Annotated in this window: 55 protein-coding genes, 1 other RNA gene and 3 pseudogenes (1 of these 59 running past the window's edge); 51 read left to right on the forward strand and 8 right to left on the reverse strand. The window is 45.4% G+C overall.

Annotated elements, in window-relative coordinates:
* Window positions 1-222: 222 nt before the first annotated feature.
* The 12 genes and pseudogenes from AALA56_RS02115 (at window position 223) to AALA56_RS02170 (ending at window position 13,619) form a co-directional block, all read left to right on the forward strand.
* A complete protein-coding gene (locus AALA56_RS02115; RefSeq protein ID WP_369908551.1) occupies window positions 223-1,140 on the forward strand; it encodes an amidohydrolase family protein in 918 nt (305 codons plus the stop codon).
* Window positions 1,134-1,808: a putative quinol monooxygenase gene (locus AALA56_RS02120; RefSeq protein ID WP_369908552.1), complete on the forward strand. Its 675-nt coding sequence runs from the start codon at window positions 1,134-1,136 to the stop codon at window positions 1,806-1,808. The genes AALA56_RS02115 and AALA56_RS02120 overlap by 7 nt, the downstream gene beginning before the upstream one ends.
* Window positions 1,805-2,917, forward strand: coding sequence for a low temperature requirement protein A (locus AALA56_RS02125; RefSeq protein WP_369908553.1), 1,113 nt, complete (start codon window positions 1,805-1,807; stop codon window positions 2,915-2,917). Before AALA56_RS02120 ends, AALA56_RS02125 begins: the two co-directional genes overlap by 4 nt.
* A 205-nt stretch (window positions 2,918-3,122) precedes the next feature.
* Window positions 3,123-4,709, forward strand: coding sequence for a YSIRK-type signal peptide-containing protein (locus tag AALA56_RS02130; RefSeq protein ID WP_369908554.1), 1,587 nt, complete (start codon window positions 3,123-3,125; stop codon window positions 4,707-4,709).
* A gap of 41 nt (window positions 4,710-4,750) precedes the next feature.
* Window positions 4,751-5,464: a hypothetical protein gene (locus tag AALA56_RS02135; protein ID WP_369908555.1), complete on the forward strand. Its 714-nt coding sequence runs from the start codon at window positions 4,751-4,753 to the stop codon at window positions 5,462-5,464.
* The gene (locus AALA56_RS02140) at window positions 5,461-6,717 is read left to right on the forward strand and encodes a GEVED domain-containing protein (RefSeq protein ID WP_369908556.1); all 1,257 of its coding nucleotides are present in this window, start codon (window positions 5,461-5,463) and stop codon (window positions 6,715-6,717) included. Before AALA56_RS02135 ends, AALA56_RS02140 begins: the two co-directional genes overlap by 4 nt.
* A gap of 1,520 nt (window positions 6,718-8,237) precedes the next feature.
* Window positions 8,238-8,408: a hypothetical protein gene (locus AALA56_RS02145; RefSeq protein ID WP_369908557.1), complete on the forward strand. Its 171-nt coding sequence runs from the start codon at window positions 8,238-8,240 to the stop codon at window positions 8,406-8,408.
* The gene (locus AALA56_RS02150) at window positions 8,408-9,856 is read left to right on the forward strand and encodes an LPXTG cell wall anchor domain-containing protein (RefSeq protein WP_369908558.1); all 1,449 of its coding nucleotides are present in this window, start codon (window positions 8,408-8,410) and stop codon (window positions 9,854-9,856) included. Before AALA56_RS02145 ends, AALA56_RS02150 begins: the two co-directional genes overlap by 1 nt.
* Window positions 9,857-10,045: 189 nt before the next feature.
* Window positions 10,046-10,882, forward strand: a pseudogene (gene licT, locus AALA56_RS02155) (BglG family transcription antiterminator LicT).
* 90 nt (window positions 10,883-10,972) lie between these two features.
* The gene (locus AALA56_RS02160) at window positions 10,973-11,575 is read left to right on the forward strand and encodes a nitroreductase family protein (protein ID WP_369908617.1); all 603 of its coding nucleotides are present in this window, start codon (window positions 10,973-10,975) and stop codon (window positions 11,573-11,575) included.
* A gap of 35 nt (window positions 11,576-11,610) precedes the next feature.
* A complete protein-coding gene (gene pepV, locus AALA56_RS02165) occupies window positions 11,611-13,017 on the forward strand; it encodes a dipeptidase PepV (protein ID WP_369908559.1) in 1,407 nt (468 codons plus the stop codon).
* 11 nt (window positions 13,018-13,028) lie between these two features.
* A complete protein-coding gene (locus AALA56_RS02170) occupies window positions 13,029-13,619 on the forward strand; it encodes a uracil-DNA glycosylase family protein (protein ID WP_369908560.1) in 591 nt (196 codons plus the stop codon).
* Between the two features lie 30 nt (window positions 13,620-13,649).
* Here the strand turns inward: AALA56_RS02170 and mnmE are convergent, their stop codons facing one another.
* Complete coding sequence (gene mnmE, locus AALA56_RS02175; protein ID WP_369908561.1) at window positions 13,650-15,026, reverse strand: tRNA uridine-5-carboxymethylaminomethyl(34) synthesis GTPase MnmE; 1,377 nt, start codon at window positions 15,024-15,026, stop codon at window positions 13,650-13,652.
* Window positions 15,027-15,281: 255 nt separating this feature from the next.
* On the opposite strand from mnmE, the gene AALA56_RS02180 reads away from it, so the two are divergent.
* The 5 genes from AALA56_RS02180 (at window position 15,282) to lpdA (ending at window position 22,749) form a co-directional block, all read left to right on the forward strand.
* Entirely contained in the window at window positions 15,282-17,198 is a 1,917-nt protein-coding gene (locus AALA56_RS02180) for an ABC-F family ATP-binding cassette domain-containing protein (protein ID WP_369908562.1), read from the forward strand.
* A 202-nt stretch (window positions 17,199-17,400) separates the two neighbouring features.
* On the forward strand, window positions 17,401-18,366 hold the full coding sequence (locus AALA56_RS02185; RefSeq protein ID WP_369908563.1) for a thiamine pyrophosphate-dependent dehydrogenase E1 component subunit alpha: 966 nt from the start codon (window positions 17,401-17,403) through the stop codon (window positions 18,364-18,366).
* A 38-nt stretch (window positions 18,367-18,404) separates the two neighbouring features.
* Window positions 18,405-19,403 carry an alpha-ketoacid dehydrogenase subunit beta gene (locus AALA56_RS02190; RefSeq protein ID WP_369908564.1) on the forward strand — a complete coding sequence of 333 codons (999 nt, stop codon included), beginning with the start codon at window positions 18,405-18,407 and terminating at the stop codon, window positions 19,401-19,403.
* A gap of 29 nt (window positions 19,404-19,432) precedes the next feature.
* The gene (locus tag AALA56_RS02195) at window positions 19,433-20,809 is read left to right on the forward strand and encodes a dihydrolipoamide acetyltransferase (RefSeq protein ID WP_369908565.1); all 1,377 of its coding nucleotides are present in this window, start codon (window positions 19,433-19,435) and stop codon (window positions 20,807-20,809) included.
* 185 nt (window positions 20,810-20,994) lie between these two features.
* Window positions 20,995-22,749 (forward strand): dihydrolipoyl dehydrogenase, encoded by a 1,755-nt coding sequence (gene lpdA, locus AALA56_RS02200; RefSeq protein WP_369908566.1) that lies wholly within the window; start codon window positions 20,995-20,997, stop codon window positions 22,747-22,749.
* 68 nt (window positions 22,750-22,817) lie between these two features.
* Here the strand turns inward: lpdA and AALA56_RS02205 are convergent, their stop codons facing one another.
* Window positions 22,818-23,429, reverse strand: coding sequence for a DUF4230 domain-containing protein (locus tag AALA56_RS02205; RefSeq protein WP_369908567.1), 612 nt, complete (start codon window positions 23,427-23,429; stop codon window positions 22,818-22,820).
* Window positions 23,430-23,641: 212 nt separating this feature from the next.
* Here AALA56_RS02205 and AALA56_RS02210 point away from each other — a divergent pair, with 212 nt between their 5' ends.
* On the forward strand, window positions 23,642-24,634 hold the full coding sequence (locus AALA56_RS02210; RefSeq protein ID WP_369908568.1) for a lipoate--protein ligase: 993 nt from the start codon (window positions 23,642-23,644) through the stop codon (window positions 24,632-24,634).
* Between the two features lie 30 nt (window positions 24,635-24,664).
* On the opposite strand, the gene AALA56_RS02215 is transcribed toward AALA56_RS02210, so the two are convergent.
* A complete protein-coding gene (locus AALA56_RS02215; protein WP_369908569.1) occupies window positions 24,665-24,886 on the reverse strand; it encodes a hypothetical protein in 222 nt (73 codons plus the stop codon).
* A complete protein-coding gene (locus AALA56_RS02220) occupies window positions 24,868-25,200 on the reverse strand; it encodes a TetR/AcrR family transcriptional regulator (protein WP_369908570.1) in 333 nt (110 codons plus the stop codon). Before AALA56_RS02220 ends, AALA56_RS02215 begins: the two co-directional genes overlap by 19 nt.
* Window positions 25,201-25,331: 131 nt before the next feature.
* Here AALA56_RS02220 and AALA56_RS02225 point away from each other — a divergent pair, with 131 nt between their 5' ends.
* Window positions 25,332-25,997: an HXXEE domain-containing protein gene (locus AALA56_RS02225; protein WP_369908571.1), complete on the forward strand. Its 666-nt coding sequence runs from the start codon at window positions 25,332-25,334 to the stop codon at window positions 25,995-25,997.
* 34 nt (window positions 25,998-26,031) lie between these two features.
* Here the strand turns inward: AALA56_RS02225 and gatD are convergent, their stop codons facing one another.
* Entirely contained in the window at window positions 26,032-26,817 is a 786-nt protein-coding gene (gene gatD, locus AALA56_RS02230; RefSeq protein ID WP_369908572.1) for a lipid II isoglutaminyl synthase subunit GatD, read from the reverse strand.
* Window positions 26,817-28,160, reverse strand: coding sequence for a lipid II isoglutaminyl synthase subunit MurT (murT, locus tag AALA56_RS02235; protein WP_369908573.1), 1,344 nt, complete (start codon window positions 28,158-28,160; stop codon window positions 26,817-26,819). The genes gatD and murT overlap by 1 nt, the downstream gene beginning before the upstream one ends.
* Before the next feature lie 159 nt (window positions 28,161-28,319).
* Here murT and cdaA point away from each other — a divergent pair, with 159 nt between their 5' ends.
* From cdaA to AALA56_RS02310, 15 genes are all read left to right on the forward strand, one after another.
* Complete coding sequence (cdaA, locus tag AALA56_RS02240) at window positions 28,320-29,168, forward strand: diadenylate cyclase CdaA (RefSeq protein ID WP_369908574.1); 849 nt, start codon at window positions 28,320-28,322, stop codon at window positions 29,166-29,168.
* Window positions 29,165-30,130, forward strand: a complete 966-nt coding sequence (locus AALA56_RS02245; RefSeq protein WP_369908575.1) for a CdaR family protein — start codon at window positions 29,165-29,167, stop codon at window positions 30,128-30,130. The genes cdaA and AALA56_RS02245 overlap by 4 nt, the downstream gene beginning before the upstream one ends.
* A 51-nt stretch (window positions 30,131-30,181) precedes the next feature.
* Window positions 30,182-31,534, forward strand: a complete 1,353-nt coding sequence (gene glmM / locus AALA56_RS02250; protein WP_369908576.1) for a phosphoglucosamine mutase — start codon at window positions 30,182-30,184, stop codon at window positions 31,532-31,534.
* Window positions 31,535-31,641: 107 nt separating this feature from the next.
* On the forward strand, window positions 31,642-32,166 hold the full coding sequence (locus AALA56_RS02255) for a GNAT family N-acetyltransferase (RefSeq protein WP_369908577.1): 525 nt from the start codon (window positions 31,642-31,644) through the stop codon (window positions 32,164-32,166).
* 41 nt (window positions 32,167-32,207) lie between these two features.
* Window positions 32,208-33,338, forward strand: coding sequence for a radical SAM family heme chaperone HemW (hemW, locus tag AALA56_RS02260; protein ID WP_369908578.1), 1,131 nt, complete (start codon window positions 32,208-32,210; stop codon window positions 33,336-33,338).
* Between the two features lie 3 nt (window positions 33,339-33,341).
* Window positions 33,342-34,073, forward strand: coding sequence for an acyl-ACP thioesterase domain-containing protein (locus tag AALA56_RS02265; RefSeq protein WP_369908579.1), 732 nt, complete (start codon window positions 33,342-33,344; stop codon window positions 34,071-34,073).
* 9 nt (window positions 34,074-34,082) lie between these two features.
* Window positions 34,083-34,856 (forward strand): TIGR01457 family HAD-type hydrolase, encoded by a 774-nt coding sequence (locus AALA56_RS02270; protein WP_369908580.1) that lies wholly within the window; start codon window positions 34,083-34,085, stop codon window positions 34,854-34,856.
* Entirely contained in the window at window positions 34,846-35,490 is a 645-nt protein-coding gene (locus tag AALA56_RS02275) for a TIGR01906 family membrane protein (RefSeq protein ID WP_369908618.1), read from the forward strand. The genes AALA56_RS02270 and AALA56_RS02275 overlap by 11 nt, the downstream gene beginning before the upstream one ends.
* 95 nt (window positions 35,491-35,585) lie before the next feature.
* Window positions 35,586-35,750 (forward strand): hypothetical protein, encoded by a 165-nt coding sequence (locus tag AALA56_RS02280; protein ID WP_164683206.1) that lies wholly within the window; start codon window positions 35,586-35,588, stop codon window positions 35,748-35,750.
* 142 nt (window positions 35,751-35,892) lie between these two features.
* Complete coding sequence (ndk, locus tag AALA56_RS02285; RefSeq protein WP_369908581.1) at window positions 35,893-36,309, forward strand: nucleoside-diphosphate kinase; 417 nt, start codon at window positions 35,893-35,895, stop codon at window positions 36,307-36,309.
* Between the two features lie 123 nt (window positions 36,310-36,432).
* Window positions 36,433-38,256: a translation elongation factor 4 gene (gene lepA / locus AALA56_RS02290; RefSeq protein ID WP_369908582.1), complete on the forward strand. Its 1,824-nt coding sequence runs from the start codon at window positions 36,433-36,435 to the stop codon at window positions 38,254-38,256.
* A 112-nt stretch (window positions 38,257-38,368) separates the two neighbouring features.
* A complete protein-coding gene (locus tag AALA56_RS02295) occupies window positions 38,369-39,067 on the forward strand; it encodes an aspartate/glutamate racemase family protein (protein ID WP_369908583.1) in 699 nt (232 codons plus the stop codon).
* A 36-nt stretch (window positions 39,068-39,103) separates the two neighbouring features.
* Window positions 39,104-39,754: an HD domain-containing protein gene (locus AALA56_RS02300; protein ID WP_369908584.1), complete on the forward strand. Its 651-nt coding sequence runs from the start codon at window positions 39,104-39,106 to the stop codon at window positions 39,752-39,754.
* A gap of 27 nt (window positions 39,755-39,781) precedes the next feature.
* Complete coding sequence (locus tag AALA56_RS02305) at window positions 39,782-40,249, forward strand: GNAT family N-acetyltransferase (RefSeq protein ID WP_369908585.1); 468 nt, start codon at window positions 39,782-39,784, stop codon at window positions 40,247-40,249.
* 128 nt (window positions 40,250-40,377) lie between these two features.
* Window positions 40,378-41,511 carry an Mbeg1-like protein gene (locus AALA56_RS02310; RefSeq protein WP_369908586.1) on the forward strand — a complete coding sequence of 378 codons (1,134 nt, stop codon included), beginning with the start codon at window positions 40,378-40,380 and terminating at the stop codon, window positions 41,509-41,511.
* A 51-nt stretch (window positions 41,512-41,562) separates the two neighbouring features.
* Here the strand turns inward: AALA56_RS02310 and AALA56_RS02315 are convergent, their stop codons facing one another.
* Window positions 41,563-42,180: a DUF3862 domain-containing protein gene (locus AALA56_RS02315; RefSeq protein WP_369908587.1), complete on the reverse strand. Its 618-nt coding sequence runs from the start codon at window positions 42,178-42,180 to the stop codon at window positions 41,563-41,565.
* 165 nt (window positions 42,181-42,345) lie between these two features.
* Window positions 42,346-42,695, reverse strand: a transfer-messenger RNA (tmRNA) gene (ssrA, locus tag AALA56_RS02320).
* A 258-nt stretch (window positions 42,696-42,953) separates the two neighbouring features.
* Between ssrA and AALA56_RS02325 the strand changes: the two genes are divergently transcribed.
* The 17 genes and pseudogenes from AALA56_RS02325 to AALA56_RS02405 all read left to right on the forward strand — a co-directional run.
* Window positions 42,954-43,820, forward strand: coding sequence for a GRP family sugar transporter (locus tag AALA56_RS02325; RefSeq protein WP_369908588.1), 867 nt, complete (start codon window positions 42,954-42,956; stop codon window positions 43,818-43,820).
* Window positions 43,821-43,908: 88 nt separating this feature from the next.
* Complete coding sequence (locus tag AALA56_RS02330; RefSeq protein WP_369908589.1) at window positions 43,909-44,325, forward strand: alpha/beta fold hydrolase; 417 nt, start codon at window positions 43,909-43,911, stop codon at window positions 44,323-44,325.
* Window positions 44,322-44,531, forward strand: coding sequence for a hypothetical protein (locus tag AALA56_RS02335; RefSeq protein WP_369908590.1), 210 nt, complete (start codon window positions 44,322-44,324; stop codon window positions 44,529-44,531). The genes AALA56_RS02330 and AALA56_RS02335 overlap by 4 nt, the downstream gene beginning before the upstream one ends.
* 446 nt (window positions 44,532-44,977) lie before the next feature.
* Window positions 44,978-45,259: a hypothetical protein gene (locus AALA56_RS02340; protein WP_369908591.1), complete on the forward strand. Its 282-nt coding sequence runs from the start codon at window positions 44,978-44,980 to the stop codon at window positions 45,257-45,259.
* A 62-nt stretch (window positions 45,260-45,321) separates the two neighbouring features.
* Window positions 45,322-46,230 (forward strand): annotated as a pseudogene (locus AALA56_RS02345) (competence protein CoiA).
* Window positions 46,231-46,248: 18 nt separating this feature from the next.
* Window positions 46,249-48,051, forward strand: a complete 1,803-nt coding sequence (pepF, locus tag AALA56_RS02350) for an oligoendopeptidase F (protein WP_369908592.1) — start codon at window positions 46,249-46,251, stop codon at window positions 48,049-48,051.
* Window positions 48,052-48,178: 127 nt separating this feature from the next.
* Window positions 48,179-48,814, forward strand: a complete 636-nt coding sequence (locus AALA56_RS02355) for an NAD(P)H-binding protein (RefSeq protein WP_369908593.1) — start codon at window positions 48,179-48,181, stop codon at window positions 48,812-48,814.
* Window positions 48,815-48,817: 3 nt separating this feature from the next.
* Complete coding sequence (locus tag AALA56_RS02360; RefSeq protein WP_369908594.1) at window positions 48,818-49,870, forward strand: LLM class flavin-dependent oxidoreductase; 1,053 nt, start codon at window positions 48,818-48,820, stop codon at window positions 49,868-49,870.
* Window positions 49,871-49,884: 14 nt separating this feature from the next.
* The gene (locus tag AALA56_RS02365) at window positions 49,885-50,505 is read left to right on the forward strand and encodes an HAD-IA family hydrolase (RefSeq protein ID WP_369908595.1); all 621 of its coding nucleotides are present in this window, start codon (window positions 49,885-49,887) and stop codon (window positions 50,503-50,505) included.
* 101 nt (window positions 50,506-50,606) lie between these two features.
* Window positions 50,607-51,191 carry an NAD-dependent epimerase/dehydratase family protein gene (locus AALA56_RS02370; protein ID WP_369908596.1) on the forward strand — a complete coding sequence of 195 codons (585 nt, stop codon included), beginning with the start codon at window positions 50,607-50,609 and terminating at the stop codon, window positions 51,189-51,191.
* Window positions 51,192-51,353: 162 nt separating this feature from the next.
* A pseudogene (locus tag AALA56_RS02375) lies at window positions 51,354-51,746 on the forward strand (RrF2 family transcriptional regulator); the annotation flags it as partial.
* A 33-nt stretch (window positions 51,747-51,779) separates the two neighbouring features.
* Window positions 51,780-52,490, forward strand: coding sequence for an O-methyltransferase (locus tag AALA56_RS02380; protein WP_369908597.1), 711 nt, complete (start codon window positions 51,780-51,782; stop codon window positions 52,488-52,490).
* Between the two features lie 96 nt (window positions 52,491-52,586).
* A complete protein-coding gene (locus AALA56_RS02385) occupies window positions 52,587-53,579 on the forward strand; it encodes a foldase PrsA (RefSeq protein ID WP_369908598.1) in 993 nt (330 codons plus the stop codon).
* A gap of 256 nt (window positions 53,580-53,835) precedes the next feature.
* On the forward strand, window positions 53,836-54,321 hold the full coding sequence (locus tag AALA56_RS02390) for an LURP-one-related/scramblase family protein (RefSeq protein WP_369908599.1): 486 nt from the start codon (window positions 53,836-53,838) through the stop codon (window positions 54,319-54,321).
* A gap of 30 nt (window positions 54,322-54,351) precedes the next feature.
* A complete protein-coding gene (gene alaS, locus AALA56_RS02395) occupies window positions 54,352-56,970 on the forward strand; it encodes an alanine--tRNA ligase (protein WP_369908600.1) in 2,619 nt (872 codons plus the stop codon).
* A 145-nt stretch (window positions 56,971-57,115) separates the two neighbouring features.
* On the forward strand, window positions 57,116-57,445 hold the full coding sequence (locus tag AALA56_RS02400) for a hypothetical protein (protein WP_369908601.1): 330 nt from the start codon (window positions 57,116-57,118) through the stop codon (window positions 57,443-57,445).
* Between the two features lie 41 nt (window positions 57,446-57,486).
* Window positions 57,487-57,671: the 5' portion of a helix-turn-helix transcriptional regulator gene (locus AALA56_RS02405; RefSeq protein ID WP_369908602.1), read on the forward strand. It continues 49 nt past the right edge of the window; 185 of the gene's 234 nt are visible here — the first part of the coding sequence; it begins with the start codon at window positions 57,487-57,489; its stop codon lies off the right edge, out of view.

The raw sequence follows: 57,671 nt of genomic DNA on the forward strand, positions 1-57,671 counted from the left end.
CTATCCTAAGAAAGTATTAGATTACAAAACTCCCAGAGAGGTGTTATACGCTGGCTAACTTGGACTTGAATTTTGCCTCATGGATGTTAATGGCAATTTTGATTATATCTAATAAATAAGCTATTGATGTAGTACGCTGTTTATAACCTTTCTTCCTACCCTAAAGCGTCTACTTATGCTATAATAGGTGTGACATGTGTTTGAAGTTTTGGAGGGAAAGAGATGAAGATAGATGTGTTTGCGCATGTGTGGTTGCCGGAGTTTAAGAAGCGGATGTTGATGTTGGATGAGGATTTGCTAGCTAAGTATCTTTTTGCTAGGCATCCTGATTTAGATAATTTAGCTTTGCGCAGGGAGCATGCTCAATCGGATGTACGGCAGATTGTGTCTTATATCAACACTAACCCAGAGGATTATATGGCAGGGAAAATGGCTGCGCTTCTTGTGCGAAAGGCAAATGAAGAGTTGCTAGAGACCGTAAAAGCAAATGACGACCTCTTTTACGGTGCTGTTGCTATGCTGGCGCTCAACAATATTGATGAGAGTTTGAACATACTAGAGGATACTGTGCTAGCGTACAAGGAAATGTTTGGCGTTCAGCTCTTTACACGTCATTTGGGAAAATCCGTTGCTGATGAGGTATTTCGTCCTATTATCAGCGCTTGTGCTAAGCTAGACATTCCTATTTGGTTGCATCCTGTTTTTGATGAGCGTAAGCCGGATAATAATATCGTGTTTTCGTGGGAATATGAGCAGTCGCAGGCGATGTTACAGCTGGTTCAAGCGGGTTATTTTCAGGAATTTCCAGACTTGACTGTCATCGTTCACCATGCAGGAGCGATGGCACCTTATTTTGCAGGTAGGATTGAGCACATTTTACCAAAGGAGCTGGCAGCTGACTTTAAAAAGTTTTATGTGGACACAGCTCTTTTAGGAAATAGCAAAGCGTTAGAGCTTGCTGTAGATTATTTTGGTGTTGACCATGTTCTGTTTGGGACAGATGCACCGCTTGGGATTGCGCCAGCTGGTGCGACCAAAGAGATTATGGCAGCTATTGAACAGCTACCTTTGTCATCCCAAGACAAGGAAGCTATTTTCAAGACTAATATCGAGCGCTTAGTAAGGAGAAAGGGATGTTAACACAACCACCAATGATGCGATTATTTTTTCTAGAGCCTTTTGAGGACAAGATTCAAGAGTTTTCACGTTTGGGGCGAAATAATTTTTCCTCGTCTTCAGAGAAAGAAGAGGGAACGCTTTTTATGGCGTGTGCGCATGAAAAGGACAATCCAGCTAAAAAGATTGTCTTTGAGGTGTATGAGGACGCAGTTGCTTATCAAACGCACGCTGCCTCGCAGAATTTCAAAGCATTTGCCTATTTTGCCAAAGACAACTTGAAAGAGCGTCGGGTCGTGGAGCTTTCTCCGCAAATTTTAGTGGAAAAGAATGGCGAGAAAGTCCTTTTATCGGAAGTGGCTGTAGATATGCACCTAGCCTGTCTAAAGGTCGACCCAGTCCATGCTAAAGCATTTGAAGCGATTGTAGCCAGAGAGATGAGAAAGGCAGTTGCTGTGGAGGACGGGGTTCTTTCCTTGATGGCTGCAAGGGACGTTTCTGACTTGTCTACTTGGTACTTTTTTGAAGTTTATAGCAGTCAAGAGGCTTATGACCTTCATAGAGAGACAGCGCATTTTAAAGACTACATCACAGAGTCTCTAGAACTTGTCAGCCAAAAATCCCTTTTTCCTCTATCTGCTGAGTTTCTCATCAGCAAGGGCGGGCTTTCTTTTGAAGGAGGTCTAGCGTGAAGCATAAAAAAGTTGAGTTGACAGAGTTGTTTTATGACCTCGTTTATGTCTATGCTATTAGTCAGATTACTGGTCTCATTCATCACCTGCACCACGGCGTGGTTGCACCTTATGCCTTTTTTAGCTTTGCCTTGGGCTTGATTATTTTTGTTAATTCCTGGATGGTGCAGACCGTCTACACCAACCGTTTTGGGAGCAATTCGCTGGTCAATATCTGCTTTATGCTGGCTCAGATGATTCTTCTGATGATTTCTGCAACAGCTATGTCGCTTGATTGGCAGGAAAACTTTGCGACGATCATGCTCCCTATGGTTGCCATTTCAGGGCTGCTTTTACTGCAGTATGCGGTGAGCTATTATCAAACGGACAATCCTGCTGACAAAGCCTTTATCAAGAATTTCTTTGTCATTTTAGGTGTTCGTACCTTGGTTCTAGCCGTTTCGGTCTTCTTGCCCTATCACTTAGGACTTTTATGTGCTGCGGTTGGAGTTGTGGGGACTTGGATTTTGCCGGGAGTTTTGGGCGCTAGAGGGCATGCCATCAATGCTAAATCCACGCAGCTTAATTTTCCCCATCTCATCGAGCGTCTGTCCTTGCTTGTGATTATCACTTTCGGGGAGATGATTATCGGTATTGCGCCCTTTTTTAAGGGAGAGGTGCTGTCGATTTGGTCGGTTTTGATTTTCATGATTGTGGCGAGTTTGTTTATGATTTACATCGTGGAGATAGACCATTTGATAGACACTAACCGCAAGGAACTGACGGGCAACCGTGCCATTTATTTTCACTACCTTATCTTCTTTGGGCTTAGTTTTATCACGGTAGCACTGAGCTTTTTAGAGCAAAGAGGGGTCAATCTTGTCTTTGCGGTAAGCGTTTTGTATCTTGGGATTGGCTTAGTCCTGCTTGGGATATTGCTACACAATTGTTACAATAAAGCCAGCCATCGTATCGAAAGCCCTTTACGCTGGCAGTTGCTTCTCATCTACCTCATCAGCCTAGTGCTTACTGTGCTTGTTCGAAATGTGGAAGTCATCATCCTTACAACCTTCATCAGTACCCTGCTAATGGCTGTGCTCATGGTCAGACATAATATCCAAAAAAGCTGAGATTTTCTCAGCTTTTTTAAATCATACACTGTTTTATCTTAATAAATGAAAAGATAAAAATATTAAAAAAAAGACTATTTATTTTTGTTTTAATAATGTGTTATGTTACAATATGGCATATAAACATACCAAAACCAAATGTGATAAAGTACAGATGGCGTTAGGTACGGTGTGTTGGAATAGAAAAGGAAGGATGGCGTTTGACATGAAAACATTTGATCCAAAACGCACGAATTTGAAAAGGCAAGATCACTTTTCAATTCGAAAATTTAAGTATGGTGTAGCCTCTGTTTTGATTGAGACAGGCTTGCTCTTTAGTCCAGGAGTTGTTGCAAAAGCATCTGAAACAACAGCAACATCTAATCCAGAAACTCCAGTTCTTACCGTTGACGATAATGACACAACGACTGCAAGTAGTAGTCAAGAAATTATCGCTGAAGCAACTGAAACAGCAGCTAGCTCCTCAACTACAGCAGCTGAAGTAGCCGAAACGACAGCTTCGACCTCAAACGAAGAAACGTCTACTGAGACAACGGCGGATAAAAGGCTAGACGCTGAAGTATCTGCTTCAGGTGTCGTGACCTTTACCGATGGTACAGCCGTTCAGACAGTAACCCTTAATGGTGGGGCAACGACTTATCCAGTAGATGGTGGTACTTTTGTCATTACAGGGACAACAGTGTCTTTTATATCTAATGGAACAACGGATGCCACCTACACTGTGACAGTAGAAGCTTACGATGCAGATGGCAATAAAGATACTGAAACCTATAGCGTAACCGCTAAAAAGTCGGAATCTTCTGAAATATCTGCGCTAGAAGCAGAGGAAGTAGCTACCGAAGAGACTGCTACTGAAATCGCTACAGAAACGACAACACTTGAAAATATAAGCGTTTCTAATGCGTTAAAAGCAGAGGAAGTCACAATAGAGCAGGCTGCCATAGAGCAAGACGCTACAGAACAAACCATGATGGCTCTGGCTCTAGACGATACAAACGCAGAAGAGGCTAACAATGTACTAGCAGTAGCCGCTACAAGCGCAACAGCTACCACAACAAGCAGTGCGCCAACATCAGGGACAACGGACAATGACTACCGTACAGATAAGGCAATCATCACAGAAACTGTTGAGGAAATCGCTGAAGTCACAGCCGCAAGCCCAAAGCTTAACAATGACCACTACACCAAGTATGCTGACTACAATCTTAACGATTTGAAACAACAAATCGCTTGGCTGAACTTGAATGACGCGTCTGTTACCATCACAGATGCAGAAGGTAACAGCATTGAGTTAGGTAGTGTCAATACCTTGTCTGTTGGTATGACCTTTACTCAGGAACTTGTTCCAGGTTATACGGTTGTTGTGACGGTTACAGGTCTACAGCCATTCCAAGCTAGTGATGTTTTCCGTCAACGGTTGATTGATGCTGGGCTTGACCCAGACGATCCAGAAGTTCGTGCAAGAACAGGTTATGATCCAGATGCCTACAACCGTTATGCTGTATTGATGAAAGACTCTGACGATAAGACCTACTCAACAGAAGCGCCAGTTATCTTGAGTACTCCAGACTCTTACTCATCAGCACGTACTTACGGCTATGATACTGGTGACCTTGATGGCGATGGTAACCGTACAGACTGGACAGCCATTGGTGTTGGTAGTCCTACGGGCTCTGTAGTTGGTGGTGATGGCGGTGCTGTTGGTATCCAACTTAACATCAAAGCCTACAACGCCGCAGGTGAGCAGGTACCAGCCAACATCATCATGATGGATAATGAAATGAATTTATAGCTTACACGACAGATGGCGAAGGTTGGGAGCTTATTTATGAATTGTCAAACGAAAATGTTGTAGGATCTTACACACCACTAGGTACCCGTCTAGGTCTCTCTGAATATGGAGCGACTATGGGTGTAGACTACTCGCTTCGTTACTTCAAGGACAAAGATGGTAATTACCTTTCTGAAAAATCAGACCCACTAACCACATCTCAAGGTGGTCCAAAGGTTCAGGGGGTAACTGCTGAGAACGCTAAATATTGGGTTAGCCGTGAGTTGACCGACTCTACCGTTCGTGCGCACCAGTTTGTTATTGCACAAGATGGCAATGAAGAGGAAGACCTGTCTCTCATCGTAACAGATGGTCTTGGTACACAAGTCTTTGGTCCTGTTTCTAACAAACAAAACACCTATTCTGTGCCAATCGTTATGTCACGTAATGCAGAGAACATCGGTCTCTACATCATGTCTACAGGTATGCAAAGTGCCTCTATTGGATTCATCGTTTTGGATACGGGGGATGCGCCGGACAGTTATGGTTCAGCCAGCCACGCTATTACAAACGCTAATGAACTGCCTTACCTTGGTACAGTAAAACCTGATGCTGATAACTACACGAGTACAACTCTTGAAGACGAGACGAAAGTGGGTAGTGGTTGGGTACTTGATGACAATATCAACCCAGTAGAAGATGGCAAAGCAGCCTTTGCCGATGAAGGCAAACTGCAGTTGGTTGGTGAGAGCGAAATCCACAACGGAACAGAGTGACTCTCCACAAGGCAACAGACGGTACTTATCAGATTAGTGTCCTTGCGACTGCTGGTGAAACGTCTGGTGTTGCTTATGTTCATGGCTTTATTGACTTTAATAACAACGGTGTTTTTGATGAGGGCGAAGGTTCTGACATTGTAGAAACGACCAATTCTGAACCAGGACTTGTGACCTTGACTTGGTCTGACATTCCACAAAGCGTGGATACAAGTGCTACTCAACTGGGCTTCCGTGTACGTATCTCATCAAACGCCGCAGATATTGCAGAAGCTACAGGTTTGGCATTTACCGGTGAAGTGGAAGATACGACTATCCAACAAACCTTCCCACCACGTGGTCCAAAAGTAACAACAAGTGGTAACAAAGGGGAAACACAAACCAGCCAAGTGACCTTCACGGCTTATGGTCAAATTGACTACGACTTTACAACGGTCAATACGATTGACACAAGCAAGGTCTACAAGCTCGTCGTTGATGGCAATGAAGTAGATGATACCACCCTCACCGTCGCTGGACAAGGAACCTACACCCTTAATAACACCACAGGTGCAGTGACCTTTACGCCTGAAGCAGACTTTGTTGGCACAGCTACTGGTATCGTTGTGCGTGCTTGGGATAAGAACGGAGCTAGCACAGGCTGGACAGCAGATACGGCTACAAACGGTCTTGAAAATGCCCAACAAATCCAATCTACCTACACCCTGGACTCTGTCTACATCCCAACCGTTGTCGCTCCAACCATTTCTGGTAAGGATGTGACCTCTACAGGTCTCCAAAATGTGGCACAAACAGGCACACCAACCTTTACCGACTCTAATGGCAATGCTGTAGCTGCTAGCGCTACTTACCCAGCTAAGTTGGTGGATTCAGAAGGAAACTTAACGGATTCTATCACCATCGATGGCGAGGGAACATACACTATTGACCCATCAACAGGTGTAGTGACCTTCACTACAGTTGAAACCTTTACTGGTGTAGCGACAGGTGTTACGGTTCAATTGGAAACTTCTGTAGGTACGGATGAAGATGGTTATCCTGTATTAGAAACAGCAACTGCGACCTTACACTCCAACGGTTCTTGCAACAACACCAACTATCGAAGATGTGAACACTGCAGCAACCACTGTTACCGTCGGTGTTCCAACAGAATCTATCGGTATGGTGACAAGCTTGGAAGTGACTTTCCCAGTCTCAACCAACACAGACACCAGCTCAACCACATCTTCTACCGTTTCTGTAACGCTTACTAAAGGCACAGATGGTACTTGGACAGACGCAGATGGCAATACTTACACAGCTACAACAGGCGCTGATGGTCTCACTACCTTCACCGTAACTGTACCAGCCACAGCTGACTTGCAAGCGACAGGAGACGGCTACACCACTAGCCCAATCACTGTAGAAGCCAGCTACACAGATGGCACCAATACCACGAAAGCTTCTGCTAAAGATGTCATCACCAACCAAGCGCCAGTGATTACGACTGTAACAGCGGTTAAGGAAATCGAAAAAGGCTCAAGCTTGACCGAAGCGGATCTTGCAGCCCTCTTTGATGGTGGTAGCGATAAGGAAGATGATACGTCTGCAACAGACAGCAAGACCTCGACAGTGACTTACGTCATTACATACGCTAGTGGTACTGTAGTCACCCCTGAACAAGCGGCTGCCAACCCAGGCAACTATACTGTCACAGCTACTATCACCGACTCTGATGGTAAGACAGACACTGCTGTTTCTGTCCTTGTCACAAAAGACACAACAGCGCCAACTGTAGATGTTGCGGATGTCCGTACAGATGCGACCGACGTTACATTGACCGTTTCTGATGATGTGACCGAATTGACCGTGAACTTCCCAGTATCAAGCAATACAGATACCAGCTCAAGTACCTCTTCAACGGTTGCTGTGACTCTTACTAAGAATGCGGATGGTTCTTACACAGGTACTGATGGCAATACTTACACCACAACAGATAATGGTAATGGTACGGTGTCATTGACTGTTAAAGTACCAGCCACAGCGGACTTACAAGCGACAGGAGATGGCTACACTACTAGCCCAATCACAGTGACTGCTCGTGACGCTGCAGGAAATACTGCTACATCAACAGACATCATCACCAATGAAGCACCAGTCATCACAGCTACTATAGAGAGCACAACGCTTGCTCAAGGTGACAGTGTCGATGTTGCTGCTAAGTTCACCTCATCAGACCTTGAAGATGACGCATCAGCTACAGACAGCAAGACCTCAACTGTTACTTACAGCTTGACTGTGGGCGATACAGTATTGACTGATGAAGCAGCTATCAATGCTTATATCTCAGCTAACCCAGGTACTTACACAGTAGTTGCGACAATTACTGATTCTGATGGTAAGACTGCAACAGCTTCAACCGTATTTACCACAGAAGATAAGTCTGCACCGGTTGTTGCGGTAGAAGATGTCAATACTGCTGCTACAGAAGTTGCAGTGAAGGTGTCTAGTGATTCAACCAAAGTGGAAGTCAACTTCCCAATCTCAACCAATACCGATACCAGCTCTACAACAACTGGTACGACAACTGTAACCCTTACTAAAAATGCAGATGGATCTTACACGGGTACGGATGGTAACACCTACACACCAGTGGATAACGGTGACGGTACAGTGACATTGACTGTTACAGTACCAGCAGACGCTGACTTGCAAGCAACAGGCGATCTACACAACCAGCCCAATCACCGCAACTGCAACGGACGCAGCTGGCAACAGCACGACATCTAGTGATGTGATTTCTAACGAGCCGCCTGTTATCGCAACTGTAACCCCAACAACAGTTATTGAAAAAGGCAGCACACCATTGACAGAAGCTCAATTGCAGCGCTCTTTGGTGGTGGTAGCGATAAGGAAGACGACGCCTCAACCACAGACAGCAAGACCTCAACCGTCACTTATGTGATGACCGACTCTGAAGGCAATGTTGTCACTCCTGAACAAGTCGCTGCAACCCCAGGTGACTACACAGTGACAGCGACTATCACCGACTCTGACGGTAAAAGCGCAACAGCGACTGCTCTCATCACGACTAAAGATACCACCTCACCAAGTGTGGCAATTGAAAATGTTAGCACAGCCGCTACAGAAGTTGCCGTAACTATCTCAGATGACGCTGAAAAAGTAGACGTTACTTTCCCGGTATCAACCAACACTGGTACGACATCTACAACAACTGGCACAACAACTGGCACAACAACTGTAACCCTTACTAAGAACGCAGACGGTTCTTACACGGGTACTGATGGTAATACCTATACACCAGTTGATAATGGTGACGGTACGGTGACATTGACCGTTACAGTACCAGCAGACGCTGACTTGCAAGCGACAGGAGACGGCTACACTACTAGCCCAATCACTGCAACTGCAACAGACGCAGCCGGCAACAGCATCACATCAAGTGATGTCATCACAAATACGCCACCGGTTATTGAAACTACTGTCCCAGTAACCACCATCACTAAGGGAGCTACTATTGATGTGACAAGTCTCTTTGATGGCGGTAGCGATAAAGAAGACGACGCTTCAACCACAGACGCTAAGACGTCAACTGTGACTTACACTGCTGTAGACGCTTCTGGTAATGCCGTAACAGCTTCTAGTGTTGAAGAGTTGAACAGCTACATTTCAGCTACCCCAGGTACTTATGTGGTAATAGCGACTATCACCGATTCAGATGGTCTTACAGATACCGCCACTGCGACTGTTGTGACGAACGCAACAACCGTAACTACCTTCGTGGATGAAGACGGCAACACCGTGTCACCAGAAGAAGAAGGTAACAAGCCTAAGAAAGATATCGACGGCTACACTTACATCACAACTAACGTTGACGAAAAAGGTAATGTAGAACACGTTTACGCTAAGACAACTACATCTTATGTAGACAACAATGGTAACCCAATCTCACCAGATGAAGACGGTACCCAAACTAACAAAGATATCCCAGGCTACACTTACGTAACGACTAAGACTGAAGGTGGTAAGACTATCCACGTCTACACACCAGTTGAGGTCACTAAGACTACCTTCGTAGATGAAGACGGCAACCCAGTTGCACCAAGTGAAGATGGTAACCAACCAAGCAAAGATATCCCAGGTTACAAGTACGTCACTACAACAGGAGATAAAGATGGCAATGTGACTCACGTCTACACGAAAGTAGAACCAGCTACGCAAACATCTCCAGCAGCAGAAACTGCCACAGCCAAGACGGCATCCGCTCAATCTGATAAAGCTTTGCCTAAGACAGGTAGTGACAGTGGTATCATAGCAACCGCTATAGGTAGCGTCCTTTCTGCACTTGGACTTTTCGGAATTGGAAAAGGTCGCAAGAAAGACGATGACTAATTGTCATTAGCCTAGCTTTTATACTAGTAGAGATGTCTCTCATGTGTAGTTGAGAAGAGAACCCTTTAGGGTTCTCTTTTTGTATCGTAAAATCCTTCAATCCATCGAATAATCTGTCCATCTATGCTATAATAACAAGAGGAACAAGTGGCTGGTTGGTCATGAGGATAAGGAGTACAGTTAGTGCCCATGAAGATCGAAAAAGTGTATAATAACAACGTTGTGCAGGCTAAAAGTTCATCTGGTGATGAGATTATCCTCATGGGTGCTGGGCTTGGTTTTCAAAAGCGTGCAGGTGATGAGCTGGACGAGAGCCGGATTGAAAAGACCTTTGTGCTCTACGATAGTGATAAGCTAGAGGACTTTTCACAGCTTTATCATACTTTGCCTGAAGCTGAGATTGATCTTGTGCTAGAGTTGATTGCTTATGCCAAGGAAGAGCTTGATGTGACTTTTGAGACCAGCTTTTACATCGGGCTAGCCGATCACATTCATTATGCCATAGAGCGCAATCGCAATAATCTCCCTGTCCAAAATCCACTGAGTTGGGAAATCAGAAAGTTTTATCCTAAAGAGTACCAGTTAGGCAGAAAAGCTGTTCAGATGATTTTTGAGCGTTTGTAGTTGCTACTTCCAGAGGATGAGATTTCCTCTATCGCTCTGCATTTTATCAATGCCCAAAAGGAAAAGTCCATCAGCTCAGAGAGCTATCGGGTGACTAAGATCGTGCGGGATATTCTAGGCATTGTCCGTCTCTACTATGGGCAGGTCACAGACGAGGACTCCATCAGCTACAACCGCTTTGTCACGCATATCCAGTACTTTGCCCAGCGTGTCAGTAGTGGTCTTGTCCAAGGGAAAAACGACAGTTTTCTCTACGAGCAAGTCAAGCTCAACTACCCACAAGCCTTTTCTTGTACGCAAAAGATAAAGGCTTACGTGCTGTCGTCTTACGACTTTGATATGAGCTATGATGAGCAAGTTTACCTCACCATTCACATCGCTCGCTTGGAGACGAGTCCATAAAAGACTTTGTGAAAAGGTAACAAAGTGCTGAAAACCATTTCAAAAAATGGTAAAATAGCAGTAGTTATCACTAGAGAGGACGATTTTGCCATGAAGTTTCTGGATTTAAGTAAAAAACGCCGTGCCATTAAGCACTTTAATGAGAAGCCTGTCGATAAAAAGGATGTACGGACAGCCATTGAAATCGCAAGCCTTTCCCCATCTGCCCACAATATCCAACCGTGGAAGTTTGTGCTGGTTGATATCAAAAAAGAAGAGCTTGCAGATAGCCTACCAGCTGCAAACAAGGAGCAAGTCCAGTCAGCAGCTTATGTGATTGCCTTGTTTTCTGACACGGACTTGGAAAAGCGTTCACGAAAAATCGCCCGTATAGGGCGTAAGGACTTGTCTGATGGACAGCTTAGCTATTTCATGGAGACTATGCCCGCTCGCTTTAAGGGCTTTGATGAGGTGACAAAGGGTGAGTACCTAGCGCTCAATGCTGGGCTTGTCGCTATGAACTTGGTGCTTGCGTTGACGGACCAAGGGCTTAGCTCCAACATGATTTTGGGCTTTGATAAGAGCACAGCTAACGCCATTTTGGCGATTGAAGAGCGCTTTCGTCCTGAGCTCCTGATAACGGTTGGCTATAGTGATGATAAGCCAGAGCCGACTTACCGCTTGCCAGTGGACGAGATTTTGGAAGAACGCTAAAGCATAGGAAAAAAACACACTTGAGAGGAAGAACAATGACAGTAGATTTTAAAGCAGAAGTCGACAAACGTAAAAGTGATATGATGGAGGACTTGTTTAGCCTCTTGCGTATCAACTCAGAGCGTGACGATAGCAAGGCAGACAAGGAACATCCATTTGGACCTGGACCTGTTAAAGCTTTGGAGCATTTCTTGAAAATGGCAGAGCGTGATGGCTATGAAACAGCCAATATCGACAACTACGCTGGGCACTTTACCTTTGGTGAAGGGAACGAGGAGCTGGGTATCTTTGCGCACTTAGATGTCGTGCCAGCAGGTAGCGGCTGGGATACAGACCCTTATGAGCCTGTTATCAAGGACGGTCGTCTTTATGCCCGTGGCTCATCTGACGACAAGGGCCCAACTATGGCCTGCTACTACGGTTTGAAAATCATCAAAGACCTAGGACTTCCTGTGTCTAAAAAAGTCCGCTTTATCGTGGGGACAGACGAGGAGTCTGGTTGGGGCGATATGGACTATTACTTTGCCAATAGCGGTTTGAAAAAGCCAGATTTTGGTTTTTCTCCTGACGCTGAGTTTCCTATCATCAATGGTGAAAAAGGAAACATTACAGAGTACCTCCACTTTGCTGGCAAAAACGCTGGTGACTTTACGCTTATCAGCTTCACTGGTGGTTTGCGTGAAAATATGGTACCAGAGTCTGCCACAGCTGTCTTTACAGCAGATAGCAGCCTAGCTGATTTGCAAAAAGACTTAGAGGCATTTACTAGCCAACATCCTATCACAGCAGAAGTGAGCGAGGAAAACGGACAGTTCAGCGTGACTGTTTACGGGAAATCAGCTCACGGCTCAACCCCAGAGGAAGGGATTAACGGAGCGACTTATCTCGCTAACTTCCTCAACCAATACGCCTTTGAAGGCGCAGCTAAAAACTTTATCGCTCTAACTGCTGATGTCTTACACGACGACTTTGACGGTAAAAAACTAGGTGTTGCCTACACAGACGCTAAGATGGGTGCGCTGTCTATGAATGCTGGTGTCTTTAGCTTTGACGCTAATTCTGATGACAATACTATTGCCCTCAACTTCCGCTACCCACAAGGCACAGACGCTAAGACTATCCAAGCAGAACTTGAGAAGTTAGCAGGCGTGACAAAAGTCACTCTATCTGAGCACGAGCACACGCCACACTATGTCCCAGTGGATGACCCGTTGGTTGCGACTTTGCTATCTGTTTACGAAAAACAAACAGGACTCAAAGGACATGAGCAAGTCATCGGTGGTGGTACCTTTGGTCGTCTCCTAGAGCGTGGTGTCGCTTATGGCGCTATGTTCCCAGACTATGTCAATACCATGCACCAAGCCAATGAATTTGCTGACGTTGAGGACCTCTACCGTGCAGCGGCTATCTATGCTGAAGCCATCTACGAGCTCATCAAGTAAAGGAGCGACTTATGGTGTTTGAGACGATTGAGGAGATAAGGACTGCCATTATGGCAGATGAGGCAAATCAAGCCTATACTAAGGTAGGTATCGAGCCGCTCTTTGCCGCGCCCACGACAGCTAAAATCAATATCATCGGACAAGCTCCGGGGCTCAAGACCCAAGAAGCAGGGCTCTACTGGAAGGACAAGTCCGGGGACCGCCTGCGGGACTGGCTGGGTTTGGATGAGGAGACCTTTTATCAGTCGGACAAGATTGCTGTTATTCCTATGGACTTTTACTTTCCGGGAAAGGGTAAGTCTGGCGATTTGCCACCTCGGGCTGGCTTTGCTGAGAAATGGCATCCGCAGATTTTACGCTTGCTGCCAGATATTGAGCTGACCTTGCTCATCGGAAGCTACGCTCAGCACTACTATCTGCATCAGAAAAGCTCGGTCAAACTGACGGATAACGTCCGCCATTTCAGAGATTTCCTCCCAGACTTTTTCCCAATCGTTCACCCCTCACCGAGAAATCAAATCTGGCAAAAAAAGAACCCTTGGTTTGCGACAGAAGTATTACCAGAGCTGAGGGCTCGTGTGACCAAGATTTTAGAGAACTAAAAAAGACACTGTTTAAGCAGTGTCTTTTTACTATTTACCAAGGCAAAACTGGCTAAAGAGCTGGGTGATGAGCTCGTCTGGTGCAGCGTCTCCTGTAATCTCGCCTAAAATCTCCCAGCAGCGGGTCATATCAACCTGGAGCAGGTCAACAGGCATGCCAAGCTCCAGACCTTCGTTGACAGACTTGAGACTATCAAGCGCACTCTCAATCAGTGAGATGTGGCGGGCGTTGGAGAGGTAGGTGGCGTCTTTTTCGACCGCCTCTGCATTGTCAAAGAAGAGCTGATTGATACGTTCTTCGATTTTGTCGATGTTTTGGTTGTTGAGGACGGAGATAGGGATGACGTCCTCAGGCAATTGCTCACGCTCAATGGCTTGTGGGAGGTCGGTTTTATTGAGCAAAATGATACGGTTAGTCATGTCACTGAGTGCCAGCAGGTCTCTATCCTGCTGGGTGAGTGGTTCTGCGCTGTTGAGCACAAGGAGGATAAGGTCAGCCTCGCTTAGTGCCTTTCTGGAACGCTCAACCCCAATCTTTTCAACGACATCATCAGTTTCACGGATACCAGCGGTGTCGATGAGTTTTAGCGGCACGCCCTTGATATTGACATACTCCTCGATGACATCACGTGTCGTCCCCTCAATATCTGTGACAATGGCTTTGTCCTCACGCAGGAGATTATTGAGTAGGCTTGACTTGCCGACATTTGGGCGTCCGATGATAGCAGTAGACAAACCCTCACGCAGGATCTTGCCCCGTCTAGCAGTTTTGAGGAGATTTTCAAGGAGGGTTTGAAATTCCTTGGTCTTTTCACGCATGAGGGCAGTGGTCATCTCCTCGACGTCGTCATACTCTGGGTAGTCTATATTGACCTCGACTTGAGCGAGGGTGTTGAGGATTTCCTGACGGGTGTTGTTAATCAAGTCTTTGAGGGAGCCGTCCAGCTGTTTGACAGCGATATTCATGGCTTTGTCGGTCTTTGCTCGGATGATATCCATGACCGCCTCGGCTTGTGTTAGATCCATGCGACCGTTGAGAAAGGCACGCTTGGTAAACTCGCCAGGCTCTGCCATGCGTGCGCCAGAGCGCAGCACGAGCTGCAGGATTTCATTGGTCACAGCGATACCACCGTGGGTGTTAATCTCAACGACGGTCTCACGGGTGAAGGTCTTTGGTGCGTGCATGACGCCTACCATGACCTCATCGAGCACTTCGTTTCGCTCTGGGTTGATGATATGCCCGTAGTTGAGCGTGTGGCTGGCGACACTCGCCAAGTCCTTCCCTTTAAAGATACGCTTGCTGATGGTAATAGCGTCGCTTCCTGAGATACGAACGATACCAATCGCCCCCTCACCAAGCGGTGTGGAGATAGCAGCGATAGTATCAAAATCTTTTGTAATTGGCATAAGCTCTTCCTTTGTCCTCTTTTTTTCAGTTCCTTCATTATACCACTTTTAGAAAAGAATGTAATCTAGCAAAAATCGTGGTAAAAGGAGTGGAAAATACTAGGTGTACATAAATAAATATGTAGCATTGTAAGAAGGTTTTTCTTTTTTAGCTCAAAAAATGAAATAAGGAAGGCTGTGAGCGTGAGCATTTTCTATCATAGCAACAATTTTCCCCACTAGCCTATACGCTAGCAAATATGCTATAATAAAGTCATGATTATACTACAGGGAAACAAGCTAGAGCGCTCATTTTCAGGAGATGTGCTTTTTGATAATATTTCGATTCAGGTGGATGAGCGTGATCGGATTGCGCTTGTCGGGCGTAACGGTGCGGGCAAGTCGACTCTGCTCAAGATTCTGGTTGGTGAGGAGGCACCAACGTCTGGTGAGATTAACACCAAGAAAGATCTTAGTCTCTCTTATTTGGCGCAGGATAGTCGCTTTGAGTCCAGCAATACCATCTTTGAGGAGATGCTTTTGGTCTTTGACGATTTGCGTCAGATGGAAAAGCGCTTGCGTAGCATGGAGTTGCAAATGGCAGAGCTATCTGGAGCGGAACTCGAGCAGCTCATGTCAGCTTACGACCAGCTGTCTGAGGATTTTCGTAAAAAAGGTGGCTTTAGCTACGAGTCTGATGTCAAGGCGATTTTAAACGGCTTTAAGTTTGACGAGAGCATGTGGCAGATGCCTATTTATGAGCTGTCTGGTGGGCAAAATACCCGCCTAGCTCTTGCTAAAATGTTGCTAGAAAAGCCAGAGCTTTTGGTGCTTGATGAGCCAACCAACCACCTTGACATTGAGACCATCGCTTGGTTGGAAAATTATCTGACCAACTATCAAGGCGCTCTTATCATCGTCAGTCACGACCGCTATTTTCTCGATAAGGTCGCAACGGTGACTTATGATTTGACACCGCATTCGCTAGACCGCTATGTGGGCAATTATTCACAGTTTATGGACTTGAAAGCGGAAAAGCTTGCCACCGAGGCGAAAAATTATGAAAAGCAAGCCAAGGAAATCGCCAAGCTAGAGGACTTTGTCAACCGTAATATTGTCCGAGCCTCAACGACCAAGCGAGCGCAGGCAAGGCGTAAACAGTTAGAAAAAATGGAGCGCCTCGACAAGCCACAAAGCGCTCAAAAGTCAGCCCACATGACCTTTCACGCTGGTAAGGTTTCAGGCAATGTCGTCCTTACTGTCGAGGATGCGGCTATTGGCTATGACGGCGAGGTTTTAGCTGATCCGATTGACCTTGCGGTGAAAAAGTTTGACGCCATCGCTATCGTTGGTCCAAACGGTGTCGGTAAATCCACCTTTATCAAGTCGGTTGTGGGGCAGATTCCCTTTATCAAAGGGCAGGCGAGCTACGGCGCTAATGTCGAGACTGGCTACTATGACCAGAATCAAACCAACCTCACCCGCACCAACACAGTGCTCGATGAGCTGTGGAATGCCTTTCCAACGACACCAGAAGTCGAGATTCGCAACCGTCTGGGTGCTTTTCTCTTTTCCGGTGATGACGTCAAAAAGTCTATCAGTATGCTGTCTGGTGGCGAGCGAGCTCGTGTTTTGCTGGCTAAGCTCTCCATGGAGGACAATAACTTTCTGATACTGGATGAGCCGACCAACCACCTGGACATTGACAGTAAGGAAGTGTTGGAGAATGCTCTGATTGACTTTGATGGGACACTGCTTTTTGTCAGTCACGACCGCTACTTTATCAATCGTGTGGCGACCAAGGTGCTGGAGATTTCAGAGGATGGCTCGACGCTTTACTTAGGCGACTACGACTACTACGTGACGAAAAAGGCAGAGCTTGAGGAATTACAGCGTCTAGAGGAGGAAAAGACGGCTCCAAAAGACGAGCCAAAACCGTCAGCTGGCGCTATGGATTATCAAGCGCAAAAGACCAACCAGAAAGAGCAACGCAAGCTTAAACGCCGAGTTGAGCAAATCGAAGCCGAGCTAGAGGACGTTGAGAGCAAGCAAGCAAGCGTCACCGAGCGCATGCACACCACCAACGACACGACAGAGCTCATGGATTTGCAGGCAGAGCTTGACGAGTTGACGCAAAAGAGTGAAGCCCTTATGATCGAGTGGGAAGAGCTCAGCGAACAGCTAGAAGACTAGAAAAACACCTCATTGAGGTGTTTTTTTGCTAGTATAAACTTTGTGAAAAAAACGAACGAGATAAGCGTAAAAAAGCTCATTGTAGCGCTAATTGAAAGCGAGTTCAATTGCTTGCAGTTTGTGAAAAAAAACGATAAAATGAAAGCAATCAAGAGATTGATAAAAGGTTATCAGTTTAGGAAAAACAGTTAGGAGGCTCGCTATGAGTTTATCAAAAGAAGATTACTTGGATATGTTTTTGAAAATGCAACGTATCCGTGATATAGATATGACCTTTAATAAATTGGTGCGTCGTGGCTTTGTGCAGGGCATGACTCACTTTTCAGTTGGTGAGGAGGCAGCTTCAGTTGGCGCTATTCATGCGCTGACAGATGAGGACATCATCTTTTCAAACCACCGTGGACACGGGCAAACTATCGCTAAGGGCATTGATATTGGCGGCATGTTTGCCGAGCTTGCCGGCAAGGCGACCGGAACATCCAAAGGGCGTGGTGGCTCTATGCACCTTGCCAACATCGAAAAGGGAAACTACGGCACCAACGGTATCGTTGGGGGTGGCTACGCCCTAGCCGTTGGCGCTGCACTCACTCAGCAGTATGAAAATACAGGCAATATCGTGGTGGCTTTTTCGGGTGATTCTGCGACCAACGAAGGGTCTTTCCATGAGTCGGTCAATCTAGCTGCCGTTTGGAATCTGCCGGTGATTTTCTTTATCATCAATAACCGCTACGGTATCTCGACAGACATCAGCTACTCGACCAAAATCCCTCACCTCTATCTGCGTGCGGATGCTTACGGTATTCCAGGGCATTATGTCGAGGATGGTAATGACGTCATCGCTGTCTACGACAAGATGAAAGAAGTGGTGGATTTTGTGCGTGCGGGCAATGGTCCAGCCATTATCGAGGTGGAGTCTTACCGTTGGTTTGGTCATTCAACGGCGGACGCTGGTGCTTACCGCTCAAAAGAAGAGGTCGAAGAATGGAAAGCTAAAGACCCGCTCAAAAAATACCGCAAGTATCTGCTTGACAATGCTATCGCAACAGAAGAAGAGCTGGACGCTATTGTCAGCCAAGTCAAGGAAGAAGTCGAGCAGGGCGTTGCCTTTGCCCAAGACAGTCCCTACCCAGACTTGTCCGTTGCTTTTGAGGATGTCTATGTGGACTAATCATTACCAGCTAGAAATTAAAAGATGTGGAGGAAATCATGACAGAAACAAAAGTAATGGCTTTGCGTGAAGCGATTAACCTTGCCATGAGTGAGGAAATGCGAAAAGACGACAAGGTATTTTTGATGGGTGAGGATGTCGGTATCTATGGTGGTGACTTTGGGACTTCCGTTGGCATGCTGGCTGAGTTTGGCGACAAGCGTGTGCGTGACACACCGATTTCAGAGGCAGCGATTGCAGGGGCTGCGATTGGTGCAGCCCAGACAGGTTTGCGCCCGATTGTGGATCTTACTTTTATGGACTTTGTGACCATTGCCATGGACGCTATTGTTAACCAAGGGGCTAAGACCAACTACATGTTTGGTGGCGGCTTAAAGACACCGGTCACTTTCCGTATGGCGTCTGGTGGGGGAATCGGCTCCGCTGCTCAGCATTCTCAGTCTCTAGAAGCGTGGCTGACTCACATCCCAGGGCTAAAAGTGGTCGCACCAGGGACAGTCAATGACGCCAAAGCCCTTCTAAAATCCTCTATTCTGGACAACAACCCTGTTATTTTCCTAGAGCCAAAGGCGCTTTATGGTAAGAAAGAAGAGGTCAATCTCGACCCAGACTTTTACCTACCACTTGGAAAAGGTGACATCAAGCGTGAGGGGACTGATGTGACCGTTGTCTCTTATGGTCGCATGCTTGAGCGTGTGCTTCAAGCAGCAGACGAGCTGACAGCGGACGGTATCAATGTCGAGGTCGTTGATCCACGCACACTTATCCCGCTTGATAAAGAGCTTATCATTAACTCGGTCAAGAAAACAGGCAAGCTTCTCCTCGTCAACGACGCTTACAAAACAGGAGGCTTTATCGGTGAAATCGCTGCGCAGATAGCTGAAAGCGAAGCTTTTGATTATCTCGACTATCCTATCGTGCGCCTAGCTAGCGAGGATGTGCCAGTGCCTTACTCACGTGTGCTAGAAGAAGCTATCCTGCCTGATGTGCCTAAGATTAAAGACGCCATTTACAAAATGATGGCAAAGGGAAAATAAGTCTGACAGAAAGGAGCACAAAGTAGAATATGGCTGTCGAAATTATAATGCCAAAGCTCGGTGTGGACATGCAAGAAGGCGAAATCATCGAGTGGAAAAAACAAGAGGGCGATGTGGTGAGTGAAGGCGACATCCTCCTTGAAATCATGTCGGACAAGACCAATATGGAGCTAGAAGCTGAGGATTCTGGTGTTTTGATTAAGATTGTCCACGGCAATGGCGATGTCGTGCCTGTCACAGAGGTCATCGGTTATCTAGGGGCTGAAGGCGAAGTGGTCGCAGAAACAACTACAACCCAAGCGCCAGCCCAGCCGACACCACAGGAACAGATAAAACCAGTGCCAGCTAATGAGCCAGCTCAAGAAGTTGCTAGCAAGCGTGTAGCAGGCGAAAAAGTGCGTGCCACGCCTGCTGCCCGTGCCACCGCTCGCAAGCTCGGACTTGACCTTGAGATCATCCCAGGCAGTGGTGCTAATGGACGTATTCACAAGGACGACGTGGAGAACTTCAAGGGCGCACAGCCTAAGGTCAGCCCACTGGCAGCTAAGATTGCACTTGACCACGGACTGGACTTAGCAACCATCACAGGTACAGGGACTAATGGTAAGATTATGAAAGCAGATGTTCTAGCTGCGATTAAGCCAACTGTGGCTGAACAAGCAGCGCCAGCACCAGCGATTGAGGAAAAACCAGACTTGCCTGAGGGCGTTGAAATCATCAAGATGAGTGCTATGCGTAAGGCGATTGCAAAAGGCATGACCCATTCTTACCTGACGGCACCGACCTTTACGCTCAACTATGACATTGACATGACCAACCTCATTGCCCTGCGTAAGCAAGTCATTGAGCCAATCATGAACAAGACCGGTAACAAAGTGACCTTTACCGATTTGATTGGACTTGCGGTGGTGAAGGCGCTGATGAAACCAGAGCACCGCTATCTAAACGCCTCTCTCATCAATGACGCTCAGGAAATCAAGCTACACCAGTTTGTCAATCTGGGTATTGCGGTTGGGCTTGATGATGGTCTGGTCGTGCCAGTTGTGCACGGTGCGGACAAGATGAGCCTGTCTGAGTTTGTCACAGCTTCGAAAGACGTTATCAAAAAAGCACAGACCGGCAAGCTAAAAGCTGCTGAAATGTCTGGTTCAACCTTCTCCATTACCAACCTTGGCATGTTTGGTACTAAGAGCTTTAATCCAATCATCAATCAACCAAACTCAGCTATCCTAGGGGTAGCAGCGACCGTGCCAACACCTGTAGCGCTTGACGGTGAAGTCGTTATCCGACCAATCATGGCAATGTGCCTGACCATCGACCACCGTATCGTTGACGGCATGAACGGCGCCAAATTCATGGTTGACCTCAAAAACCTACTCGAAAACCCGATGGAACTACTGATATAAGAGCGTAAAAAACGAAGAGAAAATAGGAGGTTGACGCAGACAGCTTGCTGTCAAGTCCCACTTATCTTTTTTCCAAAGTGTTTCGAGCAAACTCAGTTCAGCACAAAATGGGTGAAGAGTTAGTTTACATAAATTTAAATTAGTATAAAACAAAATTTCTAATCATAAAAAGAATAGGAGACATCATGGCAGTTGAAGTGATTATGCCAAAACTCGGGGTGGATATGCAGGAAGGCGAGATCCTCGAGTGGAAAAAACAAGAAGGCGATATGGTCAACGAGGGCGACATTCTCCTTGAAATCATGTCGGATAAGACAAATATGGAGCTTGAGGCAGAGGACTCGGGCGTGCTTCTAAAAATCGTGCACCAAGCAGGTGAGACAGTGCCTGTCACTGAGGTTATCGCCTACATCGGTGCTGAGGGCGAGAGTGTGGAAACGCCAAGTGCGACTGCGACCACCACCGCAGCGGACGGTCAGTCTGTCACAGCGCCAGCACAACCAAGCAAGGAAGCTGTCGCAGAAGTAGCAGCCCAGCCAAAAGAAACGCTGGGTGCGGATGAGTACGACATCGTGGTCGTCGGTGGTGGACCTGCTGGTTATTACGCAGCCATTCGTGGCGCTCAGTTGGGTGGCAAGATTGCCATCGTTGAAAAGTCAGAGTTTGGTGGTACATGCCTCAACAAAGGCTGTATCCCAACCAAGACTTATCTCAAAAACGCAGAGATTCTCGACGGACTGAAAATCGCAGCGGGTCGTGGGATTAACCTCGCCTCAACCAACTACAGCATTGACATGGACAAGACCGTTGCTTTCAAAGACGGCGTCGTCAAGACCTTGACTGGCGGTGTGCGTGGGCTTTTGAAAGCAAATAAGGTCGAGATTTTCAACGGTTTGGGGCAGGTCAACCCAGACAAGACCGTGGTTATCGGTGATAAGGTCATCAAAGGACGACATATCATCCTTGCCACAGGCTCAAAAGTCTCTCGTATCAACATCCCAGGTATCGACTCACCGCTTGTCCTCACGTCTGACGACATCCTTGACTTGAAAGAAATCCCAAGTTCGCTGGCTGTTATCGGTGGTGGCGTTGTCGGGGTCGAGCTGGGTCTGGTTTATGCGGCTTACGGCACGGAAGTGACTGTGATTGAGATGGCGGACCGTATCATTCCAGCTATGGACAAGGAAGTGTCGCTTGAACTTCAACGTGTCCTCGCTAAAAAGCACGGCATGAAGTTCTTGACCTCGACTTCCCTAAGCGAAATTGTCGAGCACGGCAACCAGTTGACATTGAAATTAGCGGACGGTACTGAAGTTGTCGCTGACAAGGCTTTGCTTTCTATCGGTCGTGTGCCACAGCTCAAGGGGCTTGAAAATCTTGACCTAGAGCTTGAGCGTGGACGTATCAAGGTCGACGCTTACCAAGAAACCTCCATCAAGGGGATCTACGCTCCAGGGGATGTCAACGGTACCAAAATGCTTGCCCACGCTGCTTACCGTATGGGTGAAATTGCCGCTGAAAATGCCCTGCGTGGCAATACAAGAAAAGCCCATCTCGACTTCACACCAGCAGCCGTTTATACCCACCCAGAAGTGGCAATGGTTGGCTTGACCGAAGACCAAGCCCGTGAGCAGTACGGCGAGATTTTGGTCGGCAAAAATAGCTTTGCTGGCAACGGTCGTGCCATCGCTTCAAACGAAGCAGAAGGCTTTGTCAAAGTTATCTCCGAGCCAAAATATCACGAAATCTTAGGCGTCCACATCATCGGACCAGCTGCCGCTGAAATCATCAACGAAGCAGCTACCATCATGGAAATGGAACTCACCATCGACGAGGTTGCCCAATCCATCCACGGACACCCAACTTTCTCAGAAGTCCTCTACGAAGCCGTTATGGACGTCCTTGGCGAAGCCATTCATAACCCACCGAAACGAAAATAAAGCAAAATACCTTGAGAAACCTCAAGGTATTTTTAATCAGTAATTGCAAGTGCTTAGCATAGTTACATTTAGTTTGTTGTTTTGAAGGTCAGTTCAATATCTGGGTCAACCCCCTTAAGCAAGGTGGCGTAGTAATTTTTAGCAGATGCTGTAATATCTTTTACATAGGCTTTAAGATATTTCGTTTGTTCTTTAGTCGATAGACCTTTAGAGACAAGTTCGCCAGTATCGACATCCTCTGTTGAGAGACTAAGCAAACCGCCACTTGTGTCGTAGAGTTCATACGGTTGCGTTTTATTGAGTTCAATACCAATGACCTCATACTTCGGTAAAGTGATAGTGTACTTATGTTCACCGTTTGATGTGATTTTTGGTGCGGACTTGATACCGAATTTTGCGATATATTTTAAAACGATGATAGATTTCTTTTGAGAAGCAGGTAAGTTAAACAGTCCAAAGACGTTGGTATTATTTTCTTTAGAGACAATCTTTTCAATCCCAGCATTTAAGAAAACAACTTCTTCGGCATCTTTGACATACTGAACGACGCTACTGCTCTGTACATCCCCCTCGTTGCTACGAAAGACACCCTTGGCATATCCAAAAGCAAAGAAGACTGCCGTAGCTAAGACTATCCAAACGTAGATTTTGGATAGTAGAATTTTTTTCACAGTTTTCATAATCATTCCCCTATAATAATAATAATATGGGCTAAGCACAAAATTACCCATAAATATTATATATATTATGTCAAGGTGAAATGGCTTACTTTACAGAATTTTTCGACAAAAAGACAAACCAATTTTTAGCTATTTGAGAGGAGTTTTGCTATAATGAAAGCGGTTAGGTGTTGAAAAAACATCCCAAAACCTTTTAGAAAGAGTGCGTTTTTATGAAATATATCGTTAATAACAGTCATGATCCTGCTTATAATATCGCCCTTGAAGCTTACGCTTTTCGTGAGTTGACGGCGCTGGATGAGATTTTTATCCTTTGGATCAATGAGCCAGCCATCATCATCGGCAAGCACCAAAACACCATTGAGGAGATAAACAAGGCCTTCACCGATGAGCACGGTATCCATGTGGTGCGTCGTCTGTCTGGTGGCGGTGCGGTTTATCATGATTTGAATAACCTCAACTACACCATTATCTCTAACAAATCCGACGAAGGGGCTTTTGACTTTAAGACCTTCTCAAAACCGGTCATTGATACGCTGGCAAATCTCGGCGTTAAGGCGGAATTTACAGGGCGCAATGACCTTGAGATTGACGGCAAAAAGTTCTGTGGCAATGCGCAAGCCTACTACAAAGGGCGCATGATGCACCACGGTTGTCTCCTTTTTGACGTGGATATGTCTGTCTTAGGACAAGCCCTCAAGGTGTCAAAAGATAAGATTGAGTCTAAAGGGGTCAAGTCGGTGCGTGCCCGTGTGACCAATATCGTTGACGAATTGCCAGAGAAAATCACGGTGCAGGAGTTTAGCGACGCTCTGCTTAATCAGATGAAAAAAGAGTATCCTGATATGGATGAGTATGTTCTGACAGACGAGGACCTTGCTGCTATTCAAAAGCTGCGTGACGAGCAGTTTGCGACATGGGATTGGACCTACGGACAAGCGCCAGAGTACACCATTGAGCGTAGCGTGCGCTATCCAGCTGGGAAAATCACGACCTATGCTGATGTGGAAAATTCCATCATCAAGTCGCTCAAGATTTACGGGGATTTCTTTGGCGTGCGTGGGGTCGAGGACATCGAGGAGTTGCTAAAAGGCGTACGCTACGAATATAGTGATGTGCTGGCCAAGCTCAAAACCATCGACACAACCCAGTATTTCTCACGCATGACCACTGAAGAAGTGGCAAAAGCCATTGTCGAAGCTTAACGAAAAGCTCTCTACTTGTGTAGAGGGCTTTTAGAGTATATTGAGCTTAGCGACAAGCTCGGCGATGATAGCGGCGACTTCCTGTGAGGGGCGGTCGTAGTCTAGTGTGAGATAGTATTGCAGCGTCCCAAAGATAGCATTTGCCATAAAGTGGGCTTGGTAGTGTCGCTTGGCTCGAGTGAGCGGTTTGTCTGAAATCATGACCAAGCAAGCCTCAACCATTTGACTTTTTATCATGCTTTGCAACTCCAATGAGCCGTTATAATTGAGAAGGGTAGACAGCAGAGCCCTTTTTGACGCAGCAGCGTGATAATCTGGTAAAAATAGTCCTCATCCAGCTGTGTGTGTTCTTTCTGGATGGCAAAAATTTCCTTTGTGAGCTCTTCTTGATAATCCACAATCAACTCGATCTTATCTTGATAGTGATTGTAAAAGGTTTTACGTGTGGTCTTGGTTTCTCTGACCAGATCGCTAATGCGAGTACTCTCAAAACTCTGCTCTCTCAGTAAAATTTCTAGCGCATCAAAATAGCGCTGGCGTGTTTTTAAAAAGCGTGCGTCTAACATGGTGACCTCCTATGACTACAAAAGGGTCAAAAGCGTGTAATAGCAGGCATTTTGCCCTTGTCATTTACTCTAAAAAAACTATAATAAGTCTATCACAAGTAAACAAAATGTATCTTAAAAAGGAGTTTCTCATGACATTTTTACGCAATCATTGGTATGACTTAAGGTTGATTCCTATGAGTTTGACAGCCCTTTACTTAGTTCTCAACTGGGGAGATCTCTCTGTCCTCTCACGCTTAGCCTTGCTCAATTTCTTTGTGATTTGGTGGCATCAGTTTGAGGAATATCGCCTGCCAGGAGGTGAGGCTGCTATTACTAATCTTGCCATGCAGCCAAGTGATGAAGGATCGAGCGACCGCTATCCGCTCAATCAAAATAACGCCATGGTCATCAATGTCCTAGCTAGTCTTATCTTTTACTTTTTACCTGTTTTCTTTCCAAATGTCCTTTGGCTTAGCTTTGCGCCTGTAGTCTTTGGGCTCCTGCAGTTTGTCGGGCACGCTATCATCACGCCAAAGAAAATCGGCAACCGCTTTTACTCACCAGGTCTAGGTGCTGTCATTTTAGGGCATGTGCCTATCGCTTGTTATTGGTTCTACTATACCATAACAAAAGGACAACTAACGCTGCTTGATGTCGTGTTTGGTGTTGTTTATCTCATGCTCTTTGTAGCTGGCTTCATGATAAAAATAGGATACGGACTTCTAAAAAGCCCAGCATCACCTTATCCATTTCCAAAAGCTGAGTTTGAACGTGGTGGCTATGCTGAGCGTATCAGACAGTTGCAGAAAAAATAACACAGAAAAAGCTTCCTTGTGGAAGCATTTTTGTCTATTGAAATTCAGCTTTGCTTTTGACATCACTATATTCCTCAGGGGTTTCAGCAGAGAGGATGTCCTCGTAGCTAGGGAGTTTGATGTTCTTGCCGTATTTGTTTTTAAGAGCTGTTGTGACAAGGCGGTAAGCTAGATTGGCATTGCGTGAGAGGATAGGTCCGTGGAAATAAGAACCAAAGACGTTTTTGTAGTGGACGCCCTCACCGCCATCTTCTTTATTGTTGCCATTGCCATAGACGACCTTGCCAAGTGGCTTTTCATCATCTGAGAGGAAGGTGCGCCCTTGGTGATTTTCAAACCCATAGTAGGTCTCGTCAAACTCATCGTTATGAATCTTGATGTCGCCGATGTAGCGGTTGTTTTGCTGGTTGAGGGTGTAGTGCCCCATGACACCAATGCCATTGATTTTCTCGCCATTAGCTTGAACATAGTATTGCCCGAGGAGCTGAAAACCACCACAGATAGCAAGGATAACGCCATCATTTTGGATATAGCGCTCAATAGCGTCGTGTTTTTGAGGGAGGTCTTTTGCGACGATAGACTGCTCGTAGTCCTGACCACCTCCGAAAAAGACGAGATTGTAGGCAGCGTCGTCAAAGTCATCGCCTATAGACACGATATCAACGGTCACGTGCGCTCCTAGCTTTTCAGCGACGTATTTCATCATGAGAATATTTCCATTGTCGCCGTAGGGATTCATGAGATTACCATAAAGATGGGCAATGCGTAAGCTGTAAGGAAAATCCTTTTGAGCAGACGATTGTAGAGAAGTATAGGTCATTAGTTCATCTCCTTTTTCACAGCGTGGCGCTCAGCGAGCATCTCACGAAACTCCAGCATAGCAGTATAAGTCGCAAGGATATAAGCATGCTCGGTTTCTTGCTTTTCAATCATGGTCATAATATCTGCAAGCTTATCTGCCTGTCTAATCTTGTCCTCAGGGTAGCCTGTGACACGTAGACGCCGTGCGATTTCAGAATGCCTTACACCTCCAGCAAAAATCTCTGGAATATCCATGTCTAAAATCGCCTCAAAATTAGCATCCCAAATCCAGCTGGTATCGATCCCGTCAGCGTAGTTGGCGTTGAGAAGTACCGAAAGAGTGAATGGATAAGGCGCAAGCTTAATCATGTCCAGCGCTTGAGAGGCACCGACAGGATTTTTGATGAGGACAAGGGTACAGCTCTTATCCCCAATGGTAAAGGTTTCCTGACGTCCAAAGACAGCTCTGCTCTTGTCAAAACCAGTCTTTATCTGGCTTGGCTCCACGCCAAAGTACTCAGCAACAGCAACGGCAGCTAGGGCGTTGTAGATATTGTAGAGACCACCGACGTTAATCTTGTAGTCTTGACCATCAATGACAAAACGTGATGAGGTGTTGGTAATCTCTGTCAGCTCTGTAAGAGCATAGTCCAGTTTTGGTCGCTCAAAGTCGCAGTTAGGACAAGTGTAGTCGCCTAGGTTGGCATAGGTATTGAGGCGATAGTTGAGGATACTTTGACAACGTGGGCAAAGCACACCCTCGGTGTTGTAGTGAGCAAGCTTTGGCGCAGTTTTCTCCGTATCGAAACCGTAAAACTGCACAGGATTGACCACTTCCTTGGAGTTAAAGAGGGGACTGTCACCATTGGCTAGAATAGTCGCTTTTGGAGCGTTAGCGGCACCATCCAAAATCATCTGATAAGTCGTGTAAATCTCACCGTAGCGATCCATCTGGTCACGAAAGATATTGGTAAAGACAAAAAGGCTTGGCGTGATGTACTTGGTGATTTTTGGCAGGCTCGCCTCGTCTATCTCAAGCACTGCAATTTTCTTGCCAGACTTGGCTTTTTTAGCAGTCAAAAAAGTCGAGACAATACCCGTTATCATATTGGCGCCGCTCGGGTTGGTAGTAACCTCGCCAAAGGCTTCCTTTAAGATACCCACAGTAAGTGCTGTGGTCAAGGTCTTGCCGTTAGTGCCTGTCACGACCACAATCTCATAATCTTTAGCAATTGTATCCAAAATATCAGGGTCGCATTTGAGCGCTAGACGCCCGGGATAAGTCGAGCCACGCCCTAGCTTATTTAACACAAAATGCGCTGATTTTCCAGCTGTAATTCCCATAAAAGTCTTAAATTTCATATCCTCATTCTACCAAAAAATAATTTAAATGGATAGTTGAAACATTGCTTTTGATTTGTGGTATAATAAAAGTATTCCGCTTTTGGACTGTTTTTGCTTGAGTTTATGGAAAATTAAAAAAAGTGGAACAAAGTACAGTTAAGATTGTGAAGTAAATGAATGAACTTTTTAGAAATGTTTAATAATACCTTTTGGCAAAATCTGATTGAAAACCCTTGGCTGATTGTCATTCATGCCTTGGACATTGGGATTGTGACCTATCTCATCTATCGCTTGATTAAGGCGTTAGCTGGGACCAAGATTATGTCGCTCATCCAAGGGGTTATCCTCTTTGTGCTTCTACGTTTGGTGGCGGAGTGGATTGGGCTGACGACCATCACTTATTTGATGAATCAAGTCATCACTTACGGTGTTATCGCAGCTGTGGTGATTTTTGCGCCTGAGATTCGGACAGGTCTTGAAAAATTCGGGCGCACCACGCAGGTCTTTCGCCAACGCCCACAGCAAAGTAAGGATGAAAAGCTAGTTGATGCTCTTTTAAAAGCAGTAGCTTACATGAGTCCTCGTAAGATTGGAGCCTTGATTTCGATTGAGCAAACGCAAACGCTGCAAGAATACATTGCAACAGGTATCCCGCTAGACGCAGACATCTCGAGTGAATTGCTCATCAATATTTTCATCCCCAACACACCGCTCCATGACGGCGCTGTCATCATTCGGGACGATAAGATTGCGACAGCCTGCTCTTATCTGCCTTTGACAGAGTCTATGGGAATTTCAAAAGAGTTTGGGACACGCCACCGTGCCGCTATCGGTCTGTCTGAAAACTCAGATGCGCTGACAGTGGTCGTCTCAGAGGAAACAGGTGGTATCTCCATTGCGGTGCGTGGTGAGTTTATGCACGATTTGACCAAGGAAAACTTTGAATCTGTCCTCAGAGCAGAGCTTATCCAAAACGATAAGACCGACATGACTTGGTTGCAAAAGATAATGGGGAGAAAGCAATGAGAAAAAAAATAGATTTTCTAAGCAATAAAGGCTGGCTCATCCTCATCTCCTTTTTTCTGGCGCTTTTGCTCTTTTTGACAGCGACGGTCAATACAACCAACAAGGTCGGCACGCAGATTTCAGGAGCGACGGAGACCTACACCCACACGCTAACCAATGTTCCGATTGACCTCAAGTATGACAATGACAAATACTTTGTGAGCGGCTACTCCTATGAAGCAAAGGTCTATCTCAGCTCGGTCAATCGGGTTAAGCTGGATTCTGAGATTAATAGCGATACCCGTCAGTTTAAGGTTGTTGCTGACTTATCTAATGTCAAGACAGGTACCCAAACCGTCAAGCTCAAAATCACCAATCTACCAAGCGATGTCACAGCTACCGTTGAGCCAAAGGCTATCTCGGTCACGATTGGCAAGAAAAAGACCAAAACCTTTGACGTGGTTAGCAATGTCCCTACTAGCCAAGTGGCAGAGGGGTACGAGGTGACTAAAGTGGAGACCAGCCTTAAAACGGCTAAGGTCACAAGTGACGAGTCCATCATCAGTAGAATCGACCACGTGGAAGCCAGCTTACCAGAGGATAAAGTATTGACAGGTGATTACAGTGGCAAGGTCAATCTGCAGGCGGTTGCTAAGGACGGAACGGTGCTTGCAGGCATTATCAGCCCATCAAAAGCAAAATTAAGTGTTTCTGTCACAAAACTCACCAAGCAAGTCCCTGTTAAGCTCAATCTGACAGGAACCATGAGCGATAGTCTTAGTAAGATTGACTACAAACTCAGTCAAGATACGGTGACGATTTCTGGTAGTAAGGAAGCGCTAGATGCGACTTCAGAGATTACAGCTAACCTTGATATCTCGCATATCACAAAGGATACCTCAAAGACCATCACCTTATCCACAGATAAAGTGACCATCACACCAGCTCTAGTGACTGTTCAGTTGACAACCACTAAAAAATAGTAGATAATAGACAAGATTAGACATGGAGGAAGCGAAAACTCGCAAATTATTATGGGAAAATATTTTGGAACGGACGGTGTCCGTGGTGAAGCAAATGTTGAATTAACCCCTGAATTAGCCTTTAAACTAGGGCGTTTTGGTGGCTACGTCCTTAGTCAGCATGAAAATGAACGTCCACGTGTCTTTGTTGGGCGTGACACACGTATCTCAGGTCAGCTTTTGGAGTCAGCCTTGGTCGCTGGGCTTTTGTCTGTTGGTATCGAGGTTTACCTGCTTGGTGTGGTGGCGACACCTGGTGTGTCTTACTTAGTTCGCACGGAAAAAGCGAGCGCCGGTGTCATGATTTCAGCTAGTCACAACCCAGCTCTTGACAATGGTATCAAGTTCTTTGGTGCAGACGGGTTTAAGCTAGATGATGAGCGTGAGTTTGAGATTGAGGAACTCTTAGACGCTGATGAGGATACACTCCCTAGACCATCTGCAGAAGGCTTAGGGACAGTCGTAGACTATCCAGAGGGCTTACGCAAGTATGTCAAGTTCCTAGTATCTACAGGAATTGACCTTGAGGGTATGCCGATTGCGCTTGATATGGCAAATGGCGCAGCGTCTGCCTCTGCTCGTGATGTCTTTTTAGACCTTGGTGCAGACATCACTGTCATGGGCGACCAGCCAAATGGTCTCAATATCAATGACGGTGTGGGCTCAACCCATCCTGAAAATCTCCAAGAATTGGTCAAAAAATCCGACTGTCAAATGGGACTTGCCTTTGACGGCGATAGTGACCGCTTGATTGCTGTCGATGAAAATGGCGAGCTGGTTGATGGTGATAAAATCATGTACATCATCGGCAAATACCTCTCTCAAAAAGGGCAGTTGGCAAAAAACACCATTGTCACAACGGTCATGTCCAACCTTGGTTTCCACAAAGCGCTTGAGCGTGAGGGCATTGAAAAAACCGTTACCGCTGTGGGTGACCGCTACGTGGTTGAGGAAATGCGCAAGTCTGGCTACAATCTCGGTGGTGAGCAGTCAGGGCATGTCATCATCATGGATTACAACACCACAGGAGATGGGCAATTGACTGCCATTCAGCTGGCAAAAGTGGTCAAAGAAAGTGGTAAAACACTGTCAGAGCTTGCTGCTGAGGTGACTATTTACCCACAAAAACTGGTCAATATCCGTGTGGAAAACAGCATGAAGCACAATGCCATGGAAGTGCCAGCTATCGCAGACATTATCCATAAGATGGAGGATGAGATGGCAGGTAACGGTCGTATCTTGGTACGTCCAAGTGGTACAGAGCCGCTCCTTCGTGTCATGGCAGAAGCACCAACACATGAGGAAGTAGACTATTACGTTGACACCATTGCAGATGTTGTCCGAAAAGAAATCGGTATCGAATAGATAAAAAGAGGTTGTATAACCTCTTTTTTAGAAGAAAGGTGAGCATGGAGACGATAGAAGCATTTTCAGAGCGTTTTAGTGGGAAGGCTAAGACCATTTTGACGTAGATGATACCTGAGTACCAAGAGCGCTACAGGGATTATGTCCACGAGACAGAAAATCCTGCAACGCAAAGCCGTCGTATCAAGTATCTGACCAAGTGCTTTTTGCGCTTGCTGGAGCAGCCTTACTTTTACATCCAGCCTTTAGCAAAGAAGCGAGCACAGGAAGCTACTTGCTGGCAATATCCTACAAACTATCCTCTGTGTGATGAGGAGGAGCTTGCTCGTCTGCTCAGCACAATAGATGAACAGACTTTTGAGGTCATCTATAATGGTGCCTTTGTCGGTCTGTGTCATTTTGATGTGACTTGCGATGAGCTTGTTTTGCGCTTTGCACTGCGTCCAGACAGACTAGGACAGGGTCTCGGTGAAGGATTTTACCAAGCTATTGAAAGCTATGCGAAAGAGCATTATGAGACCAAGAGACTTTGCATTTTGACGAGCGCTAGCCTTTTACAGACCTTTATGGAAAAGCGGGGTTATCAGAAAGATAGCAGCAATCCTAAACTGATGAAAGCGCTAAGAGATTAAAAAGTCTCCCTTTTTATCCTTGAAAATGTTACAATAGTTTTATGTTTAAACAACCAACTTCCGCTTATGTACACATCCCTTTTTGCACACAAATTTGTTATTATTGTGATTTTTCAAAGGTTTTTATCAAAAATCAGCCTGTTGATGATTACCTGCGGGCGCTTATTGCTGAATGGAACAGCTATGGTATTAAAACACTAAAGACTCTCTATATCGGTGGTGGGACGCCAACTGCTATCAGCGCTGAGCAACTGGCTTATCTCTTGGACAATTTGACCAAAAACCTAGATGTATCAAGCTTAGAGGAGTTCACCATCGAGGCAAATCCTGGGGACTTGACGGCGGATAAAATCGCTGTGCTCAAGAACTCAGCTGTCAACCGAGTGTCGCTTGGTGTGCAGACCTTTAACGACCGTCATCTAAAGAAAATTGGGCGCAGCCACAATGAAGCACAGATCTATGAAAGTATCGACGCTCTCAAGCAAGCAGGCTTTGACAATATCTCGATTGACTTGATTTATGCGCTTCCAGGGCAGACCATGGATGATGTCCGTGACAATGTCCAAAAAGCGCTAGCACTTGATATTCCGCACCTGAGTCTCTATAGTCTCATCCTCGAACATCACACGGTTTTCATGAACCGCATGCGACGAGGCAAGCTGAATCTGCCGACTGAGGACTTGGAAGCGGAGATGTTTGAGTATATCATCGACCAGCTGGAGCAAAAAGGCTTTGAGCACTATGAGATTTCAAACTTCACAAAGTCTGGCTTTGAGAGCCGCCACAACCTCATGTATTGGGACAATGCCGAGTATTACGGTGTGGGAGCGGGCGCTTCAGGTTATCTAGATGGCGTGCGCTATCGCAACCGAGGACCTATCCAACACTACCTAAAAGGCATCTCTAGTGGCAATGCTAGGCTATCTGAAGAGGTCTTGACCTTAGATGAGAAGATGGAGGAAGAGCTTTTTTTGGGACTGAGAAAAAAAACAGGTGTCTCAACTGCACGCTTTGAGGAGAAGTTTGGGCTGTCCTTTTGGACACGCTATGGTCAAGTCGTTGAAGACTTAGAGCGTGACGGGCTTCTCATTGTGGAGAAGGACAATGTTCGCATGACGAAAAAGGGGTTGTTTTTAGGGGATACCGTCGCAGAAAAATTTATTTTGGAGTGAATTATGGGCTTATTATACAGTGAACCGTATCAAGTACCTTTTTATGAGACAGATGTCAACCATTATATGAAATTGCCGCAGCTCTTGTCGCTGGCTTTGCAGGTATCTGGCAGACATTCGCTACAGCTCGGCGTCAGTGATGAGGCGATTTTTGAGCAGTACGGCTTGGTTTGGGTGATTACCGACTATCACTTGGACATTATCCGTCTGCCACGCTATGCTGAGAAGATTCGTATCGAGACCGAGGCTATTTCTTACAATCGTCTCTTTTGCTACCGCAATTTCTACATTTACGGCGAGGATGGCGACAAGATTATGACTATTTTTTCTGTCTTTGTCCTCATGGACTTTGAGACGAGAAAAGTGCACCCTGTCGTTGAGGACATTGTCAGCGTCTACGAGAGCGAGAAAATCAAGAAAGTCATCCGTGGACCACGCTACAAGGCGTTGGAAAACGCTAGTGATACGCTGTATCACGTGCGTTATTTTGACCTTGATATGAATGGGCATGTCAATAACAGCAAGTACCTGGAGTGGATGTTTGAGGTCGTTGACTTTGACTTTTTAAAGGGGCATGTGCCAAAGACCATTGACCTCAAGTATGTCAAGGAAATCCACTATGGTAGCGACATTGTCTCAAGAGTTGAGATACTTGAGAATACAACTAAGCATGAAATCACAGCCGACGGCGCGGTGCATGCGCAAGCCATTATCGAATGGCAAGAAAAAGAATAAGGAGTGACTATGACATATCAAGGTTATTTGATTGATTTGGATGGGACGATTTATAAGGGCAGTGAGCGCATTCCTGCAGGTGAGCGCTTCATCGAGCGCTTACAGGAGCGCAAGATTCCCTATATGCTAGTGACCAATAACACGACACGCACGCCAGAGATGATACAAAGCATGCTGTCAAGTCAGTTCAACGTCACCACACCGCTTGAGACCATCTACACAGCGACTATGGCGACTGTGGACTATATGAACGACATGAACCGTGGCAAGACCGCCTATGTCATCGGTGCTGAAGGGCTAAAGTCAGCCATCTCTGCAGCGGGCTATGAGGAGGACACGGAAAATCCTGCCTATGTCGTTGTCGGGCTGGACTGGGAGGTCACTTATGATAAGCTAGCCACAGCGACCCTTGCTATCCAAAAAGGAGCGGTCTTTATCGGAACCAACCCAGACCTCAACATCCCGACAGAGCGTGGGCTTATGCCAGGTGCAGGCAGTCTTTTGGCGCTCCTTGAGGCAGCCACTCGAGTGAAGCCTATCATCATCGGAAAACCAGAAGCTGTCATCATGAATAAAGCTCTTGAGCACCTCGGTGTTGAGCGCTCCAAAGCCATCATGGTCGGTGATAACTACATGACTGACATCACAGCAGGTATCAAAAATGACATTGCTACTCTATTGGTTTTGACTGGATTTACAACCAAGGAAGATCTGCCAACGCTTCCTATCAAGCCGGACTTTGTCCTAGATAGCCTAGATGAGTGGAATTTTGATGAGAAATAAGTGGCTTTTTCCCTTTAGTGTCCTTTGGCTGGTAGCGCTCTGTGTGGTGGCAACCATCTATATCGCTTGGCTTGCCTACCCTTTTGAGATAGACTTTTTGCGCCTGACTGATGTCGTAGAGCTCAGTAAAGCGGACATCCGGCACAATTTCAACCAGCTCATGACTTATCTGACCAACCCATTTGCAGGAAAACTTGCTATGAATGATTTCCCCTCGTCTGCTATGGGACTCAAGCACTTTTTAGATGTCAAGCGTCTCTTTCACCTAGCACAAGGTGTGGCACTGCTTTTTAGCCCTCTTGCTCTGGTCTTTTTCTACCGTCAGCTAAAGCAAAAGATCCTATTTCTCTATCAGAGAGCTTTTGTGGTTTTAGCAATTTTGCCCTTGCTTTTTTTGCTAATGGCGGTGCTGGTAGGCTTTGATAGATTTTTCACTTATTTTCATCAGTTGCTCTTTCCAGGAGATACGAGCTGGGTCTTTGATCCACTAGTAGACCCTGTCATCTACATCCTGCCTGAGGACCTATTTTTACACTGCTTTGTGCTCTTTTTCCTCCTCTATGAGCTGGTCTTTTGGGGGCTAGTAATAACGGCACGCTGTCAGCTCAAGAAAAGGCTGGAAACAGCAATATAGAAACCGCTTGCAAAAACGCCTCTTATCTGCTATACTAAAGGTGTAGAAGATTGGTTTGACGTTAATCGTCCTTTTGTACAAAAGGGGGTGTCGTTATGATGCTATATCTGATGTTAAGCCTTTTGGCTTTTGCTCTACTTGCTGTTTTTCTCATTCCAGAGCTTATGGATTTGGTTGAGGAGATGCAGGCGTTTAAGAAGGCTGGATTCCCTTTTCATGACCAATTGTTAGAGATGATGGGCTTTACCCTTCGTCATTAAGGTGAAATAGCTGTGGCTTACTTGTTGGGTTACAGCTATTTTTAGCTTAATCTTGTGAAAATGAATGTTATGATTTTCAATTTTTTACATTTTTCAAAGGATATGATAAAATAAGGTAACTAAAAAAAGAGGAGTGACGATTTTGGAACAAACGTTTTTTATCATCAAACCTGACGGTGTGAAAAGAGGGCTGGTTGGAGAGATTTTGATACGCATTGAGCGTCGTACTTTTACCATTGAGCATTTAGAGGTGCGCATGGCGAGTGAGGAGCTTTTGCGCAAGCACTATGAGGACTTGGTTGACCGTCCTTTCTTCCCGCAGATCGTCGACTATATGACCAGCGGTCCTGTGGTGATTGGCGTTATTTCAGGAAATGACGTCATCCAAACATGGCGTACTATGATGGGCGCCACTAACCCTAAGGACGCTGTTTTAGGCAGTATCCGTGGAGACTTTGCCCAAGCACCGGCTGAAGGTGGCGCTACCTTCAACGTGGTTCACGGCTCAGACTCAAAAGAATCCGCAGAGCGTGAGATTGCTCTCTGGCTTGGAAAATAAAGGGAAAGGTCTAGCAAGGCTAGGCTTTTTTGCTGAGAGATAAAGAAGTGGCTTTGTCTCTTTCTGTCTGTGGCGCTTTTTGGTATAATAATAGGTGAGACTAGATTAGTATAGGAAGATGACATGAATATTGAAGAACTGAAACAACGACAGGAAAAAATCCGCAATTTCTCGATTATTGCCCACATTGACCATGGGAAGTCGACGCTGGCTGACCGTATCTTGGAGGCGACAGAGACGGTATCTAGCCGTGAAATGCAGGCGCAGCTCCTTGATAGTATGGACTTGGAGCGTGAGCGTGGGATTACCATTAAGCTAAACGCCATTGAGCTTAACTATACGGCAAAAGACGGCGAGACCTATATTTTCCACTTGATTGACACACCGGGGCACGTGGACTTTACCTATGAGGTGTCTCGATCTCTTGCTGCCTGTGAGGGGGCGATTTTGGTCGTCGACGCAGCGCAAGGGATTGAAGCACAGACTCTAGCTAACGTCTATCTAGCGCTAGACAATGACCTTGAAATCCTGCCTGTTATCAATAAAATCGACCTGCCCGCAGCTGACCCAGAGCGTGTGCGCACCGAGATTGAAGATGTGATTGGGCTGGACGCTTCAGAGGCGGTGCTGGCTTCAGCCAAGGCTGGTATTGGGATTGAGGAGATTTTGGAGCAAATCGTTGAGAAAGTCCCAGCACCTGCTGGTGATTTGGAAGCACCGCTTCAAGCCCTTATCTTTGACTCGGTTTATGACGCTTACCGTGGGGTTATCCTGCAGGTGCGCATTATTAACGGCATGGTCAAGCCTGGGGACACCATTCAGCTCATGAGCAATGGCAAGACCTTTGACGTGACTGAGGTCGGCATTTTCACACCAAAGGCAGTTGGACGTGATTTCCTTGCGACAGGAGATGTTGGCTACATCGCAGCTTCTATCAAGACAGTGGCGGACACTCGTGTCGGAGATACCGTGACTCTGGCAAATAATCCAGCAGCAGAGCCACTGCATGGTTATAAGCAAATGAACCCAATGGTCTTTGCAGGACTTTACCCAATCGAGTCCAACAAATACAACGACCTGCGTGAAGCGCTTGAGAAGTTGCAACTCAACGACGCCAGTCTCCAGTTTGAGCCAGAGACGTCGCAGGCTTTAGGCTTTGGTTTTCGCTGTGGTTTCTTAGGGCTCCTTCACATGGATGTCATCCAAGAGCGCTTGGAGCGTGAGTTCAACATTGACCTCATCATGACAGCGCCGTCCGTAGTTTACCACGTGACGACAACAGACGGTGAGATGATTGAAGTGTCTAACCCGAGCGAATTTCCAGACCCGACACGTGTCGACTACATCGAAGAGCCTTATGTCAAGGCGCAAATCATGGTCCCACAAGAGTTTGTCGGAGCGGTCATGGAGCTTTGCCAGCGTAAGCGTGGCGACTTTGTGACTATGGATTATATTGACGACAATCGTGTCAATGTCATCTACCAAATCCCGCTAGCTGAGATTGTTTTTGACTTCTTTGACAAGCTTAAAAGCTCTACTCGTGGCTACGCTAGCTTTGACTACGAGATTTCAGAGTACCGCAAGTCCCAGCTGGTCAAGATGGATATTCTCCTCAATGGTGACAAGGTGGACGCCCTCAGCTTTATCGTGCACAAGGAATTTGCCTATGAGCGTGGGAAACTCATCGTTGAGAAACTCAAGAAAATCATCCCTCGTCAGCAGTTTGAAGTGCCTATCCAAGCCGCTATCGGTCAAAAAATCGTGGCACGTACAGACATCAAAGCCCTGCGTAAAAACGTCCTTGCCAAGTGTTATGGTGGTGACGTCTCTCGTAAGCGTAAGCTTCTCGAAAAGCAAAAAGCAGGTAAAAAACGCATGAAAGCCATCGGCTCTGTCGAAGTCCCACAAGAAGCCTTCCTCAGCGTGCTTTCTATGGACGAAGAATAAACGGAATAAACACGTAAAACCTTGAAGTCATTTCAAGGTTTTTTGTGTAATGTTGACATGTTTAACAGATAAGCGTATAATGCAATCACTTTATTTATTCTAGGAGGGCAGTATGAAGCAGACAAAAGTCATCGGGCTCATCGGCGGGATGAGTTGGGGAAGTACGATAACCTATTATCAAGTCATCAATGAGACGGTCAAGGAAGCGCTAGGTGGCTTGCACTCGGCTAAAATTCTCCTCTACAGTGTGGATTTTGCGGAGATTGAGGCGTGTCAGTCTAGTGGCGACTGGGAGAGAAGCGCAGCTATTTTGACAAAAGCCGCTAAAAACTTAGAGCAAGCTGGGGCTGATGTGATTGTCATCTGTACCAATACCATGCACAAGATTGTCCCGCAGATGGAAAAAGAGCTTACCATTCCCATGTTGCACATTGCCGAGGCGACTGCAGATAGCCTGCTTAGCCAAGGCATTCAAAAGGTAGCGCTTCTAGGGACCAAGTACACTATGACCCAAGATTTTTACAAAGATGTGCTGACGCAAAAAGGCTTAGAGACTTTAGTACCAAATGCTGCTGACATTGAACTGGTTAATGACGTCATTTATCAAGAGCTTTGCTTGGGGCGTGTTTTGGAGGAGTCTCGCACGCAGTATCAGCGTATTATCCAAGAGTTGAAAGACAGGGGAGCAGAAGCAGTTATCCTTGGCTGCACGGAGATTGGTCTCTTGATTAAGCCAGAAGATTCTAGCCTGCCTGTCTTTGACACGACCCTTATCCATGCTAAAAAAGCCGCTCAGTGGTCACTCACATAAACCGTTTTATGGTACAATAGAGACCGAGGTAAAAATATGCGTGATAAAAGGGATATCTTATTAGCTGCGGAAAAGTTAGCTTACGAGAGCTGTGAGGGTGATAGTAGCGGTCATGATTGGTGGCATATTGTGCGGGTGAGAAATCTTGCAGGCACAATGGCGCAAAAAGAAGGAGCAGATGTCTTTATCTGCGAGTTGGCTGCGCTTCTTCACGATGTGGCAGATGAAAAGCTGGTAGCTGACTCTAAAAAGAGAGAAGAAGAGCTTTTTCTCTGGCTTCTTGAGCAGGGCTTAGCCGAAAAAGACTGCCAGCATGTGATGACTATCATCAAAAACATGTCCTTCAAAGGTGGCACCAATCCACCTATGACGACACTAGAGGGGCAGGTCGTTCAAGACGCTGATAGGCTGGACGCTATTGGTGCTATTGGGATTGCTCGGGTGTTTGCCTATTCAGGTGCCAAGGGGCGCCCGATTTACGACCCTAATAGGACAGCCAGAGAGCTGCTTACTCTTCGTGACTACCGCAGTGGTCAAGATACCGCTATCATGCATTTTTACGAGAAACTGCTCAAGCTAAAAGACCTGATGAACACCGACTACGCTAAGACCTTAGCGCTTCATCGTCATCAGTTTTTAGAAGATTATTTAGAAGAATTTTTAGCAGAATGGGACACCAAGTCCTAGAAAAGACCGAAGAAAGGAAATGATATTATGCCGATTCGTCGTGCGACAAAAGAAGACATTCCAGCAATTGAAGCTTTGCTGGCGCAGATTTTAGAACACCATCACAAACTCCGCCCAGATATTTTTGAAGCTAAGGGCAGCAAGTTCACCACTGAAGAATTAACAGCGCTCATGGAGGATGACATGCGCCCTGTCTTTGTCTACGAGGGGGAAAACGGTGCCATTTTAGGGCACCTCTTTACAGTGATTGAGGAGGCAAAAGCGCCAAAGAAACCGCATAAGATCTTGTTTATTGACGATTTGTGTGTGGATGAAAAGGCACGAGGGCAAAAGCTAGGCGAGCAATTTTACCAGTTTGCACTTGCCTTTGCCAAAGAGCAGGGCTGCTACAACATTACGCTAGATGTCTGGGAAGGCAACGACGGTGCCAAACGCTTTTACGAGCGCCTAGGGCTAAAACCGCAAGAATACAAACTCGAGTACATCCTCGACTAAGTGAAAACCCGCAAATGTACATTTGCGGGTTTTTGTCAAACAAGCACTTGTCTAAACTTGACAGCTATCACAAAAGTCGCTACAATAAAGGCAATTAAAATGAATGAAATATGAGAAGAGTAAATACTATGCCAAATTTATTAAACTATCTTAAAGCAGCAAAAGACCTATCATTTGGCGATTTACCACTAAATGACCTAGATTGTATTTGTATCAATGAACTTGCCTACATCCCTTTTGGCGAGCTTGCTGGCTGGACGACGTCTGATAGCCAGACCTTATTTGACTTTTTAGAGGAAAATGTCGAGCGCCTGCAGGTAGGGGCTCTCATCACTGAAAATTGTCTACGGTTGAGCTATCTTATGGCGATTTCAAAGCGTTTTGAAAACCTAACCATTAGCCACTATGTCAGCAGTATCACTGTTGAGTTTGAGCGCCAGTTTGCAGCGGCTTTGTTTACCTTGCCAGATGGCAACTATCACCAAATCGTTTTTCGTGGGACAGATGACACGTTGATTGGTTGGAAAGAGGACTTTAAGCTGACTTATATGCGTGAGATTCCATCGCACCGCTCTGCCATTCGCTATCTCAAACATCTCTTGCCGCATTTGGAAGGGGAAATTGTCATATCAGGGCATTCAAAGGGAGGCAATCTTGCCCTCTACGCTAGCACTCAACTTCCAACGGACTTGCAGGACAAGGTCAGTCGTATCATTTGGTTAGATTCCCCAGGTGTCCAAGAGTATATGCTAACAAGAGAGGGCTATCTCAATATCAAAGACAAGGTGCAAGGTTATCTGCCGCAGGACTCGATTGTTGGTATCATGCTTTGGCACCTTGAGTCCAAAGAGCGAGTGGTTAGCGATGCCTTTAGTATCGGTCAGCACAATATTTTTTCTTGGCAGGTAGACTTAAAACACCTTGGGACGTTTCAAGAGGCGACCCATCAAGGTGAGGTCAGTCGTAGTCTTGAAAAGACCTTCAAGGAGTGGACAGATGAGCTTGGCATTCACGAGCTCAAGCAGATATTTGACTTGGTGTTTGATAGTTTTTTGGACAATGGGCTGAGCCGTTTTAGCGATTTTACCTTTGACGAAAAATGGAAAATCCTAGCTGCTCTTGCGCAGTTTGGCTCTCTAGACAAGGCAAAGCGCCATCTATTGACCCACTCAGCTACGCTGCTGCTGGCACAGTTTACGACCAACTTTGTGGCGGAAAATTTCAAAAAACACCCAGCACCACAAGAACATCGAGATAAATAATAAGAGAGTGGAACAAAATCGCATTTGACGATTTTTGTCCCACTCTCTTTTTTAGTTGACACCAACGATAGCTTTATTGGTGAGTTGATTGTTGACGAAGTTGAGCGTGATTTGAGGGTTGTTTTTGCTATCAGCTCTCTCGATACCACTGACCCAGACAGCTTGCAGTTTTGTGTGTTCAGACGAAGCTGACTCAGAGTAGATGTCAGGCTGTCCGAGCAGGTCAATGGCTTGCTGGAAGGTCATATTGTCTGTGATTTTTGAGATTTTGTCCTTGGTGATGGTATTGTAGCGGATGAAGCTAAAGTTTGAGATCGAGCGTGTGATGGCGCTATCTCGCAGGAGATTGACCGTGATAGTGACTTCATCAAATTGCCAAGTATAGCCATCTAGCGTCACATCACCAGCAGGTGTCTGAAAAGTTTGAGCAGGCTCGCCAAACATGGCTTTCAATTGCTCCAAGTTTGTCCCACCAGTAAATTCAGAATCCTTGGTTCCCAGCGTGATATTATTAAAAGCAAGCCGTATGTCTTGATGTTTAGTAGGAACATCAGAGGCCGCTGTTAGGCTAGATGAGCTTGTTTGTGATTTGTCTTGTTTTTGAGGGGCGCAGGCGACAAGTCCTAGCCCTAACACACATAACAGTGTGAATTGACCTAATTTTTTCATACTATTTCCCTCTTTTATACGATTCCTTTTATACTACTATTATACCATAAGTCAGCAAAAAGCGCAGAAGCGATTTCTTTTTATTTTCTAATATAAAACAAAAAGCCCCATCCTAAAGAGGCTCTTTCCTATGAATTTAAAAAATGAAAAACAGGCTAATTGCTTTAATGGAGCCGGTGGGGATCGAACCCACGTCCAAACACCTGCCAACATATTCATCTACAACCATAGGCTATGTATTGATTTAACCAAAGAGCGACACATAGCTCAAGCCTTCCTTTAGCGAGCCTATCAATCTCTTTTTAGCCAGCTAGGCAATGACTAAACGTAGTTTGCTCATCAATAAGACCTTCAAACAAACGCAAACAATCTGTAGAAAGTCACGCAGGCTGGTGTTTAGGCAGCTACTGCGTAAGAAGTGTTATTTTTTGCAGTTATATTTAACTGGCAATTTTACATCTGCTGATGAGTTGCCGAATATGCCTCATAATGCCTGTCGAATCCAAAACGACCCCAGAAACATTAACTCATTTAGTATATCAAAGGAGATAACAGAAAGCAAGTAAAAAGCGTTTAATCTCTAAAAGTTTCTTTTTGATGGTTGCTCACTAATTGGCAATTTCTTTTTCTTGTGTCCAAAATAGCTCTATAGGATGTGATAATGATTAGAAAAAGATTGACATAGCGTTTTCTTTCTGGTAGGGTGGTAGGTAGCTATTTTTTTGTATGGCTATCCATAGTCTAACTGGCATGTTAAGGAGGTAATCATCATTATGTCAGCTTTTGGTTTACTAATCGCACTTATTCCAGCAATTGGCTGGGGGATTCAGCCCTTGATTTTGAAAAAGATTGGTGGAACACCTGTCAACAGTATGTTGGGGTTTGGGATTGGTGCAACCGTTATTGGAGTCATCGTGCAGCTCGTGAGTCATCCGAGCGGTCTGTCAAGCACAGCTTTACTACTCAGTTTCATCTCTGGGATGTTCTGGGTTATCGGTCAAGCTGGGCAAGTGTCTAGCTATGACGTGATTGGTGTTTCAAAAACAATGCCAATCTCAACAGGTCTGCAATTGCTTGGGACATCTATCATCGGTGTTTTAGCTTTTGGGGAATGGTCTAGTTGGACGTCTAAAATCTTTGGTTTTTTAGCGATTGCGCTCTTGATTTTCGGAGCTTATCTGACCTCGCTTGAGCCAAAAGGCGCTAGCAACAAGCCGACTCATCTAGCAAAAGGGGTACAGATTTTAGCCTTCACTAGCTTCGGTTACTGGTTTTACAGTGCTGTGCCTAAAATAGTCAATGCAGACGGCTTGTCTATGTTTCTACCGCAAATGCTTGGTGTTTTAGTCGGGTCTGTTCTTTACGCTAGCTTCAAAGAGCGCCAAGCTTTCAAGGCAAAAGAAAGCTGGCAATGTGCTGGTGTTGGGATTATTTTTGGGATTTCGTCATTAGCTTACATCTTCTCAGCTAAGTTAAACGGCGTGACACTCGCCTTTATCCTCACGCAGCTCAATGTCATCCTCTCTACACTAGGTGGCATTTACATTCTCAAAGAAACCAAGCCAAAACGTGAGCTTTTCCTCACTTATCTAGGACTTGTCATTATCGTGCTTGCAAGCGTGATGACGATTTTCCTATGATAGCCACAAAACTCTCCAGACGGGGAGTTTTGTGGTGTTATAATAAGGACAGGACTATTTGTTTGGGAAATATTAGCAAGGAGAGAAAATGTATAATCAAGTAGAGAGTGTCAATGGCAGAAAACTAGCTTATTGTCGGAGTAGCGATTGGCAGGATGAGGTGATTGTCTTTTTTCATGGCTTTGTAGGGTCAAAGGATTATTGTTTAGAGGCTGGTAGTTGCTGTCTAGTTTCTTTTGAGCGCTTTGGGATTGGGCAATCGCAGGTAGTGCCTTACTACAGCATGGAGGATTTTCTCGAGTATGTTCATGAGATTTTACAAAGGCATAAGGTAAGATCTGTCAAACTCATCGGACATAGTGCAGGAGGTTACTATGCTCAGCTTTTTGCACAGCATTTTTCTGATATGGTCACGTCACTGACCTTGGTGAGTAGCATGATCCCCATCAACTCTCCTGCGACAAAGAAAATCATAGACCCTAGCTGGAAATGGACAGTTTTTTGACCTTAAAGTGTAAAGCGCTTTCTAAGTTCTATTTTAAACGCATGGCAAAAGCCATCGCAAATCACTATGACAAGCAGCTCCAGCACAATCTAGCGACTCTGTCTGAGACAGAAAGGCAACTTATCAAGGAAAATCATGATGTGATAAAATCGGCAGTTCTAAACGCTGTGGCAAATGATGGTCTAGGTATCTACTACGACGCCTAAGCTCTTTGTCAGAAGCGAGATGAGCTCAAAATCCCCAATCATATCCCAGTCTATCTTTGGCATGGGACAAAGGATGAAACTGTTCCCCTCTCCTATGTAGACTACTTTGAAAGCCACTATCCTGTCACCAAAAGGCATATCCTTGATGACCTAGGACACATGCTTTATCTGGTGCATCGGCAGGAGATTGTGCGTGAGCTGGGATGTCATGATGACAAATGAAAGGGATAGGAGTAGGTGAGCACAGTGAAGTTTGGATTTTCTTATATAGGGTTGATTTATCTGATAATGCTAGCGCTGCCAAATATAATATGGACAAAACACCAACCAAAGGGCTATCAAGAATATGCGAGCAGGGAAAATAAAGCGCTTCAATTATTGGAGCGAGTTGGACAACTTGCAGTCTTTGGTCTTGTTCTGATTTTTAAGGACTTTAATATGAGAGTATGGTCAGGCTGGTCGTGCTGGCTGATTCTATCCTTTTTTTAATGCTCCTTTATGAAGTTTACTGGATTCGCTATTTTAGAAGTTCAAAAACAATGGCGGACTTTTACAAGAGTTTACTGGGGATTTCTGTGCCAGGAGCAACCTTGCCAGTAGTTGCCTTCTTTTTACTTGGCGTATACGGGAGAAATCCCTACCTAATACTTGCGGTCATTATACTAGGTATCGGTCATACGGGGATTCATCTAGCACACTGGAGGGAGATGCAAGACAAAAAGAATTGATGACGCTATCAAGCAAGCGCTTTCTATGTTTTCTTACGAATAGTCTAGTAGGAGGTGGTGTGATGTTAGTGGCACATGATAGTGATAATCAACTGGTGACGGTGCTGGATAGGATTCCAGAGAAACGGGATTTTTCTGTCCTGCCTGCAAGCAACCTGTTAGGCTTAAGATGGGCAAGGTCATGCGGACGCATTTTGCGCATATTAGTTTGGAAGCTTGCCAGTTTTACAGTGAGAACGAATCAGCAGAGCACCTAGGCTTAAAAGCTGAGCTTTACAAGGAGGTATCTAAAGGTGCAAAAGTAGAGATAGAGCATGTCCTAGAGGAGATTGGTCAGATTGCTGATGTTTTTGTAGGTGAGCGCTTAGCGCTTGAAGTGCAGTGCAGTCGTCTGTCTGAAAAACGGCTCATAGAGCGTAGCCAAGCCTATCAGAGGGCAGGCATTCATGTCCTGTGGTTGCTGGGGGAAAAGCTGTGGTTGGGCAAGAAAATCTCGCCCTTGCAAGAACAGTTTTTACAGTTTTCCAAAAATGTGGGCTTTTACTATATGGAGCTTGACCACAAACAACGCCTTATACGGCTCAAATACCTCATCTACCAAGATCTGTTCTTTTGACGAGGATGTGTTGTCTTTTTTGCGTCTGCCCTACAAAGCACAGGCAGTCAGTAGCTACAGTGTCAAACAGAACGAAGAGATTCTGACCTATATCCAGCGTCAGCTCTACAATGGCAATCGTTATTGGCTAAAAGAGCAGGAAAAAGCTTACCTTTCTGGTGGCAATCTCTTAGGGCAACCAGCGTCTGCCTTTTTCCCGCAGGTGAAACCTTTTGATAGCCACAAACTCAGTCTTGTCACAGAAGATTTGACCTGGTTTTATCAAGTTTTTTACAAATATTATTAAAAGCTAGGTTCAAGCGCTGTTCAAACGCTTTATTCGCCAGCATTTTATGGTACAATAAAGGAAAACTAAAGCTTAAGGAGAGAAGAAATGTCAGATAACCGACAAGCGATTGATGAGAAGTACCAATGGGACTTGACCACTGTCTTTGAGAGTGACGAGGCGTGGGAGCAAGAAATGATGGAGCTGTCAGCTACTATTGATGAGGCAAAGAGCTGTGCTGGGCACCTTTTGGACTCAAGTGAGAGCCTGAGAGATATTACTGACTTAGAGTTAGCTTTGTCTCGCCGCCTAGAGAAAGCTTACGTCTATGCGTCTATGAAAAACGACCAAGATACGACGGTCGCCAAATACCAAGAGTTCCAAGCCAAGGCAGCAGCGCTCTATGCCAAGTTCAGCGAGACCTTTTCTTTTTACGAGCCAGAGTTTATGGCGCTTGATGCGGCTACCTATGCGCAATTTTTAGAGGAAACGCCCGACTTGAAGCGCTACAGCTATTTCTTTGAAAAGCTCTTTAAACGCCAAGAGCATGTGCTGACTCAAGCAGAAGAAGAGCTTTTAGCAGGTGCTAGTGAGATTTTCAACGCAAGTAGTGAAATCTTTGAAATCCTAGACAATGCTGACATTGTCTTTCCAGTTGTCAAGGGCGATGAGGGAAAGGATGTCCAGCTCAGTCATGGTAATTTCATCAGTCTCATGGAGTCAAAAGACCGCAAGACTAGAAAAGCTGCCTACGAAGGACTCTACAGTGTCTATGAGCAGTATCAGCACACCTATGCCAAGACCCTACAAACTAATGTCAAGGTGCATAATTTTGACGCACGTGTGCACAAGTACAGCTCAGCAAGACAAGCTGCGTTAGCTAGCAATTTTATCCCAGAGAGTGTCTATGACACGCTCCTTGAGACGGTTAATGAACACTTGCCACTTCTTCATCGCTATGTGGCGCTACGTCAAAAAGTGTTGGGTCTTGATGATTTGAAGATGTACGACCTCTACACGCCACTGTCTGAGATGGATATGGCTTATAGCTACGAGGACGCACTTGAAAAAGCGCAGGAAGTGCTGGCTATTTTTGGTGAGGATTACCTCAAAGAGGTCAAGCGTGCCTTTAGTGAGCGCTGGATTGATGTCAAGGTCAATAAAGGCAAACGCTCAGGCGCCTACTCTGGTGGCTCTTACGACACCAACGCTTTTATGCTCCTTAATTGGCAGGACACGCTAGATAATCTCTTCACCCTTGTCCATGAGACAGGACACAGCATTCACTCGACTTTTACGAGAAGCAATCAACCGTACGTGTACGGTGATTACAGCATTTTCCTAGCGGAAATTGCTTCGACGACCAATGAAAATATCTTGACAGAAACGCTGTTAAAAGAGGAAACAGATCCGAAAAAACGCTTTGCTATTTTAAACCATTACCTAGATGGCTTTAAAGGCACAGTCTTTCGTCAAACGCAGTTTGCCGAGTTTGAGCAGGCGATTCATAAGGCAGACCAAGACGGTATTGTCTTAACTAGCGAGTATATCAACACGCTCTATGCTGATTTCAACGAGAAATACTATGGTCTCAAAAAAGAGGATAATCATTTCATCCAGTACGAGTGGGCGAGAATCCCGCATTTCTACTATAACTACTATGTCTTTCAATATGCGACAGGCTTTGCAGCAGCTAGCTATTTAGCTGAGCGCATTGTCCATGGTGAAGAAGCCGATAAAGAGTCTTATCTCAATTACCTCAAAGCTGGTAACTCCGACTATCCGCTTAATGTCATCAAAAAAGCAGGCGTGGATATGGAAAGTAAAGACTACCTCATAGCAGCCTTCAAGGTCTTTGAAGAACGTTTAGCTGAGCTTGAAAAGCTTGTCGAAGCAGGCGCTCATCTCTAATCTAAAAAACGCCCTTAGCAATCTAAGGGTGTTTTTAGACGGTGTGAGATAGTTTGTAAATCAAATCATTGTCCAAAAAGTCTGAAAATGTTACAATACTAACCATAACTAGAAAGGGGAGAAGAGTATGGATGTCTTTGTTATTGGGAGTACTGGTCGTGTTGCGACTAGTTTGATACGTCAGCTAACAGCAGAAGGGCACACGGTCAGAGCTGCAGCGAGAAATCCTGAAAAGGTGATAAAACTTAGTGGTGTAGAGCCTGTCGCCTTTGATTTACACGCTTCAGTAGAGGAGATGAAGCAGCTCATGGCAGGAGCAGATGCTGTTCTTTTTGTAGCGGGTTCACGAGGGCGTGATTTGTTGCAGACGGATGCTTTTGGGGCGGTGAAAACCATGCAAGCAGCAGATAGTCTTGGCATTAAGCGCTATGTTTTACTGAGTTCACTCTATGCGCTGGAGCCAGACAAATGGTCACACCCTAATCTCAGTAAGATTATGGATTACAATGTTGCCAAGTTCTTTGCGGACTACTACCTAGTGACTAATACCAAGCTTGACTATACTATCGTACAGCCTGGTAATCTCGCTGAAAAAGAGGGGACAGGCATGATTACAGTTACCAATGATGCTTATGGCAGCATTGCTATAGAGGATGTGGCAGCTGTACTTGCTGAGAGTCTTAAAATACCAGAGACAATTGGTAAGGTCGTTAAGATTGTCGAGGGCACTACCCCTATCCAAAAAGCGCTGGAGGAATTGTGATACATGACCAAGCTATCTGTCTTAAACTTAGTTCCTGTCCGTCAAGGACATAGTTACCAAGAAACCATTACTGAGATGAAGCGCTTAGCCCAACGTGTCGAGGAGTTGGGTTATCATCGTTACTGGATTGGTGAGCACCATAACACCAAGCTTTTTGCCTGCTCTTCAACGCCACTTCTCATCCAAGAAGCCCTGTCTGCGACCAAGACTATTCGTGTAGGGTCTGGTGGTATCATGCTTCCTAATCACAACCCCTATATGCTTGCTGAGCAGTTTGGGACGCTGGCAGCACTCTACCCCAATCGTCTAGATTTAGGACTTGGACGTGCACCGGGGACGGATACGGAGACGGCACAGTCTTTACGTCGCAAGACCTTGGATGACGAAGAGCATTTTAAAAATGACATCCTAGAATTACGCTCTTACCTTGAAGGGACAAATACGGTCCACGCTTATCCTGGTGAAGGTCAAGATATTCCTTTTTACATCTTAGGTTCAAGTACAAAAAGTGCTCTTTTAGCAGCGCAACTAGGGCTTCCTTATGTGTTTGCAGGGCACTTTGCTCCGCAAATGATGGAAGAGGCGTTGAGCCTTTACCGTCTGCGCTTTCAACCGTCAAAATACCTAGAGCAACCTTACGCTGCTCTAGGTGCTAACGTCATCATGGCAGACACGCAAAAAGAAGCAGACTACCTAGCCACCACGCAAACACAAGCTTTTGTTGACATCGTGACGGGGCAACCAAGAAACCTTTGCCCGCCTGTCAAGGACAGCGAGACGGTTTGGAAAAATCTCTCCGACTCTAAGCACGCTCCGCATTTTGGACCAGTTGCTTTTAGCCAAGACACCTTTATCAGCCAAGAAAAGAAAATCGTTGAGCGCATATCAGAGCTCACTCTTATCGGCGACAAAAAGAGTGTCTACAGTCAATTGCTAGCGCTTAAAATGCGTGTCCCAATTGACGAATTGATAGTAGCGACTTATATTTATGATGAAACCGCACAGCACCACTCCTTTGAACTTCTCGCTGAGTTGGCAAAGGAAAAGGCGATTTAAGTAAAGTAAGAAAGGTGATTATGACAGCATTTATTTGGGATTTGGATGGGACCTTGATTGACTCTTATGAAGCCATCATAGAGGCGCTCGAGGTGACTTATAGAGCTTTTGATTTTCAGGATTGGGACAAAGAAGCTATTCATGCTTATATCCTAAAAGAGTCTGTAGGGCAGCTTTTGGAGAAAAAAGCTGGGGAAACGGGTACTTCTTTAGCGCAGCTAAAAGCCTTTTTCAACGACGAGCAGACCAAGCGTGATGATAAAATCGAGCTCTTGCCGTTTAGCAAAGAAGCGCTAGCTTTTGCAGACAAAGAAGGTATCCAGCAGTTTATGTACACGCACAAGGGGGCGAGTACGCAGGCTGTTTTAGAGGACTTGGGTATTAAGAGTTATTTCACCGAGATTTTGACGGGCGTTTCTGGCTTTGAGCGTAAACCTCATCCAGAGGGCATTTACTATCTCATGGACAAATACAAGCTCAATCCTCATGACACCTACTACATCGGCGACCGTAAGCTAGATGTCGAGGTGGCAAAAAATGCTGGCATTTGCTCGATTAACCTCACTCAAGAGAGCAGTCCTATCAATCAAAAAATCCAAGATTTACGAGTTCTTGAGACCTTATTTGGCAAATAATGAAAAAATCATCGGAAACGGTGATTTTTCTGTTGACAAAAAAGTCTTAGGATATATAACAACTAAAGATAAAAAATATCCTAGGAAATGAGGTAAGGAGAATGACAACAATCGTAATGTTAGGTGGAAATGGCTATATCGGACGTCATACAACTATGAAATGGCTGGAAAAAGACAGCACAGCGCAGTTTTACGTGCTCTCACGCTCTGGTAAAAACAGCTTGGTTGACCCACGCGTGCATACGCTAAAGGCAGGTGTGTCTGACTATGAGTCTGTTAAGAGTGTCTTGCCAGACAAGGTCGACTATATCGTGGACTTTGTCGGATGCCCAGAAAAAGACCCAGAAGTCTTTAAGCAGGTCAATAACAAACCTGCAGAGGTCATGCAAAAAATCGCTGAAGAAAAAGGAGCGAAGGCTATGGGATTTATCGGCGGAACCTTTGGTCCAAAATCCTTTGCCAATGGGAAAAAAGCCATCATGCAGGAACTTAAAAAGAGTTCAGTCCGCCTAGAAGTGGTAGAGCCAACGGTCGTTTACGGAGCAGATCGCAATGACGCTATCAGTAAAATGGTGCCACTCTTGAAAGTGTTCGGCAGGATTTCACAGAGATTGCCTTTGAGGAGACATCGTCAGGCACCAAGGTCACTTGGACTATTGACGTTGACGTCCCGCTTCCTCTGCTGAATAAGCTGATGACGAGCTTTGCTGGGCAAATGGCAAAGACGCTTTATCGGACGATTTTAAAGGCTGGTAAGAAGGAGCTGGAACATGAAGGTAAATAAAAGCGTTGAGCAGGGGGTCTATGTGCTTCTGATGATGGCACTGTAAAAAGACCACGCCCCTGTCAAGAGCCATGTGCTCAGCCAGATTTTAGGGGTATCTGACTCCTATCTCAAAAAGATTTTGATGAAGCTAGGAAAAGCGCAGCTGGTCGTCTCCAGTGCCAATAAGCACGGAGGCTACAGGCTAGATCGTCCTATCACTGATGTGAGCCTAGCGGATGTCCTGATGGCGCTAGATGATGACAAGGCCATTACTTTTAAGCACTTGTCGCAGGCAATATTTGATGACAAACAGCATGTCAAAGAAGGTGAGGACAAGATTTTAAAAGCACTAGAAGCAGGTCGGACAGCTTTCTATCAAGAAGCCAGCAAGCTCAAATTCTCTGAGCTTCTACACGAGTACGCCTATGAGTCTGGTGTTTTTGACTGGGAAAAGCGCCTAGATGAAGCTGATTAGCCAAGTGTTTCCTTTTTTGATATAATGTAATCTATGGTCAAATCATATTCAAAAAATGCAAATCATAACATGCGCCGTCCTGTGGTCAAAGAGGAAATTGTCAGCTTCATGCGGGAGCGCCAGCAGCAAAATACCGGCTTTCTAGCGGAGCTAGAGGCTTTTGCTAAGCAAGAAAATATCCCTATCATTCCGCACGAAACGGTGGCTTATTTTCGTTTGTTACTGCAGACCTTGCAGCCTAAAAACATCCTTGAAATCGGGACTGCCATCGGTTTTTCAGCCCTTTTGATGGCAGATAATGCACCAAATGCGCACATCACAACAATTGACCGCAATTCTGAGATGATTGCCTTTGCCAAGGAAAACTTTACCAAGTATGATACTAGACAGCAAATCACCTTGCTGGAAGGCGATGCGGCAGAAGTGCTGGGTGAGCTAGAGGGGGCTTATGACTTTGTTTTCATGGACTCTGCCAAGTCCAAGTACATTATCTTTTTGCCAGAAATTCTAAAGCGCATGCCTGTTGGTGGTGTACTAGTGCTTGATGATATTTTCCAAGGTGGAGATGTGGCAAAGCCTATCCTTGAGGTGCGTAGAGGTCAGCGGACTATTTACCGAGGTTTGCAGCGTTTGTTTGACGCTACTTTGGACAATCCTGACCTGACAGCGTCTCTTGTGCCACTGGGAGATGGACTGCTCATTCTGCGCAAAAACAAAGAGGACGTTATTCTACCAGAAAATTAAGCATGTTTTAAGAAATTATGTTATAATAAGTAAGATTAGTGTATGTTATTACTAATACACGCTTGCATCTTATCGATTAAGGAGACATATCTAACAATGAAAAAAAGCCGTAAAATCGCAGCTGGTCTCGTAACCTTATTGTCCGTAGCTACACTTGCAGCCTGCTCATCGTCATCAAAAGATTCATCTGTTATCACGATGAAAGGTGACACGATTACTGTTTCAGACGTCTACAATCAAGTCAAAAACAATTCAGCAACACAACAAGCTGTGCTCACATTGACACTTCAACGTGTGCTTCAAGACCAATACGGTGACAAGGTCAGCGATAAAAAAGTCAGCGAAGCTTACAATAAAGTCGCTGAACAATACGGAACTTACTTCTCTGCCATCCTTGCGCAACAAGGTTTGACAACAGAAACCTACAAGCAACAACTGCGTGTGCAATTGCTAGTTGAAGCAGCAGTAGATGCCGTAGCGAAAAAGGAATTAACCACTAAAAACTACAAAGCCGCTTTCAAGAACTATGTGCCTGACACTAAGATTGAAGTTATCAAGCTTGATTCAGAAGACACAGCCAAGTCAGTCCTTGAAGAAGCTAAAAAAGACGGTGCGGATTTTGCAAGTATCGCAAAAGAAAAGACCACTGCGTCTGACAAAAAATACAAATACACTGTCAATTCAGCAACGACAAGCTCCACCTTGCCATCAGCTGTATTGAGCGCTGCCTTGTCACAAGACGTGAACAGTGTGTCTGATGTCATCACTGATACTGGCTCAAGCAGTTCATCTTACTATATCGTCAAAGTGACAGGTCGTGAGACGAAGAAATCAAACTGGAAAGATTATAAGAGCCAGTTGAAACAAGTCATCTTGAACGAGAAGAAATCTGACCAAAGCTTCCAAAACCAAGTCATCTCAAATGCACTTAAGAAAGCTAACGTTAAGGTGAAAGATTCTGCCTTTAGCAGTATCATGTCTGCTTACATCAACAACAGTTCAAGCAGTTCATCATCTTCATCAAGTTCTTCAAGCGAAGCAAGTTCAGAAGATAGCTCAACAGAAGAAAGCAGCTCAGCTTTTGAGTAATCAGACTTTCACTTGACCTAAGACCTAAAAGACAGTATAATAAAAAAGGATTTGACGCTCAAATCCCTATCAAGAGGATACTTTCAAATACTGGATACAGAAAATTGGCGGTTGCTGCGAGCCAAGGACAGTGGAGAGTTGGCTACTTGATAGTCATAATTGAAAGACAAATGAGAATGATAAGTTCATTGAATGAAGGTGGTACCGCGGTTTTTCGCCCTTCGTGAGATGACTTGTCTTTTTTTGAGGTGATGTTATGGTAAAATGTTTTCGGATACAAGAAAAAGTCCTATCCTTAGGTGGTCGCTTTGCTATCTATGATCAGTCAGGAGATGCCGCTTACGAAGTTGAGGGGAGTTTTTTGAGGTTTCCTAAAACCTTTACCATCTATAATACTAGCGGACAGATGGTCAGTCGCCTTGAAAAGCATATGGTGTCTTTGCTGCCTAAGTTTGACGTTATTCTGCAAAATGGTAGGACATTTACTATCCAAAAGGACTGGTCGCTCTTAAAACCGCACTATAGCATTGAAGCGCTAGGACTTGAGGTTGAGGGCAATTTTTGGGAGATGGACTTTAGGCTGTTAGCAAATGGCACAGAAGTCGCTACTATCTCACAAGAATGGCTGCGCCTCACATCAACCTACAACATCACTGTCTATGATGACAGCTATGCTGACTTGGTGATTTCACTGGTTATTGCTATCGACTATGTGAAAGAACTTGAAAATGCTGCAAACTAATGTGTACAAGAAGAAAGGATATATGATTTTATGAAACAAATGACAAGCGCTCAAGTGCGCCAGATGTGGTTGGATTTTTGGAAATCAAAAGGACACAGTATAGAGCCATCGGCTAACCTGGTTCCTGTCAATGACCCAACCCTTCTTTGGATTAACTCTGGGGTTGCGACACTGAAAAAATATTTTGACGGCTCTGTCGTTCCTGAAAATCCACGTATCACCAATGCGCAAAAAGCCATCCGTACCAACGATATTGAAAATGTCGGAAAAACAGCTCGTCACCATACCATGTTTGAAATGCTTGGAAACTTCTCTGTTGGTGATTACTTCCGTGACGAAGCGATTGCTTGGGGTTATGAATTGCTGACTAGCCCTGAGTGGTTTGATTTTCCAAAGGACAAGCTCTATATGACCTACTATCCAGATGACAAGGACTCTTACAACCGCTGGATTGAGATGGGGGTTGAGCCTAGTCATTTGATTCCGATTGAGGACAATTTCTGGGAAATCGGTGCTGGACCTTCTGGACCAGATACAGAGATTTTCTTTGACCGTGGTGAAGAGTTTGATCCAGACAATATCGGTATCCGTCTCTTAGCAGAAGACATCGAAAACGACCGCTATATCGAAATCTGGAACATCGTATTGTCACAGTTCAATGCTGACCCATCTGTACCACGCAGTGAGTACAAAGAATTACCGCATAAAAATATTGATACGGGTGCTGGTTTAGAGCGTTTAGTAGCTGTCATCCAAGGGGCTAAGACCAACTTTGAGACTGACCTCTTCATGCCGATTATCCGTGAGATTGAAAAACTTTCAGGCAAAACTTACGATCCAGATGGCGACAGCATGAGCTTTAAGGTCATTGCTGACCACATCCGCTCACTTGCCTTTGCCATCGGTGATGGGGCGCTTCCTGGAAATGAAGGACGTGGCTACGTGCTTCGTCGTCTGCTTCGTCGTGCTGTTATGCACGGACGTCGTCTCGGTATCAAGGACACTTTCCTCTACAAGCTCGTTCCAACTGTTGGGCAAATCATGGAAAGCTACTATCCAGAAGTGCTTGAAAAACGTGACTTCATTGAAAAGATTATCAAGCGTGAAGAAGAAACCTTTGCTCGTACTATCGACGCTGGATCAAACATGCTAGATGATTTGCTAGCTGAACTTAAGGCTGAGAACAAAGACACGCTGGATGGCAAAAATATCTTTAAACTCTATGATACCTACGGTTTCCCAGTTGAGTTGACAGAGGAGTTGGCTGAGGACGCTGGCTTTAAGATTGACCATGAAGGGTTTGAAAAAGCCATGAAAGAACAGCAAGAGCGTGCTCGTGCAAGTGTCGTCAAGGGTGGCTCAATGGGCATGCAAAATGAAACCCTATCAGGTATCACAGAGCCATCAAGCTTTGACTACGAACGTCAAGAGCTTGACGCCAAACTTTCTGTTATCGTCGCTGACAATGAACGCACAGAGATGGTCTCTGAAGGTGAAGCGCTTCTTGTCTTTGACCAAACACCATTCTACGCTGAAATGGGTGGACAAGTGGCTGACCACGGTGTCATCCAAAATGCCAAGGGTGAGTTGGTTGCTCAAGTGACTGACGTCCAAAAAGCACCAAACGGTCAAGCCCTTCACACAGTAGAAGTCCGTGCGTCATTAGCTGTTGGGGAAACTTATCACCTCGTCATTGACAAGACACGCCGTCAACGTGTCATGAAAAACCATACAGCAACGCACTTGCTCCATGCTGCGCTGCACAATGTCATCGGACAACACGCTACACAGGCAGGTTCTCTCAATGAAGCTGAGTTCCTCCGCTTTGACTTTACCCACTTTGAAGCTGTGAACGCAGATGAGCTCAAGCGAATCGAGCGTGAGGTCAATGAAAAAATCTGGGAAGCTATTCCTGTAGTCACTATCGAAACAGACATTGACACAGCTAAGGGCATGGGAGCTATGGCGCTCTTTGGTGAAAAATATGGCAAAGAAGTCCGTGTCGTGACTATCGGTGATTACTCTATCGAGCTTTGTGGTGGTACCCACGTTGGCAATACCTCTGAAATCGGTCTCTTCAAGATTGTCAAAGAAGAGGGTATCGGATCTGGTACACGTCGTATCCTTGCAGTGACAGGTCGTGAAGCTTACATGGCATTCCGTGAAGAAGAGGAAGCGTTAAAAGAAATCGCACAAACCCTCAAAGCACCACAATTACAACAAGTACCAAGTAAAGTTGCAACGCTTCAAGAGCAAGTGCACAAACTGCAAAAAGAAAACACAAACTTGAAGGAAAAAGCCGCAGCTGCCGCAGCTGGCGACATCTTCAAAGACGTCAAGGAAGCCGCAGGCAAACGCTACATCGCTAGTCAAGTTTCTGTGTCAGACGCTGGTGCACTCCGTACTTTTGCGGACAATTGGAAACAAAAAGACTACTCTGACGTGCTTGTCTTAGCCGCAGCGATTGGCGACAAAGTCAATGTCCTTGTGGCAAGCAAATCAAGTGATGTCCACGCCGGCAACCTCATCAAAACTCTTGCACCAATCGTGAGCGGTCGTGGTGGCGGTAAGCCAGACATGGCAATGGCAGGTGGAAGCGACGCTTCAGCTATTGACAAACTCCTTGCCGCAGTAGGCGACAATCTCTAATACATGAAAAACGAACCTCGTGTTCGTTTTTTTCTGTCTTTAATGACAAAAATCGTTAGATTTTTGACAAATATCCTTGTCAAAATGACAGCAATGTGTTACAATAAAAATGTAGAAAACGATTACAAGAAAAAGGAGAAAGTCTATGGGATCTTTGGGATGGATGATGTTATCGTTTTTGGTTCTGGTTTTCATTGTTTACCATGCAGATAACCAAAACAAGATGAAGCGACTGCAAAAGCAGGTTAAGCGTTTAGCTGCAGGAGAGAAAGGAGTCAATGACATGTCAGCATTATTAGAAGAATTTGTCGGAAAGAAGTGTGTTATTATCCTAGATGATTCAATAACAGGACTTGATAATTGGATTTTAGAAGCTTATGATGAGCAGTGGGCGAAGTTGACACGAGAAACGAAAAAGGGTCAGAAAGTAAAACTCATCCGTGTTGATGACATCAAGGTCATTCATTGTGCGTGAGTGCTTGGTGCGAGCGTTAAAAGACGAGGAGGTGTCGCTAGATGTTGCAAAATCGTCTGAAAGAACTACGGGCTAGAGAGGGAATCAACCAGACTAAAATGGCGCAGCTTGCTGGTGTTTCACGGCAGACCATTAGCCTGATTGAGCGGGGTGAGTACACACCGTCGGTTCTGATTGCCCTAAAGATAGCACAGGTTTTTAAGGAGCCACTGGAGAGAGTATTTTG

The organism is Streptococcus hyointestinalis (assembly GCF_041225505.1).
Taxonomy (GTDB): domain Bacteria; phylum Bacillota; class Bacilli; order Lactobacillales; family Streptococcaceae; genus Streptococcus; species Streptococcus hyointestinalis_B.

Coding starts and splice junctions, on each gene's coding strand:
- AALA56_RS02205 (WP_369908567.1), bottom strand. CDS start 23,429: ATGAAAACTGTGAAAAAAATTCTACTATCCAAAATCTACGTTTGGATA.
- AALA56_RS02305 (WP_369908585.1), top strand. CDS start 39,782: ATGCCGATTCGTCGTGCGACAAAAGAAGACATTCCAGCAATTGAAGCT.
- AALA56_RS02120 (WP_369908552.1), top strand. CDS start 1,134: ATGTTAACACAACCACCAATGATGCGATTATTTTTTCTAGAGCCTTTT.
- murT (WP_369908573.1), bottom strand. CDS start 28,160: ATGAAATTTAAGACTTTTATGGGAATTACAGCTGGAAAATCAGCGCAT.
- lepA (WP_369908582.1), top strand. CDS start 36,433: ATGAATATTGAAGAACTGAAACAACGACAGGAAAAAATCCGCAATTTC.
- AALA56_RS02400 (WP_369908601.1), top strand. CDS start 57,116: ATGGGATCTTTGGGATGGATGATGTTATCGTTTTTGGTTCTGGTTTTC.
- AALA56_RS02380 (WP_369908597.1), top strand. CDS start 51,780: ATGGTCAAATCATATTCAAAAAATGCAAATCATAACATGCGCCGTCCT.
- pepV (WP_369908559.1), top strand. CDS start 11,611: ATGACAGTAGATTTTAAAGCAGAAGTCGACAAACGTAAAAGTGATATG.
- AALA56_RS02225 (WP_369908571.1), top strand. CDS start 25,332: ATGACATTTTTACGCAATCATTGGTATGACTTAAGGTTGATTCCTATG.
- glmM (WP_369908576.1), top strand. CDS start 30,182: ATGGGAAAATATTTTGGAACGGACGGTGTCCGTGGTGAAGCAAATGTT.
- AALA56_RS02195 (WP_369908565.1), top strand. CDS start 19,433: ATGGCTGTCGAAATTATAATGCCAAAGCTCGGTGTGGACATGCAAGAA.
- AALA56_RS02310 (WP_369908586.1), top strand. CDS start 40,378: ATGCCAAATTTATTAAACTATCTTAAAGCAGCAAAAGACCTATCATTT.
- cdaA (WP_369908574.1), top strand. CDS start 28,320: ATGAACTTTTTAGAAATGTTTAATAATACCTTTTGGCAAAATCTGATT.
- AALA56_RS02210 (WP_369908568.1), top strand. CDS start 23,642: ATGAAATATATCGTTAATAACAGTCATGATCCTGCTTATAATATCGCC.
- AALA56_RS02300 (WP_369908584.1), top strand. CDS start 39,104: ATGCGTGATAAAAGGGATATCTTATTAGCTGCGGAAAAGTTAGCTTAC.
- AALA56_RS02185 (WP_369908563.1), top strand. CDS start 17,401: ATGAGTTTATCAAAAGAAGATTACTTGGATATGTTTTTGAAAATGCAA.
- AALA56_RS02190 (WP_369908564.1), top strand. CDS start 18,405: ATGACAGAAACAAAAGTAATGGCTTTGCGTGAAGCGATTAACCTTGCC.
- AALA56_RS02180 (WP_369908562.1), top strand. CDS start 15,282: ATGATTATACTACAGGGAAACAAGCTAGAGCGCTCATTTTCAGGAGAT.
- pepF (WP_369908592.1), top strand. CDS start 46,249: ATGTCAGATAACCGACAAGCGATTGATGAGAAGTACCAATGGGACTTG.
- AALA56_RS02245 (WP_369908575.1), top strand. CDS start 29,165: ATGAGAAAAAAAATAGATTTTCTAAGCAATAAAGGCTGGCTCATCCTC.
- AALA56_RS02295 (WP_369908583.1), top strand. CDS start 38,369: ATGAAGCAGACAAAAGTCATCGGGCTCATCGGCGGGATGAGTTGGGGA.
- AALA56_RS02170 (WP_369908560.1), top strand. CDS start 13,029: ATGGTGTTTGAGACGATTGAGGAGATAAGGACTGCCATTATGGCAGAT.
- gatD (WP_369908572.1), bottom strand. CDS start 26,817: ATGACCTATACTTCTCTACAATCGTCTGCTCAAAAGGATTTTCCTTAC.
- AALA56_RS02220 (WP_369908570.1), bottom strand. CDS start 25,200: ATGTTAGACGCACGCTTTTTAAAAACACGCCAGCGCTATTTTGATGCG.
- AALA56_RS02270 (WP_369908580.1), top strand. CDS start 34,083: ATGACATATCAAGGTTATTTGATTGATTTGGATGGGACGATTTATAAG.
- AALA56_RS02150 (WP_369908558.1), top strand. CDS start 8,408: ATGACCGACTCTGAAGGCAATGTTGTCACTCCTGAACAAGTCGCTGCA.
- hemW (WP_369908578.1), top strand. CDS start 32,208: ATGTTTAAACAACCAACTTCCGCTTATGTACACATCCCTTTTTGCACA.
- AALA56_RS02370 (WP_369908596.1), top strand. CDS start 50,607: ATGACAACAATCGTAATGTTAGGTGGAAATGGCTATATCGGACGTCAT.
- AALA56_RS02330 (WP_369908589.1), top strand. CDS start 43,909: ATGTATAATCAAGTAGAGAGTGTCAATGGCAGAAAACTAGCTTATTGT.
- AALA56_RS02255 (WP_369908577.1), top strand. CDS start 31,642: ATGATACCTGAGTACCAAGAGCGCTACAGGGATTATGTCCACGAGACA.
- alaS (WP_369908600.1), top strand. CDS start 54,352: ATGAAACAAATGACAAGCGCTCAAGTGCGCCAGATGTGGTTGGATTTT.
- mnmE (WP_369908561.1), bottom strand. CDS start 15,026: ATGCCAATTACAAAAGATTTTGATACTATCGCTGCTATCTCCACACCG.
- AALA56_RS02325 (WP_369908588.1), top strand. CDS start 42,954: ATGTCAGCTTTTGGTTTACTAATCGCACTTATTCCAGCAATTGGCTGG.
- AALA56_RS02340 (WP_369908591.1), top strand. CDS start 44,978: ATGGTCAGGCTGGTCGTGCTGGCTGATTCTATCCTTTTTTTAATGCTC.
- AALA56_RS02355 (WP_369908593.1), top strand. CDS start 48,179: ATGGATGTCTTTGTTATTGGGAGTACTGGTCGTGTTGCGACTAGTTTG.
- AALA56_RS02265 (WP_369908579.1), top strand. CDS start 33,342: ATGGGCTTATTATACAGTGAACCGTATCAAGTACCTTTTTATGAGACA.
- AALA56_RS02160 (WP_369908617.1), top strand. CDS start 10,973: ATGAAGTTTCTGGATTTAAGTAAAAAACGCCGTGCCATTAAGCACTTT.
- AALA56_RS02385 (WP_369908598.1), top strand. CDS start 52,587: ATGAAAAAAAGCCGTAAAATCGCAGCTGGTCTCGTAACCTTATTGTCC.
- AALA56_RS02275 (WP_369908618.1), top strand. CDS start 34,846: ATGAGAAATAAGTGGCTTTTTCCCTTTAGTGTCCTTTGGCTGGTAGCG.
- lpdA (WP_369908566.1), top strand. CDS start 20,995: ATGGCAGTTGAAGTGATTATGCCAAAACTCGGGGTGGATATGCAGGAA.
- AALA56_RS02130 (WP_369908554.1), top strand. CDS start 3,123: ATGAAAACATTTGATCCAAAACGCACGAATTTGAAAAGGCAAGATCAC.
- AALA56_RS02390 (WP_369908599.1), top strand. CDS start 53,836: ATGGTAAAATGTTTTCGGATACAAGAAAAAGTCCTATCCTTAGGTGGT.
- AALA56_RS02115 (WP_369908551.1), top strand. CDS start 223: ATGAAGATAGATGTGTTTGCGCATGTGTGGTTGCCGGAGTTTAAGAAG.
- AALA56_RS02280 (WP_164683206.1), top strand. CDS start 35,586: ATGATGCTATATCTGATGTTAAGCCTTTTGGCTTTTGCTCTACTTGCT.
- AALA56_RS02315 (WP_369908587.1), bottom strand. CDS start 42,180: ATGAAAAAATTAGGTCAATTCACACTGTTATGTGTGTTAGGGCTAGGA.
- AALA56_RS02360 (WP_369908594.1), top strand. CDS start 48,818: ATGACCAAGCTATCTGTCTTAAACTTAGTTCCTGTCCGTCAAGGACAT.